Genomic DNA, 53912 nt, shown 5'->3' on the forward strand with positions numbered 1-53912 from the left:
ACGGCCGCAACTGGGACCAGGCCACCTCCTCCGGCCCCTTCTTCTTCCTGTTCGACTCCATGCGCTCATGGGTCCAGTACCAGTGGCAGGTCTTCTCCTTCCACAACGGGCTGGAGACGTCCCATCCGTACATGTCGGAGCCGTGGCAGTGGCCGCTGCTGCTGCGTCCGGTGGCCTTCTTCTACGAGGGCAAGCAGAACGTGTGCGGGGCCAAGGACTGCTCGGAGGCGGTGCTCGGCGTGGGCACGCCGGTGATCTGGTTCGGCGCGCTGGCCGCGCTGGTGGCCCTGATCGCCTGGTACGTCTCCTCGCGCGACTGGCGGGCGGGGGCCGTGCTGCTGGCGTACGCGATGGGCTGGCTGCCCTGGTTCTACTTCGCCATCTCCGAGAACCGCACGATGTTCCTGTTCTACGCGATCCCCATGGTGCCGTTCATGATCCTGGCGCTGACGTTGTGCGCCGGGTTGCTCATCGGGCCCGCCACGCCGACGGAGAGCGGGGCCATGCCGATGCGCCGCACGCTGGGGGCCGCGGTGGTCGGCGCGTACGCGCTGCTGGCACTGATCAACTTCTGGTGGTTGCACCCGATCCTGTCCGCCGAAGTGATCCCGTACACCGAGTGGAAGGCCCGGATGCTGTTCGACAAACGATGGATCTGACCCGCTCACTGTAGGTAAACATCGGTTTCGTAGGGTAGTCGCTGTGCAAGACCCAATACGCACCGCATTCGGTCATCGTCATAGCTGGGTTCGATACGGCAAACTTCGAGGCATGAGTGCACCGGATGTCACCGCCCTTCTCGCCGAGTTGGAGCGATCTCAGCCGGACCTGGCCGAGGAGGCCAGGACCGCCGTCGAATGGTTGACGGGTGGGGAACCGCTGGAGACGGTGACCCAGCTCGACGTCTGCGAGTTCCTCTGGTACACGCTTCCGATCAAGGTGGGCCCGCTCCGGCCCGGAGGCGACCACGAACGCCTGTCCCGCTCACTGGCACGGCTGCTGCAACTCGGCGGCATGGAACGTTACGCCGCCCTGTGCGTGTCCCCCACCACCGCGCAGATCCTGCGCACCTACGCCCAGGAGGGCGAGGACGCCGGCACCAGCGCCTACCAGAAGGCCCTGGAGGCCACGGGCGTGCTCCCGCCCGACGTGCCCGAGCTGCAGTGGAGCATGATCATGGGCCCCGAGGAGCTGGGCGCGCACGTGGCCTGCTCCGCGGCGCTCGAACTGGCGATCGTCGCCGGCGACGACGTCGACCGCGGCGCGCTCACCCGCCGCTGGCTCACCGAGCCCCGCGCCGAGCTGGGCGGCGACAGCTGGCTCAACCGCGTGCACGGCGAACGGCTCAACCGCTGGGTGCTCGGCCGCGGCCCGGCCAGGCGGGAGCTGGCGCAGCCGTTCGAGGTGCGCCTGCACGCGCCGGTGACGCCGCAACCCCTGCCCGCCCTGCGCAAGCTGCTGTCCCTGGCCGCCTCCGAGGGCAGCCTGCCGCTCCGGCTGGCCCCCTCGCCCGCGGCGCTGCGGCTGCGTGAGCTGGCCGAGCGCGAGCTCGGCGCGATCAGCCGCGACGGCGCCCGGCTGGCCATCACCGACTACGGCCGGCACCTGCTGGGCTCGCCGGAGGCCATGTGGGAGGCGGTCACCCGGCTGCTGCTGGCCAGGGGCGAGCACGAGTTCGAGGTCTCGGCCCGCGAGGCCACGCTCATGCTGCTGGCCGACGGCGTCCTGATGTCCCCCGCCCAGCTGCGCGAACGGGTGGCCGAGGTGGTGGGCGGCGAGGGCTGGCACCCGGCCACGAGCCTCGACGACGTCACCGCGCCGGTCGCCGACCTGGTCTCCCAGCTCACCGCGCTGGGCCTGGCCTACAGCGACGACCTGGTCGTCCGGATGGACCGGCCCGGCCAGTACGCGGCCCTGGCCGCGCTGCGCGCCCACGCCCTGCGCCCGCGCAAGTACGTCAGCTCTGGCTGACCGCCTTCACGGCCTGCTTGAACTCGGGGCACTCGACCAGCGGGTCGTGCTCGCACACGGCCGCGTGGCGCAGGCTGTCACGCAGCCGGGTGAGCTGCCGCACCCGCTGGTCGACCTCGCGTTCCTTGGCGGCCATGCGCTCGCGCAGCCGCGTGTCCGCCGGCCGGGCGCGCAGGAACTCGGCGATCTCCGACAGCGTGAATCCGGCGTCGCGGGCGCAGGTGATCAGCGCCAGCCGGTCAAGCGTCTCGGGCAGGTAGACGCGGCGCAGGCCGTTGCGGCCCTCGGCCTCGATGAGCCCCTTGCGCTCGTAGAAGCGCAGCGCGGACGCGGCCAGCCCGGTACGCCTGGCCACCTCGCCAATGTCGATCAACGTGTCCCGCATGCCCCGGCTCCTCGACTTGAACCACCCTTCAAGCCGGATATTAGCGGAGACCCCCCGAAGAATGGTTACGCAGCGTAGTTACGATGGACACATGGAGCTCTTTCCGGCCATGCCACTCGAAGAGTGGGCCGACACCAAGGAGACCTTCCACCGCTTCGCGCAGATCGTCGGGAAAATCCGGCTGACGGTGAGTAACCGGCGTAACCATTGGTGGCAGGTGCCGTTCCATCTGACCGGGCGCGGCCTGACGACGCGTCCCATGGGCGGGCTCGGCGAGCAGCCGCTGTTCTGCGTGGACTTCGACCTCGTCCGCCACCGCCTGGTGATCGACGTGCTGGACGGCCGCAGCGCGGAGTTCAGCATGATCGGGCTGTCGGTGGCCGCGTTCCAGTCCCGGCTCTTCCAGACGCTGGCCGACCTGGGGATCCGGCCGGAGATCTGGGCGGTGCCGTACGACCTGGACGACGAGACGCCGTTCGCCGAGGACACCCGCCACGCGCACTACGACCCGGTCCTGATCAACCGCTACTGGCGGATCCTGTCGCAGGTGGCGCAGCTGCTCGACCGGTTCGCCGCGGACTTCGGCGGCAAGGTCAGCCCGGTGCACCACTTCTGGCACACGTTCGACATCGCGGTCACCCTCTTCACCGGACGCCCGGCCGACGTGCCGGAGGAGGCCGACCCGGTCACCCGGGAGGCGTACAGCCGGGAGGTGATCAGCGCCGGGTTCTGGTTCGGCGACAAGGAACGGCCCTGGCCGGCGTTCTACTCCTACACCGCGCCGGAGCCGAAGGGGCTGGAGCGGGAGCCGCTGCTGCCCGAGCAGGCCGAGTGGCTGCCCGCGCGCGGCAGCCATCTGGCCGTGCTGCGCTACGACGACGTGCGCGCCATGGGCGATCCGGTGGCGAGCGTGCTGGAGTTCCTGCAGAGCGCCTACCAGGCCGGGGCCAAGCTGACCCACCTGGACGTCGAGGAGGTGGCCTGCCCCGGCGGCATCACCGACCCGTACTACGTGAAGAACCGCCCGGTGTGAACGACGCGAAAGCCCGCCCTCCGGAGAGGGCGGGCTTCCACGTGTGCGTGTACCGGTGTGCAGGTCGCCTCTCGGCGAAAGGCACAACGCGGCTCCAGCCGAACGGTAGTCCGCGAAGGCAATAGGTGAGGCCCGGGGACACTGGACACACCGGCCACGGTTTATGTAACGGGGGTTCCTCCAGGAACATTCCCCGCGTTCCCCCCGATTCCGCTCAGGTCCGGACGGCGGCCGGTTGCCGGGCCGGCAACCCGCTCTCGCGGACCAGCAGCAGGACGGCGAAGGCCAGCAGGCCCGCGACACCGCCGGTCCAGGCGACGGTGGAGCCCACGGCCGCCGCACTGACCTGCGCGCCGATGAGCGATTGGGCGCAGGCCAGGCCGAAGGAGCCGCCGAGCTGCTTCGACAACGCCGAACCCGCGGTGGCCGCGCCCATGTCGGCGTGCGGGACGCTGCCCTGCGTGGCGATGGTGAGCCCGCCCATGGCCGGGCCCGTGCCGAGCCCCACGAGCAGCAGCCAGACCCCGACCAGGTACGGCGAGGTGCCCGGCCCGAGCGCGGCGAAGGCGAGCGTGCCGGCGGTGACCAGCGCGGCCCCGGTCAGCAGCACCGGCCTGGTACGGCCGGACCGCAGCACGAGGACGGCCGTCAGCCGGTTCCCGGCGATCATGCCCACCAGCATCGGGAGCAGCAGCAGGCCGGACACCGTGGCCGAGTAGGCGCGCACGTGCTGGAGGTACAGCGGCAGCAGCACGCCCGCGGGCAGCCCCGCCACCTGGAAGAAGAACCCGCCCGCGAGCAGCGCCGCGTACGTGCGGCGGCGCATCAGCCGCGGCGGCAGCACCGGCGTGTCCGCCCGCCGCTCGACGGGGACGAGCGCGACCAGCAGCGCCACCCCGCCGAGCAGCGAGCCGAGCACGGCCGGGTCGCTCCAGCCGCGGCCGGTGTTGCCCTTGAGGCTCAGGCCGATCAGCACCAGCGACAGGCCCGCGGTGAGCAGCGCGATCCCGGCCGCGTCGAGCCTGCCCGAGGTGCGCGGCGGACGCCGGTCGGGCAGCAGCAGCGCGATCAGCGCGGCCGCGAGCGCCCCGGCGGGCAGGTTGACCAGGAACGCCCAGCGCCAGCCCGCGTGGTCGGCCAGCAGGCCCCCGACCAGCGGCCCGCCGACCATGCCGACGATCATCATGGCGGCCAGCAGGGTCTGCATGCGGATCAGGCCCTCGCTCCGGTGCGGCGGATGGAGGTCGCGGATCAGGGCCATGCCCAGGGTGAGCAGCGCGCCCGCGCCGACCCCCTGGACGGCCCTGCTGACGATCAGGACCTCCATCGAGCCGGCGAGCCCGCAGGCCAGGGAGCCGCCCAGGAAGATCGCGAGGCCGGAGAGGAGAAGGCGGCGGCGGCCGTACAGGTCGGAGAAGCGGCCGTAGATGGGGACGCTCACCGACGAGGTGAGCAGGTAGGCGGTGATCAGCCAGACGTACCAGGAGGTGGTGCCGCCGACCTGCGCGACGATGCGCGGGAGCGCGGTGCCGACGACGGTGCCGTCGAGCATGCCCAGGAAGGCGCAGCCGAGTAAGGCGAAGGTGACCGCCGTGCGGCGGCGGGGCGCGAGGTCCTCGTAGAGGTCGGTCAAGGGCGTTCGCCCGTCCCGAGCGCGCCGTTCAGGAACAGGTCCACCAGCTCTTCCGAGCCCAGCGGGGACGGGCCGCGGCCGGCCGCCATCACCAGGAACTGGAACGCCTCGGCCAGGCGCTCGGGGGCCAGCCTGAGCCGGTCGCGCTCGGGCTCGAACAGCCCGGCCAGGGCCTCGCGGGAGGCAGCCATCGACTCCTCCCGCCCGGACCCGGGCCGCCCGCCCCCCTCGGCGGCGCGGGGCTCGCCTCCGGGTGCCGGGCGGGCCTCGCCTCCGGGTGCCGGGCGGGGCTCGCCTCCGGGGGCGGGGCGGCGCAGGCCGCCCGTGGTGGCGAGGGCGCCCGCGACCGCGCCCATCCTGGCCAGGTGGCCGCGCAGTGCCTCGGCGGCCTCCACCAGCCGGTCGGCCAGCGGCAGGTCGAGGGAGATCGCGGACACGTGGGCGAGGGTGTCGTCGGGGCGCAGCGCCTCGGCCATGCAGGCGGCGAGCAGCGCCTCCTTGTCGCCGAAGGCGCGGAAGATCGTGCCCTCGCCGATGCCGGCCGCGCGGGCGACCTGGGCGGTGGTCACGGAGGTGCCGTACTCCACCACCAGGGGGAGGGCGGCCTTAACGATCATCTCGCGGCGTCGTTCTGGGCTCATCGCCGGCGCTCTCCGCCGGCTCGTCTCGTTCGTCATACCGTCAACGGTACGGAGTGAGCACTCACTCCGTCAAGGGCACGGGCGTCGCCGTGACACCATCGAAGGCGTGCCTTTCGCCATGACGACGGGCGGCGTCAAGCTGTCCTACCAGGTCCGCGGCAGCGGTCCCGCGCTCGTGCTGCTCCAGGGCCAGGCCAACGACCACCGCTGGTGGGACCCGGTCCGCGACGACTTCGACCGCGCCCACCGCACGATCACCTTCGACTACCGCGGCACCGGCGACAGCGACAAGCCCGACGAGCCCTACACCACCCGCGGGTTCGCCGAAGACGTGCTGGCCGTGCTCGACGAGCTGGGCGTCGCCCGCGCCGACGTCTACGGCACGTCGATGGGCGGCCGGGTGGCCCAGTGGCTGGCCGCCGACCATCCCGGCCGGGTCGGGGCGCTGGTGCTCGGCTGCACCTCCCCCGGCGGCGTCCACGGCCTGGAACGCGGCGCCGACGTGCGCAGGGCGCTCGCGCAACCCGACCGGGCCGCCGCCGGGCGGGCGCTGCTGGAGCTGATGTACACGCCGGGCTGGCTGGCCACGCATCCGGGGCCGTACCGGACGGTGGGCGATCCGGGCATGCCCGCCCACGCGCGCCGCCGCCACCTGGCCGCCAGCGCCGGGCACGACGCCTGGGCCGTGCTGCCCGCCATCACCGCGCCGACGCTGGTCGTGCACGGCGCCGACGACGTGTTCAACCCGGCCGCCAACGCCCCGCTGCTGGCCGGGCGCATCCCGGGGGCGGAGCTGCGGCTCATCGAGGGGGCGCGGCACGCCTACTTCGAGGAGTTCCGCGAGGTGGCGAGCCCGCTGGTGCTGGAGTTCCTGGCGCGCTCGCGCGGGTGAGCCGGGCGGCCAGCCCCTGAAGGTGGGCGACGAGCTCGGGCGGCTCGTGCGCCTCGAACTCGCAGCCGAGCGTGATCAGCCGGAAGGCCAGCCAGTCCAGGGTGTCGGCGGAGGCGCGCAGGAGGCAGGTGTGCGCGTCCAGCGGGGTGAGCTCGCCGGGGATCGCGCGGGCCACGACCTCGGCGGGCGCGTGCAGGGTCACCACCGCCTCGTACGTGGGCGCGCCCGAGTAGAGCTTGGCGGCGACGTACGCGGCGGGGTCCGCCGGCTCGGTCGTGGTGATCCGGGCGCCCGTGGCCCGTACGTCGTCCATGCGGTCGACGCGGAACAGCCGCCGGTCGTCCCGGTCGTGGTCGTGGGCCAGCAGGTACCAGCGCCGCCCGGCGGCCACCAGCCGGTACGGGTCCACAAGCCGGGCACTGCGCGCGCCGTCGCCCGCCAGGTACCGGAAGCGCACCTGTTCGCGGTTCGCGACGGCCATGGCCAGCGTCGTGAGCCGGCCCGGATCGACGTCGAACCCCTCGGCGCCGGGCAGCGGGACGGTCGCGGCGCCGAGCGAGGCCACCCGGTGGCGCAGCCGGGACGGCAGCACCTGCTCCAGCTTGGCCAGCGCGCGCACCGACGCCTCCTCGATGCCCTGCACGGGATGCCGGGCCGCGGTCACCAGGCCCACGGCGATGGCGACGGCCTCCTCGTCGTCCAGCAGCAGCGGCGGCATGGCCGCGCCCGCGACCAGCCGGTAGCCGCCGTCCGCGCCCATGGTGGCGACCACCGGGTAGCCGAGGTCGCGCAGCCGCTCGACGTCGCGCCGGACCGTGCGGCGGCTGACCCCGAGCCGCTCGGCCAGCTCGCCGCCCGGCCATTCGCGCGGGGTCTGGAGCAGCGACAGCAGGCTCAGCAACCGCAAGGACGTCATGGTCCAAGAATGCCGCCGATGTAGGACGAGAATTGACCTACTGGCCTTCTAACGTCGTCTCGACGCACCGATCGAGGAGGCACATCATGACCGTCAACCCTGTCCCCGAGGGCTACACCACCGTGACGCCGTGGATCATCTCGCGCGACACGGCCGGGCTGATCGACTGGCTCAAGGCCGCTTTCGACGCCGTCGAGCTGGGCCGGATGACCGGCCCGGACGGCGACGTCCAGCACGCCGAGGTGCGGATCGGGGACGCCGTGGTGATGATGTTCGACGCCCGGCCCGAATGGCCCGCGACGCCCGGTTTCCTCCGCCTGTACGTGCCCGACGCGGAAGCCGTCCACCGCCGCGCGGTCGAGGCGGGCGGCACGTCCGTCACCGACGTCACGCACCTGTTCTTCGGCGACCTCGTCGGCCGGGTGCGCGACCCCTTGGGCAACCTGTGGTGGATCCAGACCCACGTCGAGGACGTCTCCGCCGAGGAGGCGGAGCGCCGCCTGGCCGACCCCGGGTTCGTCAGGGCGATGGAATACGTCCAGAGCGCGGAATTCTTCCCCGGGCGGTGAGCGCGGCGATCGCCGGCAGCGGGAAGAGCAGCAGGTAGAGGTTGGGGATCCACCAGGCGGGCGAGAAGTCGCCGCGCAGCGTCCAGAACGCGATCGCCATCAGCCCCGAGGCCGCCGTCAGCACCAGCGAGACCAGCATCAGCGGCTCGCCCGCTGGCGAGCGCCGGCGCAGCAGCCACAGGCTGGTCAGGCCGGTGGCGCTGGCCAGGAGGTCGATCCAGAGGAACGACCAGTTCCAGTCGGCCATCAGCGGATCGGCATAGTCGGCGAAGGCCCACTCGGGCGGGATCAGGCCGAGGCCGGTGATCGTGAAGTAGGCCACGAAGCCGACATCCGTCAGCAGCATCAACGCCTTAGTCGCGCGCAGCACGATCGATGGCCTCCATCAGGTAGCGGCGGGTGGGTTCGTGCAGGCCGGGGCCGGGTTCGCCGAGGCCGAGCAGGCGGGCGGCCCACCAGCCGTCCACCGCCAGCCGGACGGCGGTCGCGGCGGCCGGGTCGATGCCGTCGTCGGCCAGCCGGGCCTGCCAGGCGGCGAACCGCTCGCGCAGCGGCTCCAGCCCGGCCGGGTCGACCAGCACGCCCGCCAGCAGCGCGACGGTGACCCGGTCGGCCGGGACGGAGGCGGTGTGCCGTTCGGGGATCGTGGCCCGCACGTACGCCCGCAGGAAGTCGCCCGGCCGGCCGCCCGCCGCCGCCAGCGCCTGGTCGAAGGCGTCGGTCAGCCGCGCGACCATGGCGGCGACCAGGGCCTGCTTGGTCGGGAAGTGGTAGAACAGGCCGCCCTTGGAGACGCCCGCCCGCCGGGCGACCGCCTCCAGCGTCAGCGACTCCGCGCCCTCCGTCAGCAGCACGTCGGCGGCGGCGTCGAGCAGCCGGTCCTTGGAACTGGGTCGTGGCATGGCCATTACTGTACCGGCCGACCGGTACAGTTTCGAGCGGTTCCGTCCCGCGCATAAACGTCATCCGACCTCCGCACCCAGCCGATCGGAGCGAGTCCATGGATCATGTCGCGCACTTCCACCGCGAGGCACGTGCGTTCGAGGCGGCCGCGCGGCGGGCGACCGCGTCGGGTGGCGCGCCCCTCGTGCCGTCCTGTCCCGGGTGGTCGGTCGCCGACCTGGTCATCCACCTGGGCGCGGTGCACCGGCACGTGCACGCCGTCATCGACGAGCGCCTTCCCGGGCTGCCCGACCCCGCCGACGTCGCCGTCCTCGGCCTGCCGGCGGACTTCGGCGACTGGCCCCATCCCGACCGCGCGCCCAACACCGGGCCGGTGCCCCCGGCCGTGCTCGACTGGTTCGCCGAGGGCGCCGCGCGGCTCGGAGCGCGCTTCTCCGCCGCCTCCCCCGACGACCCCGCCTGGACGTGGTCCGCCGAGCAGACCGTCGGGTTCTGGCAGCGCATGCAGGCCATCGAGGCGGCCGTCCACCGCTGGGACGCCGAGAACGCGCTCGGCACGGCCGCCCCGATCGACGCCGCGTTCGCCGCCGACGCCGTCACCCAGGTCTTCGAGGTGATGGCCCCGGCCCGCAGGTCCTGGACGCAGGCCCTGCCCGGCGCGGGCGAGCGCTACCTGTTCCGCCAGAGCGACGGGCCGGGAGTGTGGGCGGTGTGCTTCGACGGCGACGACGTCCGGCTCACCGGCGACTCGACGGGCGCGGTAGAGCTCGTCGGAACGGCCTCCGACCTGCTGCTGCACCTGTGGCGCCGGCTGCCCGCCGACCGGCTCGACGTCCGCGGCGACCGGGCCCTGCTCGACCGTTACTTCACGCTCGTCCCGCCGGTGTGAGCCTGCCGCGGCCTCACGCCTCCCCGCCGAGGCGCTCGACCACCACCCCGCCCGGATGCAGCGGCAGGCGACGCCCGGACACGCGGTGCAACGGCAGCCGGACGAGCACCGGATCGGCCAGCTCCGGCCAGGGCGCGCCGGTCAGCCGCTCCAGCCGCCCGGCCTCCTCCCGATCCCGGACGACCTCCGCGACACCGGTCACCAGCACGCTCCACCCGGTGCGCATGGCCGGCTCCATGTCGTCGACCTCGAACGCCATCGGCACACGGTGCTCGATCGCCTCCAGGATGCGGCCGGGCGGGATCCGGAACACGACGGTGTCGGCGTCGAGCGTGAAGTTCACCGGCAGCACGATGATCGTGCCGCCCGGCCGCGCCCACGCCACCCGGCCCACGGGAACCGTGGACAGCAGCGTCAGGCACTCCTCGCGACTCATCGTCCGGATGGCCCCCAGATCCATGCCGTCCATCCTCTCACCTGGGCGGATGCTTCCTCTCGGCAGGCTCGCGGGCGGTGGCGAGCATGGAGTCGAGCGCCTTCCGCGAAGCCGCCAGGCGGCTGATCTCGCCGCTGATGCGGGCGCGCTCGCGGTTGAGGTTGTCCATCATCTCGGGGCAGGAGGAGGGCACCATGTCGGCGCCGTCGTCGTGGACGCAGTGCAGCACCCTGGTGATGACCGACGTGGGCAGGCCGGCTTCGAGCAGCGCGCGGATGTGGCGCACCTCCGCGACGTCGGACTCGGCGTACTCGCGGTAGCCGTTCGGCCGGCGCAGCGGTGTGAGCAGGCCCTGGTCCTCGTAGTAGCGCAGCAGCCTGCGGCTCACTCCGGTCTGCCGGGCGAGATCGCCGATTCGCATGGAACCTCCGGGTTGACCTTCACATGGATGTGACCCTTTATCGTCCCCATTGTCGCCACTACAGATGGGAGATGAAGGTGTCCGGAGCAGTGATCATCGCGGCGGGGCCGGGGATCGGGCAGGCGGTGGCGCGCCGGTTCGCCGCCGAGGGGCTGCCGGTCGGCCTGATCGCGCGCAGCGCGCGGACGGTGGAGTCGGCGGCGGCGTCCCTGTCCTCCTACGGGGTGCCGGTCGCCACGGCGGTCGCCGACAGCACCGACGAGGACGCGTTGCGCGCCGCGCTCGACAAGACGGCCGCCGAGCTGGGCCCGCCCGACGTCGTGGTGTACAACGCCGCGATCGTCCAGGCCGACCGGCCCGGGGAGCTGCCGGCGCGCGCCCAGCTCGACGCGTACGCGGTCAACGTCGTCGGGGCGCTCACCGCCGCCGCCCACGTGGCGCCGGGGATGGCCGGGCGCGGCGGCGGCACGTTCATCGTCACCGGCGGCATGCCGCATCCCAAGCCGGACTACGTGAGCCTGTCACTGGGCAAGGCCGGCGTACGAACCCTGGTGCCCCTGCTCGACCAGGAGTACGGCGCGGACGGCGTGCACGTGGCCAGCGTCACGGTGGCCGGCGTGGTCGCCCCGGGCACCGCCTTCGACCCCGACGACATCGCCGAGCACTACTGGCGTCTGCACACCCAGCCCCGCGACCAATGGGAACACGAGGCCCAGCACCTCGGCGCCTGACCCCTCACCAGGCGGCGACCGGTGACTCGCCCTCCCCCGAGCGCTCGCCCGCGTCGATCGGGACCGACGTGGCGGACCCGTCGGCGAGGTCGACCCGGTGCGCCCGCCACCCGTCCGTGTACAGCAGTTGCCTGCCGGTCCCGTCGATGCTGAAGCGAAGGCCCAGCGAGGCTCCCCGCGGCAGGGTCAGCCGGGCCACCACCTGGGGCCGGCCGCCCGCGATCGGCACCCGCTCGACGTCGTGACCGGCGGAGTAGAGCAGGGCGCCCCCGTCGGGGGTGAAGGCCACCGACTGGGGGCTCCACACCGCCCTGTCCGGCCTTACCGGCCGCGACGCGGCGATCAGATCGGTGCCCGCGTTCCCCAGGTCGAGCACGCTGAGGCCCCCTCGGCCCAGCACCGTGGCCACCCGCCGTCCGTCGGGGGCCCAGGCCAGGCCCATGACGGCGGTGCTCTCCCGGGTGACCCAGTCCCGCCGCCGCCCGGTGGCCAGATCGAGGACAGCCACCTTCGTCCCGCCGCCGATGAGCGTGACGGTGTAGGCGAGCCTGGTGCCGTCCTGGCTGAGCGCCATCGCGGTCACCTGGTCTGGCTCGGGTTCCAGGTCGGGCACGAGCTCCGGCTCGCCGGGCCGTCCCTTCTCGTCGAGACGGATGCGGAAGAGCCGGAGTGGCGTGTCCAGCCCCGTCCATCCGGCCAGCACGAACGTGCGGTTGTCGGGGGCGGCGGCGACGAGGTGCCAGGACGAGCGCACCCCGGGCGGCAGCGGCACGGCCGCCACGAAGGCGCCCGTCACGGCGTCGTTCACGGCGGGCGGCACCGGCGTGGCAGTTGCCGTCTTGGACGAGTCCGCAAAGGAGAAGATCGGCGTCCGGGCGGCGACGAAGAAGCGCGGCGGCCCGGTCGCCGTCAGGGGCTTGCCCGTCGCCATGGGCTCGGCCAGGGAGGTCGCCGGAACCAACGGCGGCGGCCGGAAGTACGACGGCGACGGAGTCCCGCCCGGCATCGCCGGGGCGTCCGTGGCGACGCGCGGCATGGCCGGCGCCAGGCTGGACGACGGCGGCGCGGACGGGTCGTTCATCAGGGACACCCGCTGGGTCGCCGGGTCGGCGCAACCGCCGGTCAGCGTGAGCACGATCAGGCCCGCTAAGGCCACCTCCGTACGGGATAGCATGCCTCGATCGTGCCACAGCCGCCGCCTATCCGGCGGGTAGACCGGCGGCGATCGCCACCCGGTTCCAGACGTTGATGGCGGCGATCGTCCACAGCAGGTGGGCCAGCGCGGTCTCGTCGAAGTGCTCGCGGGCCGCGTCGAACACCTCCTCCGGCACCCCGGCCTCGGCGATCCTGGTCATCGACTCGGTGAGCGCCAGCGCCGCGCGTTCGGGCCCGGTGAACAGGGTGCTGTCGCGCCAGAGGGCGAGGGTGTGCAGGCGTTCGGCGTCCTCGCCCGCCTCCAGGGCGGCGCGGGTGTGCAGGCCCAGGCAGACCGCGCAGCCGTTGAGCTGCGAGGCCCGCACCCGGACCAGCTCGGCGAGCGCGGGATCGAGCTCCCGGCTCGCGGCGGCGTCGAAGCGGGCCATCGCGGCGTGCACGCCGGGCGCGGCGCCGTGCAGGTCGATGCGCATCACGCCACCTCCAGGGGACGGCGGCCCTGCACGGAGTAGGTCACGCACGAGGTGGCGCGGAAGTCCGGATGGGCCAGCAGCGCGCGCACGTCGGCGAGCTGCCGGTCGGTCAGTCCCTCCTCGGCGAACCGGTCGCGCAGATGCCTGGTGTGGTGGGCGACCAGCCGCGCCCCGGGCGAGCGCGCGTCCCACGACTCCACCCGGGGCCTGGGGTCGACGCCGGTCAGCCCGGCCCGCCGCATCGCCGCCGCCGCGTGACGTCCCCAGGCCACGTCCACCCCGGCGCGCGTCATCACGCGGATCTTGGCCTGCATGAACGTCTCGTAGAGCTCGGCCGAGGCCGGGTCGGGCATCAGCAGCCCGGGGCCGTAGGTGATGTCGAACTCGTCCAGCTGCAGCACGCCGCCCGGCTTGAGCGCCCGGACGAGCCGGTCCAGCACGGCCAGCCGCTCCGGCAGGAGCAGCAGCACCAGCCGCGCGTGCACCACGTCGAACGCGGCCTCCGGCAGCGGGTCGCGGACGATGTCGTGCCTGACCACCTCCAGCCGTGGGGCCACGGGCTCGAAGGCGGGCTCGACGTCGGTGGCCAGCACGCTCCCGGCCGATCCGACGCGGCGGGCCAGCCACTCCGCCACGCTGCCGCCGCCCGCGCCCACCTCCAGGCACCGCATGCCGGGCCCGACGCCCGCCTCGGCCAGGCGTTCGATGGTCATCGGGTCGTAGGCCAGCTCCAGGCAGCGGTGCTGCTCGGCGACGTGGTCGCGGCGCTCGCCGAACACGTAGGCGGTCCGGCTCATCGGCCGCTCCTCATCGGGCTGCGCGGGACGGGCACCGCCGACTGCGCGGCCAGGCGGGTGAGGGTGGCGGCGCAGACCTTGCCGGTCGGGCCGAGCGGCAGTTCGGGCAGCCAGAGGAACCGTTCGGGAAGTTTGCGCCGGTCCAGGCCGCGTTCCTCGCGCAGGTAGACGATCAGCTCGGCCGGGGACGGCGGTCTCGCGCCGGGCCGCGGCGACACGCAGGCGCACATGCGCTCCCCCAGGTCGTCGTCCGGCACCGGGACGCAGAAGGCGTCGGCGACGTCGGGATGGGCGCTGAGCTCGCGCTCGACCTCGGCCGGGGAGATGCTGAGGCCGCCGCGCATCACGACGCGCTTGATCCGGTCGAGGACCCACAGCGTGCCGTCGGGGTCGAGGCGGCCCAGGTCGCCGGTGCGGACCCAGCCGCCGGGGGCGCGGTAGCGGTCGTCCAGGTCGGGGGCGGCGACGTAGCACAGGGGGGTCATCGGGCCGAGGGCCCAGATCTCGCCCGGCTCGCCCGGCGGCACCGGCTCGCCCTCGGCGTCCCGGATCGTGATCTCGGCGACGGCGGGGTCCGGGGTTCCGGCCAGGCCGGGGGCCCACCGGTCCGGGGCGCGGCCGGTGTGGCAGTTGACGCCGTCGGTGGAGCCGTACACGTTGACGAGCGGCACGCCGAAGCGGCGGGCGCACGCCTGCCTGGCCTCGCCGTGCAGGGGCTGGGCGCTGCTGACGACGCGGCGCAGCGACGACAGGTCGGCCTCGGCCGCCGAGTCGGCCATGCGGCGCAACATCGTCGGGACGCCGTACAGGTGGGTGGGGCGGTGCCGCTCGACGGCGCGCAACGCGTCGGCGGCGTCGAAGCGGGCGCGCAGGATCAGCGTGCCGCCGTGCCGGGCCAGCAGGACGGAGGTGCCGCAGGAGCCGTACGAGGAGGCCAGCGAGACCAGCAGCAGGTTGCGCGTGGGCCCGTCCTCGCCCAGCACGGCCCGCAGGTAGGCGCCCCGGCCGCCGGCCATGGCGTTGTGGGAGTAGGCGACCATCTTCGGCTCGGACTCGGTGCCGGAGGAGAGCAGGATCCGGGCGGGCCGCTCGGCGTCCGGGCACGCGGGCCGCCACGCGCGGACGTCGTGCTCGGCCACCTCGTCGAGCGATCGGGCGCCGGGCGTGGGCGGGCCGAACGTCCACGTCTGCTCCAGGTACGGCAGCCCGGCCCGCAGCCCCAGGGCCAGCTCGGGCACGGTGATCAGCGCGGCCGCCCGGGACCTGTTCAGCAGGCCCGCGATGTCGCGCCGTCCCCGCGTGTGCGGGATGGGCAGGGCCACCGCGCCGACGGCGGCCACCGCCAGCTCGGCCACCACCGCGTCGCGCCCGTTGGGCAGCAGGACGGCGATGATGTCGGCCGTTCCCCGCCCGGCGGCGGCCAGTGCGGCGGCGGCCCGGCGCACGCGGGCGTCCAAGCCGGCGAAGTCGAGCGAGCCGGTCTCGTCGGCGACCGCCTCGCGCTCCGGCGTGCGCCGCACGTGCCGGCTGAACAGGCTGTACAGGTCCAGGCCGGGGCACAGGCCGCGGGCGGTCCACGCCGCGCGCACGCCCGCGGGCACGCGGTCGGCCAGGACGATCCCGTTGGCCGACGTCCAGGGCAGGGGGTCGGTACGCATTCAGAGGGCCTCCTCGTGGTGGGGGGCTGGCACGAACGTCCAGGGGGCACGGCTGTAGGCGGCTTGCGGGGTACGGTCGAGCACCCGGTGGAACGCCGGGTCGTCGGCCATGGCGGCCAGATCCGTCACGGGCGCGGTCTCCCGGATCCCCGGCGGCGTCCCGGGCGGGGTGGCGCGCAGCAGGCGGGCCGCGTCGATGAGCGCCGTCCCGGCGCGGACGCCGGCGCCGGTGCGGGCGCGCGCCACCAGCGCCGCGACGACGGCTTCCGCGCTGATCAGCGCGCCCAGCACGTCGGTCAGCGTCATCAGGGACGGCGCGGGCTGCTCGCCGGGTCCGGCCAGCCGCGCCGCCACCCCGCTGTAGGCCTGCACCAGGTAGTCGGTGCCCATGGGCTGCGGCGGGGGCAGCGCCTCGGCCCACCCCCCGGCCTGCGCGTACACCAGGGACGGCCGGACGGGCGCGAGGTCGTCGTGGTCCAGCCCGTACGAGCAGGCCCGTCCGGGCGGCCAGTTGTGCAGGAACACGTGGGCGCAGGCGATCAGGCGCAGGGCGGCCCGGCGTCCGGCGGCGGACTTGAGGTCGGCTTCGAGGGCGCGTTTGCCGCGGTTGAGCGCGAGGAACCGGGCCGAGGTCGGCCCCGCCATGGGCGGCACGCCGCGCAGCGGGTCCCCGCCGGGCGGCTCAAGGCGTACGACGTCCGCGCCGAGCAGGCCGAGCACGTGTCCGGCCAGCGGTCCCTGCACCCGGTTGGTGGACTCCACGACGAGCAGCCCGGCCAGCGGGCCCCGGGCGTCCCGGGCGAGCGGCGGCAGGCCGGCCGGCTCCCCGGCGGCGGCCTCGGTGGCGTCCTCGGTGGCGGCCTCGGTCAGCGCGCGCAGCCGCCACGGCGAGGCGGGCGGGGGCGCCAGCGGCGCGTCCGCGTCCCGTACGGGCAGCACGCTGACGCCGGCGTCCGCGGCGGCCGCCACGACGTCCCGGTAACCGGCGGCGGCGGCCGTCCGGCCCAGCCCGGCCGGCAGCGTGCAGGTCGCCGTCGCGAACCGCTGCTGGAACGGCGGCCAGCCCGCCGCCGCGGCCCTCGGCTCGGCGCCGAGCAGGTCCCAGAACCGCCGCCAGCACTCCGCGTCGAACGTCTCGATTTCGAACCGCACCTCGTCCGCCGACCGGAACGGCGGCACCCGCCCCGCTCCCGGGGACGGCACGCGTCCGGCGGAGAGGGGCGGGTCGCAGCGTTCACAGGTGGCGACGGCGATGTACTGGGTGAGCGCGAGCAGCGCCGCCTGCGCCACGGACGTGCGCGCCGCCAGCGCGGGCCCGCCCCGCAGCAGGGCGAGCAGGACCGCCGTGAGCGCCTGGGCGGTGAGCACCCCCGCGCACACCGACGCGTAGTCCAGGCGCAGCGCCCTCGGCCCGCCGGCGGCCCGCCCGTGCACGTGGGCGATCCCGCAGGCCGCCTGCACGTCGCGCTCGCCCTCCATCGGCACCCCGACCGGCCCCGACCAGCCGATCCCGCACTCCGGCAGCGCCTCCCCCGGCCTGCCGAACGGCGCGGAGGCGACCCCCAGCCACCCGGCGGGCGACCCGTCCGGCGGCGGCGCGCCGTCGAACCGGACCTCGCAGCCCAGCGCGCACAACCGCTGGACGGCCACCCGCAACGCCACCGACTCGCCGCGCGCCCGCACGACCACGCCCGCCAGCGGCCAGGCGACCGCCTCCCGCTCGGCGACGGACCGGCCGGCGGCCCGCGTCCCCGGCGTCACGTCCACCGCCCGGTGCCGTACGTGTCGGGGGTCTCGCCCAGCAGCTCGCGCAGCGCCGTCCTGCGGACCTTGCCCGTGCCGGTGCGGGGGACCTGGTCCCAGGTGATCACCACGGGGTCTGCCAGTTCGGGCAGGTCGGCGACGGCCCGCCGCCACGCGTCGCGGTCGAGGCCGCCGTCCTCGGTGACCACGACCGGCAGGGACGGCCGTCCGGGAACGCCCAGGATCACGCACTCCAGCACTTCGGGCAGCCGGTCGTCGATCACGTCCTCCAGCTCCACGCAGCTCGCGCCGGGGATCGTGTCGGTCTCCCGGTCCACGAACCGCACCCGGCCGGTACGGCTGAGCGTCCCGACGTCCCCGGTGTGCCACCACCCTCCGAGCCGTTTGCCCTGCCACCGTTCCTGCTCGCCGACGTACCCGAGGCACAGGGCCTTGGTGCGGCAGACCACGAGCCCGCTCGCGCCGCGCGGCAGCGGACGCAACGTCTCGCGGTCCACCACCCGCAGCCGGGTCCGCGTGGGCACCGGACGTCCGAGGTCGCGCGTGGTGGGGTGGCGGCCGTCGTCGTCCGCCATGGACCGGCGGGTGAGCAGGCGGAAGGTGAGCGGCCCGGTCTCGCTCTGCCCCCAGCCCTGCATCCACACCGGCCGCCGGCGCCGGGTGGCGTTCAGGAAGGCGCGCACGGTGGGCGGGTGCACGGCGTCGAACGTGCTGATGTACAGGCGCACCCGCGCGAACGGGCCGGCCTCGCCGAGCGCGCGCCGCTGCCACCGCACGTACGTGGCCGGCAGCGCCTCCAGCGTCGTGGGCCGGTGCCGGGCCAGGAACGGGCCGGCCTCCTCCCAGCCGGGCGCGGAGACGGCCAGCACCTTGGCGGGGCCGAGCCACAACACGCTCGCGGTCCAGGCCAGGGCCCGCCCGTGGGCGAAGGAGATGGCGCTCGCCACGACGTCGTCGGGACGGCTGCCCAGCACCGGCCACCGGTGGGCCTCGAACCCGGCCAAGCGGCGCAGCAGCGTACGGGTGGAGTGCACGACGAGTTTGGGCACCCCGGTCGTCCCGGAGGTGTGCATGACGGCCAGCGGGTCGTCCAGCGCGGGCCGGTGCACCGGCGGCACGGCCCAGCCGCGGACGTCGTCCAGCGACAGCAGCCCCTTCGCCGTGCCGTCGAGGACCAGGGTGCGCGGCGCCTGGACGGCCACGCCGGGCCGGGCGGCGAGGGCGGAGTCGGTGACGAGCAGCGCGGGCTCCAGCCGTTTGAGCAGGATCTCCAGCACGTCGGGCGGCAGGTCGGCGGACAGTGTGGCGGGCACCGCCCCGATGCGCGCGGCGGCGCAGGACAGCAGCACGTAGTCCCAGTGGTTGCGCTTGACGACGGCGACCCGGTCACCCCGGCGCGCGCCGGCGGCGGCCAGCCAGCCGGCCGCCTCCCTGACCAGCTCGGCCAGGTCCGGCAGGTCGAGGTCGGCGCCCAGGTGGGGGGCGATGTCCAGGGGACGGCTCACGTGCACGCCGGTCCCGCGTCCGCGATCGGCGAGGTCGTCGAAAAGGGTGCCCAACTCGATGGGCCGGGTGAAGAAGGCCATCTGCTTTCTCTCCATGCGCGTACGTCGTTGACAGGCGGGCGGACAGCGGGCGGACGGCGGGCGGGCGGCTACGACAGGCGGGCGAGCACCCGCGCGGCGGCCTGTTCCCCCGCCGCGACCGCGCCCTCGCTGCACGGCCGCAGGGCGACCCAGTCGCCGGCGTAGTCGACCGCCGCCCCGGGACGCCCCTCGAACGCCGCCCGCAGCGCCAGCGCCCGCGGCGTCGCCTCCGGCAGCCCGTGCGGGAAGCGGTGCACGTGGAAGCGGGCCACCCGGCCGGCCAGGCCGGGCATGAACCGCTCGGCGCGCCCGACGAGCTGGTCGGCGACCTTCTCGTCGCTCTCCCCCATGAGCGCGGCCGTGCCCTGCGGCGAGGTGATGAGCGAGATGAGCCCGGTGCCGGCGGGGGCCCGGCCCGGGTGCTTGTGGTGGTCGACGGTGATCACGTTGAGCACGGGGTCCTCGGCCGCGGGCACGAGCGTGGCGAACCCGCGCCGGCCGGGCGCCGCCGGCCGGGACAGGACGAGGCTGAGCCGCAGCATGGGCGCGTACGTGCACGCCTCCAGGTACGCCCGCTCCTCCGGCGGGGCGCCGGGGTGCAGCCGGGCCGCCACGGGCGCGGGAACGGCCAGGACCGCCGCCCGCGCGCTCACGCTCCCCCGCGGCGACTCCAGCCGCACCCCTCCCGGGCACGGGACCACCCCTGTCACTTCGTGCCCGGTGACCACGTCGAGCCCGGCGGCGAGCACCCTGGCCAGGGTGTCCATGCCGTCTCGGTAGGTGTGCCAGGTGTTCGTGCTCCCGGTGCTGGCCAGGTGCTCGGCGAAGACCGCGGCGGACGAACGCCCGGCGTCCCAGCCGAAGAACCCCGCGACCAGCGGCTCGACGAGAAACGCGCGCAGGTCGGGATGGTACTTCCCGACCAGGTCGGCGACGGTGGCCGCCTCCGGGCCCGGACGGCCGCGGGCCAGGCGGAGGCGCAGGCGTACCAGGTCGAGGCGGGCGCGCGGCGGCAGGCCGGCGCCCGTGAGCAGCCCGAGCGGGCGGCCGACGTGCGGGTGGACGCGCCCGTCGCGCCACACGCCGACGGCGTCGCGCACCCTCGGCACGGCCGCCGCGTCGAGGCCGACCGCCCTGATCAGCCGCCAGGTGGCCGGGTAGCCGTCCGCGGACGGCAACATCTCGGCGCCGGTGTCGATCAGGCAGCCCCGCGCCCGGAGCGTGCGCATCCGCCCGCCCACCGCCTCGGCCGCCTCCAGGACGCGGACCGCGAGCCCGGCCCGGTCCAGCGCGTACGCCGCCGCCAGGCCCGCCGGCCCGGCGCCCACCACCGCGACGTCCACGTTCATGCCAGGACCAGGTTGGCCAGGATGAGCACGCCGACGGTGACTCGGTGGGTGCGGATCGCCACCCGCCGGGCCCGCAGCACGTCTGCGCGGACGAACCCGATCACCAGCTGGGTGACGCGGAGGGAGACCAGCGGCACGAGCACGCCCAGGAACCACCAGGGCGCGACCCCGGCGGCCACGGCCCACCCGACGACCAGGCTCTCGGCCGCGCTCACCGCGGTGACGAAGGCGGCGTTGACCCGCGGGGACGTCCGCGCCGCGACGGTGAACCGCCCGGCCTCCCGGTCACCGCGGGCGTCGTTGGTGTTGGAGTACAGGCCGAAGATCATCGGCCCGAGCCCGAAGAGCACCGCCTGCACCGCCACGAACCCGCTCGCCTGCCCGGTCAGCAGCCCGTACGGCACCAGCACCCACCCCACGCCGAGCCCGACGAGGAACAGCTCCTGGAACCCCCGGTAGCTGAGCTTGAGCCCCCACGAGTACTGCACGGCCGCGACCACGCACGCCGCCGCCGTCACGACCACCCACGCGGGCCGGTGGGGGGCGGCGGCCACGACCGCGGCCCACAGCACGGCGCTGATCGCGGTGGCCGTCCAGGCGAAGCGCAGCGCCTGCCGCTCGGTGAGCGTGCCGGCGACCAGCGGTTTGCGGGCCAGTCTGCGCCGGGCGGCGTCGGAGGAGTAGTTGGCCGCGTCGCTGCCGTCGCGGTGGCCGGTGATGTCGTCGAACCCGACCATCGCGGCCACCACGGCCGCCTCGGCGATCAGCACGGACAGCAGCAGGCCGACGGCGTACGGCTGCCATCGCCCGGCCGGCGGCAGCAGCGACCACACCAGCGGCAGGCCCAGGTAGTAGTCGTAGATGTCGAGCTTGGCCAGCCGCGCGTAGGGGCCGAGGCCGCGGGTGACCACCTGGTCGGTCATGGGTTCTCCTGCGGGGAGCCGTGGGCGAACGCGCAGACCGCGTCGGCGATCCGTTCGACCTCGGCGTCGGCGAGCCGCGGGTGCAGCGGCAGCGACAGGTTGCGCCGGGCGGCGGACTCGGCCACCGGCCAGGACGCGCCGGGCGGCGCGAAGCGGGCGAAGGCCGGCTGGGCGGGCAGCGTGCGCGGGTAGTAGACGTGGGTGGCGATGTCGTGGGCGGCCAGGTGGGCCGCCAGCGCGTCCCGGTGCTCGGTGAGCACGGTGTAGACGTAGTGGAACCGCCCGTCCCCTCCGACGGGCGGTGCCACGATCCCGCGTTCCGCCAGGGGCTCGAAACGCCGGGAGTAGTAGGAGGCGATCTCGGCCCGGCGCGACAGGCGGTCGTCCAGGCCGGCGAGCCGGTGGAGCTGGAAGGCCGCCATCACCTCGTCGAAGCGGCTGTTGTGGCCGACGCGGCGGTGGTGGAAGCGCCGGGCGCCGTCCTGGCCGTGGTTGCGCAGCATCCGTACGTGCGCCGCCAGGGCCGGGTCGTCGGTGATCACCACCCCGCCCTCCCCCGGCATGCCGAACGTCTTGACCTGCACGAACGAGTAGACGCCCGCGTCCCCCCACCGACCGGCGGGCCGCCCGCCCAGCGTGCCGCCCTGGGCCAGCGCGGAGTCCTCGACCAGCCGCAGGCCGTGCCGGTCGGCCAGCTCGCGGAAGCGCGGCATGTCGGCCATCATGGAGAACATGTGGGCCGGCATCACCGCCTTGGTCCGCCCGGTGACCAGTGACTCGGCGGCGGCGGGGTCGGCGGTGAGCGTCACGGGGTCGACGTCGGCGAACACCGGCCGCGCCCCTGCCCCGACGACCGTGGCGGCCAGCGGGGCGCAGCCGAAGGCGGGCACCACGACCTCGTCGCCGGGGCCCACGTCCATGGCGGCCAGCACCAGCGTGAGCGCGGACGTGCCGCTGGAGCAGGCCACGACGTCGGCCGCGCCGAGCCGGTGGCGCAGCTCGCGTTCGAACCGGGCGGTGTGCTCGCCCAGGATGAACTTCTGGGCCTCGCCGGTGCCGACGGCGTAGACCGTGCGCAGCAGCGTCGCCCGGTCGGCCTCGAACAGGTCGGCGGCGAAGAACGGCACCCGGCTCATCCGCGCCGCCCTCGGTAGAAGCCCTCGATCTCGTCGCACACGCGGTCGGCCGCGGCGTCGGACAGGTCGGGGTAGAGCGGCAGGGCGAGGGCCCGCTCGCAGGCCGCCTCCGCCCTCGGGAAGTCGCCCCGGACGTGGCCGAGGTGGGCGAAGCAGGGCTGGAGGTGCAGCGGGACCGGGTAGTAGACCTCGGTGCCGATGCCCGCCGCGGCCAGGTGCGCCGCCAGGGCGTCGCGGGACTCGACCTCGACGAGGTAGACGTAGCAGACCCGGTTGCCGCCCGGGTGCGGCGGGGCCGCGCCCGGCACGGCCAGCACGCCGGGCACGTCGCGCAGCCGCGCGTCGTAACGGGTGGCCAGCTCGGACCTGCGGGCGATGTCGGCGTCGAGCCTGGCGAGCTTGGCCAGCAGGACGGCGGCCTGGAGGTCGTCCATCTTGCTGTTGCAGCCGGGCAGGATCGTGGGGTTGGCGATGCCGGGGAAGTGGTCGAGGGTGCGGCCGCCGCGGCCGTGGTGGCGCAGCGCCCGCGCGGTCTCGGCGATGCCGTCGTCGTCGGTGAGCAGCGCTCCGGCGTCGCCGATGGCCCCGAGCGTCTTGGACGGGAAGAACGACAACACGCCGCCCGCGCCGACGAGCCCGGCGTGCGTGCCGTCGAGGCGCATGCCGATGGCCTCGGCGCTGTCCTCCAGCACGGTCAGGTCGCGCCGCCGGGCGACCTCGCACACGCCCCGCAGGTCGGCCAGGCGGTCGAACAGGTGCGCCGGCATGACCATCGTGGTGCGCGGCCCGGCCACGGCGTCGACGGAGGCCGGGTCGATGCCGTGGCCGTGCTCCTCGATGTCGGCGAAGACCGGCACGCCGCCGGCCAGCACGACGGAGCTGGCCGTCGCGATGAAGCTGTAGGCGGGCACCACGACCTGGTCGCCGGGCCGCAGGCCGGCCGCGCGCAGCAGCAGCACCAGCGCGTCGGTGCCGGAGTTGACGCCGACGACGTGCGCCGCGCCGGTCCACAGGGCGAGCCGGCGTTCGAGCTCGGCGACCTTCGCGCCGTGGGAGAACTTGCCGCGGTCCAGCACGTCGACGCACCCGGCGCGGATCTCCTTCCACAGCCGGTCGAACGTCGCCGCCTGGGAGAAGAAGGGGATGGGAGCGGCGGCGGCGCGGGGCGGCGAGCCCCCGGGCGGAGAGAGCGTTTTCTCCAAGGTTCCCGTCCTGATGCGATGGTGGAGGCGGGGCCGCCCGGGGATGCGGCCCGGACGGCCCCTTCTTCGGGCGGAGCCGCCCGGGGACAAGGCCCCCGGACGGCTCCCTCGGCGGAGCCGCCCCGGAGACAGCGGCTCTGGGCGACCCTTCGGCCTGCTCGGGCCTAGGTCACCTGCCGAGCAGAGGGATGTCGTTCTTGCCGAGGTGGTAGTCGCGGACGGCGGCGACCAGCTCGGAGACGGAGAGTCTGCCGGTGCCGTCGGTGTCCATCTGCCGGAAGGCCTCGGCGGCGACCGAGCCGTCGAGCCCGATGGCCGCGAACCACTTGGCCATCTCGGAGGAGTCGACCTCGCCGTCGCCGTCACGGTCGAGGACGTTGACGATGGCCTGGATGGTCGGGCCCACGACCTGGGCGAACCCGTCGTCGCCCCGGCTGATGATCTCTCGCTCGGCGGCCTGGAGGAACTGCGCCTGGTCGAGGCGCGACGCGCCCACCGCCCCCGCGAGGTGGTCGAACATCGCCAGGTACGCCTGCTTCAGCTGATGTGCCTGCGGCGTCCCCTGCACGCCCAGGCCCTCGATGATGCCGTCGGCCTCGTTCTCGAAGTCGGAGCGCTCGATCGCGCCGGAGCCGTCGTTGTCCCAGAGGCGGAAGCGCTCTTCCAGCCGGCTGGTCGTCTTGGTGCCCGCAGCCATTGTCTGTCCTTTCGTGACACGCGCCCGCCCGCCGTGGTGGGGATCTTGGGGGGAAGGACGCGACCTCTAGTGGGCTCGAAAAGGAGTGGTTCCCACTACTGTGCGCAATCAACAGATTACCCTGAGTGACTGAAGGTAAACCAGAGGTCACGGAAAGTAATCGAAAGCTTCTGGAGGGCCTCTACAGCTGGGGCCAGGCGTCTCTACAGCAGGGGCCAGCGGAAGACGCGGGCGCCGCCCTCATCGGGTTCGTCCGGGAGGGCCTGGCTGAAGACCAGCGGCTCGCCCGGCATGAGTCCCAGCTCCCGTCCGGTGACCGCGGGATCGCTGTGGATCAGCACGTTGTAGTGGTTGGGCAGGTGGCAGCCGTCGAAGCCGAGCAGCACCCCGACCCGGCGCCCGCCGATCCACACCTCGTCGCCCCGGTCCAGCACGCCGGCCGCGACGATCTCGGCGAAGCCCAGGAAGGCGACCCGGTCGATCCTGGCGCCCGCGTCGGTCTCGGTGTGGTCGGTGGCGACCAGCTCGTGCACCTCGCCGGCGCGCACGCACCGGCTGGCGTACGGTTCGAGCCGCATGCCGCGGTCCTGCCTGCGGTGCACCAGCACCTTCAGCAGGGTCCCGGTGACCGCGGTCTTGGGGCCGTCCTCGTCGGGGTTCACGCGGCACCCCGTCCCGCGCCGGCCTTCTCCAGGCGGTAGACGTCCTCGACGAAGCGCAGGGCGGGCAGGCCGCCCTCGCCGTCGGGGGTGCCGTAGCGCACCGAGCGTTCGAAGGCGGCCAGCACGCCCTCGTACTCGTGCCACAGGGAGTTCTTGAAGCCGGAGTGGCCGGCCAGCATGTCGGCGTACAGGCTGCGGCCGTCGGCCAGGCGCACTTCCAGGTCCTTGCGCTCGCCCGGGTAGGACCAGTCGAGCAGGATGCGCGCGCGGGCCGCGCCGGCGCGCAGCTCGACGTCCGCCTGCCGGTCGGCCCCCGCGGCGTCCCGGTCGACGTGCGCGGAGACGACGTGCGCCGGGCCGAGCAGCAGGTCCACCAGGTCGTAGGCGTTGGGCCCGTTGTCGGCGACGCAGCCGCCGCCGCAGCGCCGTACGTCCAGGTACCAGGAGTCGTCGCCCGCGTGCTCCTCGATGCGTTCCAGGTAGCGCACGGTCAGCTCCTCGACGCGGGCGCCCGCGCACGCCGCGCGCAGCCGTCCGAAGGCGGAGTTGTAGCGCCGGTGGAAGGCGGTGAACAGCGGCACGCCCGAGCTCGCGGCCAGGTCCGTGAGCCGCCTGCCCTGCGCGGCGTCCAGGGCGAGCGGCTTCTCCACGCAGACCGGGACGCGCCGCTCCAGCGCGTCGGCGCAGACCCGGGCGTGCAGGTCGTTGGGGACGGTGACCACGACGGCGTCGGGCCGTTCCTCCTCCAGCAGCCGGACGTGGTCGCGGTAGCCGGGGACGCGGTGCCCCTCCAGGACGCGCGGATCAGTGTCGCACACCGCGGCCAGCCGCAGCCCGGACGAGCTGTGCAGGGCCGCCAGGTAGAACCGCGAGATCACGCCGAGCCCGATGACCGCGACGCGCAGCCGGGCGCTCACCGCGCCACCACCAGGGCGGGGGCGTCGAGTCCGGTGGCGGCGGCGAGGGCGGCCAGCTCGTCGTACAGGTCCGTGCCGAGCGGGACGCCCGAGCGCCGGTGTTCCTCGGCCCGGCGATGCTCGTGCCAGCCGGGATAGCTCACCGGCGAGACGGGGTCGGCGGGCGGGCAGCCGAGCAGCGCGCCGAACATCGTGGCCGCGTCGCCCTCCACGCCCTCGCGCAACGCCCCCGGCGCGACGGCCAGGGCGAGGAAGCCGATGTCGTCGTCGCGCCCGCTCGGGCCGCCGTCGCCGTCGTGGGCGTCGGGGTGGGCGCCGAGACCCGCGCCGGACACCAGCGCGGCCAGCACCTCGACCGCCACCCCCAGCCCGAAGCCCTTGTACTGCCCGGCCTGGCCGCCCAGCCAGAGCAGGTGCGCCCGCCCCTCGTCGAACGCCGCCGCGTCGGTCACGGGCGCGCCGTCGTCGCCGGCCAGCACCCCTTCGGGCAGCTCCTCGCCGTGCCGCGCGGCCTGCCTGACCCGCCCGGTGGGCATGGCGGTGGTGCTCATGTCGAGCACGAACGGCGGATGCCCGCCCGCGGGGGCCGCGACGCTGATCGGGTTGGTGCCCAGCATCGCCACCGCGCCGCCGGGCGGCCTGGCGATGCGCTGGCGGCCGCAGTTGCTCGCGATGACGCCGATCATGCCGTACTCGACCGCGCGCAGCGCGTGGTGCCCGGCGCAGCCGAGATGGGTGCCCCCGCGTACGGAGACCAGGCCGACGCCGTACGTCGAGGCGCGGCCCGCGGCGATCTCCATGGCCAGGCCGGCGGCCCACAACCCCAGGGCGCGACCGGCGTCGAGCAGGACGGCCGCGCCCCGGTCGGCCAGCACGGACGGCTCGGCCAGCGGATCGACCCGCCCCTCGTCGAACAGCGGCAGGTAGAGCCGGGTCAGGTTGGCCAGGCCGTGCGAGGTCATGCCGACCAGGTCGCCGTAGCACAGCGCGGCGGCGGCCTCGCGGGCGCGTTCCGGGGCCAGGCCGCGGGTGGTGAACACGGCGGCGACGAAGTCCAGCAGGTCGTCGTGGCGCACCCGTACGGCGGCCCGCGCCGGCCGGGCGACTGCCGGGACCGGCGGGTACGGCTGCGCGGGCGGTGCGTCCGTCGCGGGTGAGGCGGTGGGGTTCATGCTCCTCGTCCAATCCTGTCGTCGGTGAAGGCGATCATCAGCCGGGCCACGGCGGCGGCGAACCCGGCGAGTTCGGCGGCCCGCGCGAACTCCCCTTCGGCATGGGCGTTGTTGCCGGCCAGGTCGCCCGGCCCCAGGACGACCGTGCAGGCGCCCCCGACGCCCGCCATCCAGATGGCGTCGCAGGTGAACGCCGGTTCTCCGGCGGGCCAGGGCGGGATCCCGGCCCGGTCGCGCAGGAGCGCGTGCCCCCACGCGTCGCGGTCGTCGAGCACGGGCAGGCCGCGTTTGCGCCACTCCAGCCGGGTGACCGCCCTGGCGTCGCGGGCGGTCCTGGCGAACAGGGCGGTGCCGCCGAAGGCCGCCGCGAAGGCCGCGAGCCCGTCGTCCAGGGCGCGCGCGAGGTCCCGTTCCAGGCGGCGTCCGGTGGCGGGGGTGGCGTAGGGCAGGTTGAGCAGGAGGGAGCCGCGGCCGTACACCTGGTTGTGGCGGGTGCCGGTGTGCAGGCCCGCCACGCACACGGTGTCCGGGTCGAGCGCCCTGGCCAGGTGCTGGGCCAGGAAGCCGAGCAGGACCGTGGCGTTGTGCCCGGCGGCCGGGCGGTCGTCCACGGCGTGGTCGCCGTCCACCACGATCCGCGCCGTCGCGGCGGCCGTGCTGCGCGGCAGGAACCGTACGCCGGTGGGCTCGCAGAAGACGTTGAGCCGCCCGACGTAGCCGCGTTCGACGAGCGGGCGGGTGCCGAGCACGCCCATGGCCCCGCCCTCCTCGCCCGCCACGGCCTGGATCAGCACCCCGACCTCGCGCCCGATGGCCGGACGGCACGCGCGGGCCGCCCGCAGCCCGGCCAGCAGCGCGACGGCCGGGCCCTTGGCGTCGATCGCGCCGCGGCCGTGGAAGCGCTCGCCGTCGAAGCCGGCCGGTCCGCCGCCGGCGACCGTGTCGAGATGCACGTTGAACATCACCGTGCGGGACGCCGGGAGGCCGGGGCCCAGCCGCAGCACCAGACTGGGCTGGCCGTCCAGGAACCCGGGCAGGCCGAGGGCCTCGCGCACGGGCGCGGGGACGTCGGCGCGGTCCAGCTCGGCCGGGCGCACCGAGGTGTGCCGCACGGTGCGGAAGCCGAGCGCCGCGGCGGCCCGCGCGTACTGCTCCTGGGCCTCGCGCAGCCGCGGCGGCGGCCCGGCCGGTCCGGTCTCCAGCGGGCCCGCCGTGGGCAGCCGCAGCAGCCTCAGCAGCAGGTCGCGCTCCGCCGCGTCGAGAGGCACGGCGTCAACGTCCATCGACCTGCCCCACCAGCCGTTCCAGCGCCCGCCCGTACCGGACGAACGCGGCCCGGTCGCCGGCGCCCGGGTCGTCGAGGTGGGGGCGCAACCGCAGGTGCGGCTCGATGGACAGGGCGCCGGCGTAACCGTGGGCGGACAGCAGGCGCAGGCACTCGGCGACGCCCGCCCGCCCCTCACCGGGCAGCACGTAGACGACCTCGCCGCCGGGGCCGGTGACGGCGTCCTTGACGTGGACGTGCGCGACGTACGGGACGACCTCGCGCAGCATCGGGGCCGCCGGGTAACCGTGGGCGACGCCGTTGCCGATGTCGAACAGCAGCCGCAGCGCCGGGCTGCCGATCCCGGTGACCAGGTCCAGCATGCGGTCGGCGCGGTCGCCCGCCCAGCCGGCGCAGTTCTCGTGGACCAGCAGCAGGCCGGCGTCCTCGGCCCGGCGGGCCAGCTCGCGCAGCCGGTGGCGGACCCTCCGCCCCCACTCGGGCTCGGGCAGGCCGCCCGAGGGGAAGGACATGATCCGCACCAGTCGCGTCCCCAGCACCGGGCAGCGGCGGGCCAGCACGTCGAGCTCGGCCAGGTCGAGCGCGAAGTCGCCGGTCACCGGCCGCGACCAGTCGCCGATCTTCGAGGCGACCGCGACGACCTCGGCCCGCGCCTCGCGCAACCGCCGCACCGCGCGCCCGAACGCCTGCTCGCCGAGCGCGGCGACCGGCACGCCGTCGACCGTGCGCAGCTCCAGCCGGTTCCAGCCCAGCTCCCCCACGGCGGCGAGCTGGCCGTCGAGGTCGGGGGCGGCCTCGTCGCCGATGCCGGCCAGCTCAGGAGGTGGTGCCTGCACGCGGCGCCTCCTCACGCCCCGGCTCGTGCGCCGCGCACAGGTGCTTGGCCTCGGTGAGCAGTCGCACGGCGTCGACCTGGACGGGCAGCGCGCCGGGCGAGCGGCGGGCGCGGGCGTAGCGGCGGTAGGCGGCCAGCAGGAAGGCGGGCAGGGCGTCGTCGGTGAACACCGTACGCCGTTCGCCCTCGGCCGTGGCCACCCTGAGCTGGGCGGTGTGGTCGGCGTCGCTGCACGGGTAGTGGCCGGTGAGCGTGCCGCGGTCGAAGTGCAGGGTGATGCGGCGCTCCCGTACGGGCGAGGTCAGGTCGGAGTCGATCTCCGTGCGCACGCCCGAGTAGTGGTCGAGCCGCAGCCTGGCCCGTCCGAGCCGGGGCAGCCGCAGGCGTTCGGTGACCATGTCCTCCCAGGACGCCGCCGAGATCCGGGCGCCGCCGGCCAGGCTGAGCACCACGGCGAGCGCGTGCGGCATCTCGATGTCGAAGGCCGTGGTGGCGTCGGGACGCGCCGCGCTGCGGGTGAACCTGGGCTTGTTCTGCACCACCCGGATCTGCCGCAGGGGGCCGAACTCCTCGGCGCGCATCGCCGCCCGCAGCCGGCCGGTGAGCGTGCTGTCGAGCCAGTGGGTGGCGACCGTGAGGTCGAGGCCCCAGCGCCGACGCACCCGGGCCACGGCGGCCAGCCCTACCAGGTCGAGCGCGAGCGGCTTCTCCACGATGAACTTGCGGTAGCCGAGCGGCGCCAGCCGGGCCAGCATCCCGGCCCTGACGTGCGGCGGGGTGCACAGGTGCACGACGGTCCGGTCGGGCGGCGCGAGCGCGGCGGCCTCCTCGGGCGACCCGGCCGTCACCGCTCCCCGCACGCCGCCGGGCGGCAGCAGGGGGTCGAGGACGACGACCGGGTCGGGCGCCAGCAGCCCTGGGGCCGCCTCGCGCACCTTGGCCAGGGACGGCAGATGCAGCCCTGCGCCGGATCTGCCCATCCCGACGATGAATGCGTGCAACATGCTGGCGAGCGCCTCTACTCCGTCGCGTACTCGGCTTTCCGGCCCGTACTTTTCCCGCCGGAAGGACGACCTCATTGGCGCTGCCATTGTCCAATAACTTAACGTGACATGTCAATTACTTTAAGTTACGAGACGGCCCCTGACCAGGAGGCCCGCTACCGGGACACGAGCTCGCGGAGCGCGCGGGCGATCTCGGCGGGAGACTCCTCGGCCATGAAATGTCCGCTCGTGACCGTGTCGTGCCGCAGGTCGGGCGCCCAGGCCCGCCACACCGCCGCGGCGTCGTAACCGAGGGCGGCGCCCCAGTCCTGCTGGAGCACGGTCACCGGCATGCTCAGCCGGTTGCCCGCGGCCAGGTCGGCGCGGTCGTGCTCGACGTCGATCCCGGCCGAGGCGCGGTAGTCCGCCACGATCGACGGCACGGCGGCCCGGCAGGCGTCCAGGTACGCGGCCCGAACGTCGGCCGGGATGGCCGCCGGGTCGTTGGTCCACAGGTCGAGGAAGTGGCCGAAGAAGGCGTCCGGGCTCGCGCCGATGAGCTGCTCGGGCAGGCCGGGCGGCTGGGCCATGAGGTAGAGGTGGAAGCCGACGGCGGCGGTGACGCCGCGCATGACGTCCCACATGTCGAGGGTGGGCAGAACGTCGAGGCAGGCCAGGTGGGTGATCGCGGCCGGGTGGTCGAGTCCGGCGCGGAAGGCGACCAGCGCGCCGCGGTCGTGCCCGGCCAGGGCGAAGCGCTCGTGGCCGAGAGCCGCGGCCAGGGCCACCACGTCGGCGGCCATGGTGCGCTTGGAGTAGACGTCCGGGCCGGTCTCGGCCGGCTTGTCGCTGGCGCCGTAACCGCGCAGGTCGGGGCAGATGACGGTGTGGTCCGCGGCCAGGTCGGCGGCGACGTGCCGCCACATCAGGTGGGTCTGCGGGAAGCCGTGCAGCAGCACGATCGGGCTGCCCGAGCCGCCGACGGCCGCGTGCAGCGTGACGCCGTCGGCGACGGTCACGCGGCGGTGGTCGAATCCGGGGATGGTCATGAGATGCCCTCCTTCGATGGGTGACCGGTTCGGTTCCCAGCGTGCCGGGGGCGGATGAGCATCCGGTGAGCAGGAAGGATGGGAAGCGTGTTCGGGGTGCTGGGGCCGGTGGCGGCCTGGGACGACGAGGGCGAGCCGATCCCGCTGAAGGGGCCGCGGCACCGCGCCGTGCTGGCCCGTCTGATCGTCGCCCGGCGCCGGGTCGTCCCGGTGACGCGGCTGGTGGCGGACCTGTGGGACGATCCGCCGCCGGACGCGGTGGGCGCGGTGCGCACGTTCGTGGCCGCCCTGCGCCGGGCGCTGGAGCCCGCGCGCCCGCCGCGCGCCCCCGCCCGGCTGCTGGTCACCGAGGGCCCGGGGTACGCCCTGCGCGCCGCGCCCGACGCCGTGGACGCCTGGCGCTTCGAACAGGCGGTGACCGCCGGCCCGCCGGAACCGGCCCGGCTGACGGAGGCGCTCGGCTGGTGGCGCGGCCCGGCCTACGCCGAGTTCGCCGACGAGCACTGGGCTCGTGCCGAACGTGCCCGCCTGACCGAGCTGCGGCTGCACGCCGTCGAACGCCGGGCCGAGGCGCAACTGGCGCTCGGCCGGGCCGCCGAAGCCGTCCCCGACCTGGACTCGCACGTCGCCGAGCACCCCTGGCGGGAGGACGCCTGGCGGCTGCTCGCCCTCGCCCTCTACCGCACCGGACGCCAGGGGGACGCGCTGGCGGTGCTGCGCCGGGCGCGGACGCTGCTGGCCGAGCACCTCGGGGTGGACCCCGGGCCCCGGCTGCGCCGCCTGGAGTCGGACATCCTGCACCAGGACAGCGGGCTCGCCGCCCCCGCCGACGCCACGGCCCGGGTGTGGGCGCAGGCGGCCGAGGCGTACGACCGCACGGTGGGGGCCGGGGCGCGGGCGCGGCTGGAGTCGACGGTCGGCCTGCTGCGCAACCTCGCGGTGACCGGGGGCGGCGGACTGGAGGCGGCGCGCGGCCACCGGACGGCGGCCATCGCGGCGGCCGAGGAGCTGGGCGACCCGGAGCTGACCGCCCGGGTGATCGGCGCCTACGACGTCCCGGCGATCTGGACCCGGTCGGACGACCCCGAGCAGGCGGCCCAGGTCGTCGCCGCGGCGGAACGGGCCCTGGGCGGCCTGCCGCCCGGCGCGTCCGAGGCGGCGCGGGCGCGGCTGCTGGCCACGATCGCCGTCGAGTCGCGCGGCGTCCGGTCGGCCCGCGGCCCGCTGGCCGCCGCCGAGGCCGAGCGCATCGCCCGCCGCCTCGACGACCCGGCGCTGCTGGCGTTCGCGCTCAACGGGGTGTTCATGCAGGCGTTCGAGCGGGCGGGGCTGGCCTCCCACCGGGACGGGATCGGAGCCGAGCTGGTCGCGTTGTCGTCGCGGCACGGGCTGGTCACGTACGAGGTGCTGGGGCATCTCGTGCGCGTCCAGGCGCTGGGGGCGCTCGGCGACTTCGGCGCCGCCGACCGGCACGCGGCCGCCGCCGACCGGCTGGCGGAACGGAACGAGCTGCCGCTGGTCAGCGTGTTCACCGACTGGTACCGGGTGTTGCGGAAGGCGGCCGGCGGGCGGGTGCCGGCGGCCGAGGAGGAGGCGGCCTACCGGGCGGCCGCGGCCCGGCTGGACGACGTCGGCATGCCGGGGTTGCGGCGGGGGCTGCTGCCGCTCGCGCTGCTGTCCGTACGGATGCGGCACGGCCTGCCGGTCCTGGGCGAGGCCGATCGGGGCGACGTGGAGTGGGGGCCGTACGAGCCGTGGGTGCGGCCACTCGTCCTGCTGGCGGAGGGGCGGGGCGCGCAGGCCGCCGAGGCGGTCGGCCGGATCCCGGAGCCGCCCCCTGACCTGCTGCTGGAGGCCATGTGGTGCCTGGTCGCGAGGGCCGCCGTCGCGGTCGGCGACCGGCGGGCGGCGGACCGCGCCCGCCGGGCGCTCGCCCCCGCCGCGGCGGAGCTGGCCGGAGCGGGCAGCGGCCTGATCACGCTGGGCCCGGTCGCCGGGTTCCTCGCTGAGCTGGGGGCTTGACCCATGGCCGCCGGACTGTCGGTGGCGGGCTGTTCAATGGCGGGCATGACCACGCACGCGGACAGGCGCGGGATGTTCTGGGACATGGTCGCCGGCAGGGTTCCGCCACCGCCGGCGGCGGCGCTGCTCGGCTGGGAGCTCGTCGCGGTCGATCCGGAGGCTGGCACGATCGAGGTGGCGTTCCGGGCGGGCGAGCAGTTCGCCAATCCGGTCGGCGTGGTCCAGGGCGGCTTCCTGGCCGCGATGCTCGACGACACGCTGGGGCCCGCGCTGGTGGCCACGCTGCCGGAGGACCAGTTCGCGCCGACCCTCGACCTCCATGTGCAGTTCCTGCGCCCGGCGCGGCCCGGGCGGCTCGTCGGGCGGGGGCGCGTGGTCAGGCGCGGCAGAGACGTCTGCTTCCTCGCCGGCGAGCTCCTCGGCCCGGACGGCGACGTCGTGGCCACGGCGACCGCGACCGTCGTGGTCCGGACGATGGGCCGGCACTGATCCGGCGCGAGGCCGGGGCACCCCTGCGTGAGGCGGCCCCGGCGGTGTGCCGCGTGGTTACGGCAGGGCGTCGATGACGGCGTCGCGCCAGTCGTAGTTCATCCAGTCGTAGTTGGCCCACATGCCGCCGGTGACGGCGGCGAGCTCGTTGTCGTCGAGCTCGCGGGCGCCGGTCTCGAAGTCGTTCATCTGGGAGCGTCCCCCTCTGTCGTGGTGAATGTCGCGCACTCACGGTCGCAGGAGGCGCTTGGGGACGTCTTGGCGATCACTAGGAGCGGGCGGCGTGCCCGCTTGCGCGTCACTGAACGAGCGGCCAGGTGACGACGCAGACCACGAGAGCGATGCCGGCGGTGACGAACCGGACGGCGCGCGGCAGGTGCGGCATGGTCGTCCAGGCCGCGGCGGGGAAGGCGATCACGCCGCTGAGGAGGATGAGGTAGAACCCGATGACGAAGCCGGCCGGCATGAGCAGCAGCGCCACCTGCCAGATGGCCACCAGGTACAGCGCGGCCATCAGGGCGACCTGCCACGCCGGGCGTACGCGGAGCAGGTGCAGCAACGGCCAGGCGGCGACCAGCGCGACCCACCGGCCGTACTCCCAGGTCAGGAAGAGGTAGCCGATGCAGCCGGTGTACTCGCCGCAGTAGCGCGCCCCCAACGAGGGGATGAGGTCCGGCGTCAGGGCGGCCCATGCGAAGAGGGCGACGGTGAGGACGATCCCCGCCGCGCCGGCCAGGACGAGCCTTCTGGCCACGTTCTGCGCGGAGGGTGCCATGACATGGGGGGCGATCATCCTTGCATCGTGACACCCGGGCGCGGCGCTGTCGACGGGTGCGGCGGGTGGGTCAGGGGAGGTTCCACTCCAGTTGGCCGTCGGCCGCCTCGGGCTTCCAGTGGCCGACGGTTCCGCCGGTCTCCAGGGCGTCGGCGGTCGCCTTCAGCAGGGCGTGGTAGGAGCGGATGCGGATCCCGCCGGGGGTGAAGCTCATGCTGTCCTCGTGGTCGGTCTCGCCGACGTCGCGGCGTACGGAGTCGATCACCAGGCTGTCGCCCCCGCCGTCGGAGCCGACGGGGATCATGCGTCCGTCCCACCACTCGGTGCGGGGGTCGTCCGAGTCGTCGGTGGCGTCGATCTCGCACAGGGTGCGCCAGTGGTCGCGGATCTGGCGGATGGTCATGTTCACGTTGTCCAGGAAGCCGAAGGGCCAGGTGCCCTCGGTGACGGCGGAACCGTTGTGGCGCAGCAGCGAGGCCCGCAGGTCGTCGGGGAAGGACAGGCCCGTCTGGGCCTCGGCGACCGCGATGGTCCTCGCCCTTCCCGGCCCGCCGAGCGTGCGGTAGCTCTTGGGGGCGTTGGCCTTGAGCCAGGTCTCGATCCGCCGCCACTGCCGGTTGACCGCGCGGGTGACCTTGGGGTTGATCGCGCGCACGTGCGGTCTGGCCGTCCGTGGACGGCAGTCGGCGTCGACGGCCTCCTGGGCGAGAGGCGGTTCCTGGGACTCGGCGCGTTGCCGGTCGGCCGGTTCGAGGGCCGGGGACCACTCGCGGTCCGGCTCCGAGCCGGAATCCACCTGCCACTGCGGTTCCGTGGCGCAGCCGACGCCGGCGCCCGCGTACACCTGGGCGCAGGGCAGGTCATCGGTCTCGATCGCGGCGTCTCCTCCCTTGGAGAACACCGCCGACTCCAGGACCTGCGCGCCCCCGGCCAGCAGGACGACCGCCAATGCCACCACGGCCCAGCGGTTCAGCCGCCGCCGGGTGGGGCCGTCGAGGGGCTGCCGGTCCGCGAAGAAGGCGGCGACGGCGGGATGGTCGAAGAAGCCTGCCGGTCTGGTGGCGTAGCGCTCGATGTCCGCCTTCGTCGGCGTGCCGAGGATCGGGACGGGCGGCCACGGCGGCGGGGCGTCCCGCTCGGCAGGCCGTGCTTCCGGAGCCGGACGCTGGTCCGGCAGGGCGGGGTACGGCGTTCGCGAGCGGCGGACGAACACGACCGCCGCCACCGCCACGGCCGCCGCCGCGAGCGCCCACCACAAGCCCCGAGAGGTGATCATCCGCCGCACCTGCGGCACAGTACCGGAAGGCACCGACATGCCCGGAGAAATCACTCCAAATGGTTCGGCGCTGAGGACGCCGGACGCGTCAGAGCCAGTGCCAGGTGACGCCGGACGCGTCAGAGCCAGTGCCAGGTGACCCCGGCCTCCCGGGCGGCGCCGGTCAGCCACTCCTCGAAGGCGGCCGCGCCGGCGGCCTTCAGCGTGGCCGCGTCCGCCACGGCCTCCTGCCGTTCGACGACCTGGCCGGTCAGAAAGCCTCCTTCGTAGGGGACCGGACCGGCGGCGCCACCGGCCGGCACCTCCCGCAGCGGTACCGGCAGCTCGCCCGCCCACGTCCGGGCCCTGGTCAGCCGCAGATCCCAGCGGCCGGCGAGCGGCCCGTCGAGCTCGGCCGCCTCGACCGGGTCGTCCGACAGCACCCAGGCCGCCCGTACCTGGGCGAACCGGTCACGATGGCGGTCGAGGTACGCCGGAGCCAGCTCGGCCCGCTTCCTGGCGCGGAACCGCTGGTCCTTGGCGGTCATGGTCATGTGGTCGTGGAACGCCTCGGCGCTCATGCCCATCCGGTCCAGCCACTCCGCGATCGTGTCGTGGCCGAGCAGGCCGCGCCGCCTGCGGAAGCCGTCCGCGGCGGCCTGGACGTCCGCCAGGCCGACCTCCTCCTGCTCGGCGGCGTTGCGCAGCACGCAGAACCGGACCAGCTCCTCCTGCGGCGACATCCCGGGACGCGCCAGCGAACGCAGCATGAGCATCGCCTCGGACACCGACACGTGCGTCCCGTCCACGGTCAGCACGTAACCGGCGGCCCAGTGGGTCGAGTGGTCGACCAGCCAGGACGTGCCGTCCTCGGCCTGCACGCCGAGCATGATGGTGCCGCCCGACGGGTGGTCGAGCAGCAGGTCGTAGTCGACGACCGGCGAGCCGGGACGCGGGCTGGTCACCAGCTGGGCCCCGAGCCGCGGGTGCGCCTGGGCCCAGGCGGCGGCGGTGCGGCGGGCCTCCTCCACGGCCGAACGCCGGCGGGGCAGCCCGTGCAGCAGGTTCACGCCGCTTTCGAGGGCCGGCCCGAGGGAGAGCTGAGTCATTGCGCGTCCGTTTCTCCGGCGGTCAGCCAGTCGGCGACGGCGTCGCTGATGGGCAGGCCGGTCAGGTCTTCGATCCAGGCCCACTGGCCGTTGGGGTTGATCTCCAGGAAGACGTACTCCCCGTCGGGGGTGAGGATGAGGTCGATCGCCCCGAAGGACAGGCCGAGCGCCGCGACCAGGTCGACGCAGCGGCGGGCGACGTCGTCCGGCAGGCGGTGCACGCTGTGGCGGGCGCGGGCGAAGTCGTAGTGACGCCAGTCGTCGCGGGTGCGCGGCGAGTCCTGGGAGGCGATCTCGGCGGTGAACACCTGCCGTCCGACCACGGTGACCCGCAGCTCCACCGCCTTGGGCACGTACGGCTGGAGGATGACCGGCTCGTGGACGATCCGCCCCCGGCCGCCGAGCGACCGCCGGGTGACCACGGTCGTGTAGACGGCGTGCGCGCCGCCGTCGATCTCGAACAGGGTGTGCTCCATCGCCTTGGCGATCAGCCGCCCGTCCGCGTGCTCGTAGGCGGGCACCAGCTCGGACGGGTCGTTGGTGATCACCGTCCGGGGCACGGCGAAGCCCAGCCGCCGGGCCACGGCCAGATGGACCAGTTTGTTGTGCGCCCTGCGCAGCACCGGTTGGCGGGCCGGCAGCCAGCGCGCGTCCAGCAGGTCCCAGAAGCCGTCGGTGAACCACTCCGACAGCTCGCCCACCCGCGCCCGGAGGTCCTCCGCGGTGACGCCGTCCGCGGCGCGCGGTCGTCCGGGGCGCCGGGTCCAGACGGCCGTCGTGCCGGAGAGGTCGAAGACCTGCCCGTCCCTGGTCAGGGCCAGTTCCTCACCGTCCGCGCCGAAGCGCGCGGTCAGCCGGGCGGCAGACGGGTACTCGCCCGGATCCCACCACAGGACGTCCGCGCCCCGGGCCTTCAGCTTGGGCAGGACCAGGTCGACGGTCGCGTCGCCGGGCTCGCTCAGAATCAGTAGCACGTGTCCCCCCAGCCGCGCGGGAGGAGAGCGGGCTCCCCTCCCACGCGACCGCGAATCGTCTCTATCAGTAGTCGGAGACCCAGTCGGTGGGCGGGTTCCCGTTGGTGCCGTAGCAGCGCTGCATCCGCATGCCGCCCGCGACGAGGCCGAGATCGGCCTCCTCGATCACCGCCAGTTCGTCACCCAGATCGTCCAGACTCACGATCTTCTTGCTCATGGTCGTAACCTCCCTTCACATCGAGCTGCGAGCCCCCCGGCTCGCGGACGTGCGGGCACGTCCTCAGCTCATGCGCCAAGCCCACCATCCGGAGATTGGAAGTGGCTTGGATGTGACTTGAGAGGCGGAAGTGACAGAAGTGGCTCAGGCGCGCGCGGCCAGCGCCACCCGGACGACCTCGCGGGCCAGCAGGCGGGCGGGGTCCACGACGGGGACCGGGACCGTGGCGGGGTCCAGGGCGAGCAGCACCTCCGTGCACGCGGCCACCACGCGCCGCGCGCCGCGCGCGGCCATCGAGCGGGCCTGCGCGGCCAGCGCGTCGGCGTGCTCGCGGCCGGCGCGGCCGCCCTTGACGGCGGCGATGGCGGCCATGACCTCGCGCTGGCCGGGCTCGTCCGGCTCGATCGGGGTCACGCCGTGCCGGCGCAGCGCGGGGCCGTACAGGTCGGCGCGGAGCGTGCCGGTGGTGGCCAGCAGCCCGGCGGCGCGCACGCCGTCGGCGGCGAGGGCGGCGGCGGTGACCTCGACGATGCTGACCAGCTCCAGCCCGGCCTCCTCGGCCAGGCGCGGCACGAACGCGTGCGCGGTGTTGCACGGCACCGCCAGCAGCTCACACCCGGCCCCTCTGAGCGCCCCGATGCCGCGCCGCAACTGCGGGGTCGGGTCCTCGCCCTGCCCGAGCAGGCTCGTCGACCGGTCGGGGACGCGGGGGTCGCCCCAGATGACGACCGGCACGTGCTCCTGGTCGCTGGTGGCAGCGGTCTCCTCCACGAGCTTGCCGTAGAAGTCGACGGTGGCGGCCGGGCCCATGCCGCCCAGCACGCCGACCATCCTGGCCCGGCCGAGCGAGGTCATCCGCGGGTCTCCCTTTCCGGTGGCTGCGCCTGACGGCGGTCGGGGCCCAGGATCCCGGTATAGGGTGTCCCGACCGCTGGAACGCAGCAATCGGACATCAGGGGAGGGTCAGTGCAGAATTCCGGCGTGGAGCCGCCCTCGTTGCTGGCCGAGTCCGACCTTGAGCTCATCGACGCCCTGCAGATCAGCCCGCGGGCGAGCTGGGTGGAGGTGGGGGCGGCCGTCGGGGCCGACCCGGTGACGGCGGCGCGGCGCTGGCAGCGGCTCACGAGCACCGGCGAGGCGTGGACCACGGTCGCCCTCGGCCCCCGCCAGATGCACGCGCTGAGCATGGCGTTCCTGGAGATCGACTGCGCGGCCGGCGCGGCGGCCGAGGTGGCGGCGACGCTGGCGCGGGAGCGGCATCTGATCACCGTCCAGCACGTCGCCGCCGGGCACGACCTGTTCGTGATCGCCGTGGCCCCGTCGATGCCGGCTCTGGCCGACCACGTGCTCACCGCGCTGCCCCGGGTGCCGGGCGTGGCCAAGGTCCGCACGCACGTCGCCACGCGGGTGTTCGAGGCGTCGTGCCGGTGGCGGCTGCGGGTGCTGCCGCCGCGCACCGCGGCCGCCCTGTCCAGGCGGCCGGCCGCGCCGGAGTCGACCAGGGAGATGGACGAGATCGATCGGCGGCTGTTCACCGCCCTGCTGCCCGACGGCCGCGCGCCCTACGCCGAGCTGGCCAGGGCGGTGGGCACGTCCGAGCGCACGGTGCAGCGCCGGCTGACCAGGCTGGTGGCCGCCGGCGACCTCGACTTCCGCTGCGATCTGGCACGTTCGCACGCGGGCTGGCACTCGGCCGCGCTGCTGTGGCTGCGGATGCCCGACGCGCTGCTGGAGGAGACCGGCCGGGCGCTGCTCGGCTGGCCGGAGACGCGTACCTGCGCGGCGCTCGCCGGGCCGCGGAACATGCTGCTGACGGTGGGCCTGCACGGCGTGGCCGACCTGCATCCGCTGGTGGTGCGGCTGGAGGAGCGCTTCCCGCACGTGACCGTGGCCGACCGGCAGATCGTGCTGCGCCAGTCGAAGCTGTACGGGCGGCTGCTCGACCCGTACGGCCGGTGCGCCGAGGTGGTGCCGGTGGATCCGTGGAGCCTGCCCCGGGGGGCCTGACCAGCGGATCCTCGGGGGTCAGCGCGGCTCGGGGATCGTCCCGCCGCGGGCCTCCCTGCACAGCCCCGCCCGCAGCACGGCGGCCTCGCTCGTGGCGACGAGCTGCAGGTCGCCGACGGCCAGGGCGGGCAGGCCGAGCGCCGACACCGTCGCGGTGATCCGGCCGACCTCGCCGCGCACCCGGGCCTCGTCGCAGCCGACCCGGGGCGCGGGGGCGCCGAGCGTCGGCATGACCAGCAGGTCGATGCCCTCGATGGCGGCCGCGAACGCGGCCCGCAGCGCCGCCAGCCGCTCGACGGCCCGCCGGTACTCCTCGTGGCCGACGCCGCCCGCGGCGGCCAGCTTGGCCCGTACCCCGGGGCTGTAGCGGGCGGCGCACTCGGGGAAGGTGCCCTCGTGCGTCCGGCGCGCCTGCGCGCCCACGATCGTCCAGTACGGCTCCAGCACCTCGGCGGGCAGGGCCGCCTCGCGCAGCCGCGCGCCCAGCTCGGCGAAGTCCCCGGCCTGGTCGCAGCCCTCCGCGACGCCCACGACCAGCCCGGCCAGCGAGTCGGGCGGCTCGACGGCCTCGCCGGTCAGCGCCTGCCAGACGCGGGCGCAGTCGGCGACCGAGGTGGTCATCGGGCCGACCACGTCGAAGGACGGCGCGAGCGGCGCCACCCCGGCGGCGGGCACGGCCCCCGAGCGGGGGCGCAGGCCCACCACGCCGCAGCAGGCCGCGGGCATGCGCACCGAGCCGCCGGTGTCGGTGCCGAGCCCGAACCGGGCGATCCCGGCGGCGAGCGCCGCGGCGGTGCCGCCGCTCGAACCGCCGGGGGTCAGGTGCGGGTGGCGCGGGTTGCCCACGTCGCCCCAGTGCGGGTTCTCGCTGGTCACGCCCCAGGCGAACTCGTGCTGGTTCGCCTTGCCGACCAGCAGCGCGCCGGCCGCGTCCAGCAGCTCGACGCAGCGGGCGTCGGCCAGGGCCGGTTCGGCGCCGTACAGGGCGGAGCCGCGGGTGGTGGGCAGGCCGGCCACGTCGATCATGTCCTTGACGACGTACGTCCAGTTCCGCAGGGGGCCGTCCGGCGTGCGGCGGTCGTCGCGCCCGAGGCGGTCGAGGACGGGCTCGGGGCCGGCCTCGATGAGGATGTGGTGCCCGCTGTGGAGGCGGATTGCCTCGGCGGACTGGGCGATCGCCGCCTCGCGTTCCACGGTGGAAGATCTCCTTAGCCTTGCGCGGGCACGGCGACGCCAGGTGGCCGCGGCCCGGGGGGATGATCCGGCACATGCTGGCAGATGGGCCCCGGCCGCGTCGAGAGCCGGTTCAGACGGTCAGCTCGTCCAGCAGCCATTGCAGGCGGGCGGTCTCGCGGTCGGGGTGGACCAGTGTGAAGATGCTGCGGCTGATGTTGAGCCACGGCACGTCGACCACCACGACGTCCTCGCCGTGGCCGCGCAGCGCGAGGTCGGGGATGAGGGCCGCGCCGACGCCGGCGCCGATCAGCGACAGGGTGATCTTGAAGTCGTCGGAGTGGCAGACCACCCGCGGGTGCAGGCTCCAGTGGGCGAACAGGGCCTCGAACAGGGTGGCGTCGCTGCTGGCCGGATGGTGCATGATCCACGGCAGGTCCACGAGCTGCTCGGCCCGGTACGGCGACAGGTCCGGCCAGAGCCTGGGCAGGACGAGCCGGTACCGGTCCTCGGCGATCCACCGCCTGGTCAGCACCGACGGCCACGACAGCCCGGTGTTGCCGACCTGGTAGACCACCGCGGCGTCCATCTCGCCGCCGCTGCCCAGACGGGCGATGAGCTGCGACGACTCGGCGACCGACAGCCGGATCCCGGCCCGGTCCTCCGGCTCCATCCGCCGCATGACGTCGGCCAGCACGCCGGTGAAGCTGGGGAACAGCCCGAGCCGGATCTGCGGCTCGCTGTTGCGGTGCACCGCCTGGACGGTGGCCACCATGCGCTCGATGTCGGCCAGCACGGTCTCGGCCTGCCTGGCCAGCACCTCCGCCGCGCTGGTCGGCAGCACGCTGTGGGCGAAGCGGTCGAACAGCCGCACGCCGGTCTCCCGTTCCAGCGCGGCCATCTGCTGGGAGACGGCCGAGGAGGTGTAACCGAGCCGGTTCGCCGCCGCCGCGAACGACCCCAGACGCACGACCTCACGCAGTGTGCGCAGATGTTCTGGCTTGAGCATAAGCGTTCCTTGCTCTCAGCGCTGCTAAATGTCGTGTTTATATCGCTTCCTACTTCTTTCCGCCACTTCTACAGTGAGCCGCACCACCCCACCCGAAACCCCTGAGAGATCCATGACATGCGCGTATACCGCAACGCCACCATTCGCACCGGCACCAACGGCGCCCCCGCCGCCCAGGCCATGGCCGTGGACGGCGAGCTGATCGTCGCCGTCGGAACCGAGGCCGACGTGCGCGCGGCGGCGGGCCCGGGAGCCGAGCTGGTGGACCTCGACGGCGCCGCCGTGTTGCCCGGCCTGTACGACGCCCACATCCACACGGCCCAGTACGCCCAGAGCCTCGGCGCGGTCGACCTGCGCGACGTGCGCTCCCTGGACGAGGCCCTGGCCAAGGTGGCAGCGCACGCGGCGACCCTGCGGCCGGGCGCCTGGCTGTTCGGCGGCCGGTGGAACAGCAACATCTGGAACCCGCCGGTCCAGCCCGACCGCAAGGCCCTCGACTCGGTCTGCCCCGACCTGCCGGTGGCGCTGCCCAACGTCGACGGCCACACCGTCTGGGCCAACTCCGCCGCCCTGCGGATGGCCGGGATCGACGCCTCCACCCCCGACCCGGTCGGCGGCGAGATCGTCAGGGACGCGTACGGGGAGCCCACCGGCATCCTGCGCGAGTCCGCCTCCTACCCGCTGCGCGCCCTCATGGTCTCCGGCGACCTGCGCGACCTGCTGCGCGCCGGCCAGGAGGAGCTGCTGTCGTTCGGGCTGACCAGCGTGCACGACATCGACGGCGAGGACTGCCGGGCCGCCTACCTGGAGCTGCGCGACGCCGGCGAGCTGAAGATCCGCGTGCACAAGGCGATCCCCACGGTCGCCCTGGAGGCCGCCATCGCCGAGGGCCGCCGTACCGGCCAGGGCGACGACTGGGTCCGCACCGGGCCGGTCAAGGTGTTCAGCGACGGCGCGCTCGGCTCGCACACCTGCCATATGCATCAGGCGTTCGCCGGTGAGCACGACAACACCGGCATCGCGGTCACCCCGTACGAAGACCTCGTACGGATCTTCAGCAAGGCGGCGGCGGCCGGCATCGCGGTCGCCACGCACGCCATCGGCGACCGCGCCAACCGGCTGGTCCTCGACGCCTACGAGGCGATCGGGACCACCGCCGGCCTGCGGCACCGCATCGAGCACGCCCAGCACCTGCGCCCCCAGGACCTGACCAGGATGGCCAGGCTGGGCGTCGTCGCCTCGATGCAGCCGGTGCACTGCACCACCGACATCGCCCTGGTGGACTCGCTGCTCGCCGGCCACGACCTGGCCTCCTATGCCTGGCGAGGCATGCTCAACGCCGGGGTCGCGCTGGCCTTCGGCTCCGACGCGCCGGTGGAGAGCCCCGATCCGTGGGCCGCACTGTACGCCGCGGTCACCCGTACCCGGCAGGACGGCACGCCCGCCGGCGGCTGGCAGCCCGAGCAGCGGCTGAGCATGGCCGAGGCGATCACCGCGCACACCCTCGGCGCCGCGTACGCGGCCGGCGAGCAGGACCGCAAGGGCGTGCTCGCGCCCGGCATGCTCGCCGACTTCATCGCCGTGGACACCGACCCGTACCTGGAGCCGCCGGAGGCGGTGCTGCGCACCCAGGTCCTCACCACCGTCGTCGGCGGCGAAGTCCGCTGGCAGCGATCCTGAAGGAGCACCCCCTCGTGAACATCCGCACTCTCTCCGCCCTCGCCGCCGGCGCGCTGCTGGCCGCCACCACCGCCTGCGGCGCCCAGTCCCTGGACGGCGGCGGCGACGCCGCGGCCCCCGCGGACGGCGGCGCGGCGGCGGTCACGCTCGACCAGGCCCCCACCGAGGAGAAGGCGGCCGACGTGATCAACGCCATCACCCCGGACCAGGCTCTCGCCGCCAAGGCGCCCGCCCGCCTGAAGACGCAGGGCCTGAAGGTCGTCACGTCCGTCGGCTACCCGCCCATGGAGCTGTACGCGAGCGACGGCAAGACGGCGATCGGCTTCGACCCGGCGCTGGCCAGGGCCATCGCCAGGAAGCTCGGCGCCAAGGTGACCATCTCCGACGAGGAGTTCAACTCCCAGATCCCCGGCGTGCTCACCGGCCGCTACGACTTCGTCATCTCCTCGATGAGCGACACGCCGGACCGGCAGAAGCAGGTCACGTTCGTGGACTACGTGCAGGCCGGCGCCGGTCTGCTGGTCAAGAAGGGCAACCCGGCCAAGATCGGCGGCCCGGCCGACCTGTGCGGCAAGACGGTGTCCGTCGTCGACAACGGCTCGTCCATGGAGCTGGCCGAGGAGTACGACGCCGACTGCAAGAAGGCCGGCAAGACGGCCGTGAACATCCTGAAGTTCCCCGGCGACCAGGAGGCCCTGATCCAGGTCACCGGCGGGCGGGCGCAGGCCACCATCACCGACTACGTGGTGGCGGCCAGCAAGGCCGCCGACTCCAAACTGGAGGTCGAGGCGATGGCCCTGGAGGGCACCGAGAGCCCGTGGGGCATCGGCATGAAGCCCGACGACAAGGAGCTCGTCGACTCGGTGAAGGGCGCGCTCGACTCCCTCATCACCGGCGGCGAGTACGCCAAGCTGCTGAAGGCGTGGAACCTGGACAAGCTGGCCGTCCAGTCCGCTGTCGTCAACGGCGGTAAGTGACCATGCGCACGGAACCCTTCACCGGGCCGTCCGGGGAGCACGTCCCGGTCGCCAGGACGCGCCACTGGGGCCGCCTGGTGGCCGCGGCCGTCGTGACCGCGATCGCCGGCTGGCTGGTCTACCTGGTCGTGGTGAACCCGCGCCTCGACTGGGGCAAGGTCGCCGAATACCTGTTCAACGACCGCATCCTGGCCGGGGTCTGGGTCACCATCGAGATCTCGGTGCTGGCGACCGTGCTGGGGCTGGTGCTCGGCGTCGCCGTGGCGATCATGCGGCTGTCGCACAACCCGGTGCTCAGCGGGCTGGCCACGCTCTACATCTGGTTCTTCCGCGGCACGCCGGTGCTGGTGCAGCTCATCTTCTGGTACAACCTGGCGTTCCTGTTCCCCGAGCTGGTGCTCAAGGTGCCGTTCACCATGATCGGCGTCAAGTGGGACACCAACGAGGTGATGACCGGGTTCACCTCGGCCATGCTGGGGCTCGGGCTGAACCTGGCGGCGTACTTCGCCGAGACCGTGCGGGCCGGGATCCAGGCCGTCGACCACGGCCAGACCGAGGCCGCGTACGCGCTGGGCATGACCCCGGCCAAGCGCATGCGCGTGATCGTGCTGCCGCAGGCGCTGCGGATCATCATCCCGCCCACCGGCAACGAGTTCATCTCCATGCTGAAGACCACCTCGCTGGTCTACGTGGTGGCCGGGCACGACCTGATGACCAACGCCAGCCAGATCTACAAGGCCAACAACCTGATCATGGAGCTGCTCATCGTGGCGAGCCTGTGGTACATGCTGATGACCGCCGTCGCGACCTTCCTCCAGGGCCGCCTGGAACGCCGGTTCGGCTCCGAGGCCGTACGGCTGGTCCGCGGCGGCGGGCTCGCGGCCCGGATCCTGCCGAAGGCGGCGGCGTGAGCCCCGTCGTGCACGCCACGGGCGTGCGCATGGGCTTCGGCGACACGCAGGTGCTCAACGGCGTCGACTTCACCGTCGCGCCGGGCGAGGTGAGCTGCGTGATCGGGCCGTCCGGATCGGGCAAGTCGACCTTCCTGCGCTGCGTCAACGGGCTGGAGCCGGTGCTCGGCGGCAGCCTGCGGGTGCTCGGCGAGGAGGTCGGGCACAGCCTGCGCGAGGGCCGCTACCGGCCCTGGACGCCCAAGGAGTTCGCCGTCTTCCGCCGCCGGATCGGCATGGTGTTCCAGCGGTTCAACCTGTTCGCCCACCAGAGCGCCCTGGAGAACGTGGCCTGCGCCCCCGTCCACGTCCTCGGGGTCTCGGCGGAGCGGGCGCGGGCGACCGCGATGGAGCACCTGGAGCGCGTCGGCCTGGCCGCGCACGCGCACAAGCGGCCCCACCAGCTCTCCGGCGGCCAGCAGCAGCGGGTCGCCATCGCCAGGGCGCTGGCGATGAGCCCGGAGCTGATGCTGTTCGACGAGCCCACGTCCGCGCTCGACCCCGAGCTGGTGGACGAGGTGCTGGAGGTCATGCGCGGCCTGGCCGCCGACGGCATGACCATGGTCGTGGTCACCCACGAGATCGCCTTCGCCAGGGAGGTCGGCGACCGGCTGGCCTTCTTCGCCGACGGGGTCGTGGTCGAGAGCGGCCCGCCGGCCGAGCTGCTGGCCAACCCGGGGCACGAGCGGACCAGGGCGTTCCTGTCCAGCGTCCTGACCCAGGACCGCACCTGACGCGAGGGGGCTCCGCCCGCCGGAGCCCCCTTCCTCCCCTTCTAGCGCGCGCTGAAGCGCAGGAAACCGGCCGTCTGCGTCACGAGGACGAGCAGCGAACCGGCCATCAACGCCAGCCACAGGCCCCGCAGCCCCCACGCCCCCGCCGCCGGCCCCGCCACGGACGCCAGCAAGCCGTTCCCCAGGACGGCCGACCCCAGCGTCCAGGACGACCGCCTGAGCGCCGTCAGCCCGGCCGACATCACGATCGCGCAGTGGTCGGCCAGGGCGTACGCCACCGACAACGGCACCAGGCCGACGGCGACGGCGAGCACGGCGGCGTCCGAGGTGAACAGCCCGAGCACCGCCTCCCCCAGCAGGACCAGCACCAGCCCGCCCGCCAGCACTCCGGCGACGGCGATCGTCAGGGCCGCCCGGTTCAGCCGGCGGGCCTCGCCCGGCAGGGCCGCCCTGGCGATCTCCGGCGTCGCGGCCTGGGCGACCGCGACGGCGGCCAGCCCGAGGAATCCGTGCAGCGACAGCAGGATGGCGTGCGCGGCCGCCCCCTGCGCCCCGGTCCGCGCGGCGGCGTACGTCACCCCGCCCATGACCGCGAACTTCACGACGAGCGTGGCCGACATCGGGACGCCCACCCGCGCCATCCGCAGGATCTCCCGCCACCGCGGGCGGCCCGGCCACGACGACCGCCCGGCCAGCTCGGGCAGGCGCAGCAGCAGCGTGTTGGACACGGCGACGGCCACGGCGGTGGACGCCACCAGCGCCACCCCGCTGCCCTGGACGCCCATCCGCGGCACCAGGACGAGATGCAGCGCCACCCCGGTGGCCGTGCTCGACAGGCCGGCCCAGAGCACCAGGCGGCTGCGTCCGAGCGCGACCAGCACGCCGCCGGCGCCGCTGCCCGCCGAGTAGAGCAGCACCTGGAGCGCCAGCAGCGGCGGCAACGCCCCGAACTCGGCCACCACCTCGCCGGGCGCCCCGCCGATCCGCGCGATCACCGGGACGCCGAGCATGACCCCCGCGCCGGCCGTGCCGAGACCGGCGGTGAGCCACCGGGCGTCCTTCAGGACGAGCAGCGCCTCCGCCGGACGATCCCGGCAGGCGGCGACGAACGGCGCCATCCCCCGCAGGCCACCCGACACCGCGGCCGTCACGGGGGTGAGCACCGCGTTGACCAGCGCGAAGGCCGCCAGTTGAGCCGTGGCCTGGCGGCCGAGGAGGGAGGTGGTGACGAGCTGGGCGACGATCCCGGCGCTCATGGACAGCAAGAGCGGGACGGCCGCGGCGAGCAGCGTGCGATGAGGTGTGGAGGGCATGAAAAGCAAGATCCCGGGGGCGCCTGCCCGCCGGGATGCATGATCATTATATCGGTGCGCCGCGCGCGACGACGGGCGCGCGCGGCCCGCCGCCGAAGGCGAGCGCCCCGGAGACGACGACCAGGCTCGCCGCCAGCGTCCCCAGCAGGACCGGCCGGTCGAGCAGCACGTAGTGCCCGAGGCCGCCGACCAGGGCGCCGGCCACCGCGACCGCCGCCAGGACCAGCAGGCCCGCGGCCACCCGCGCGCGGGACCGCGAAGTCGCGGCGGCACCCGGCTCCGGGTCGTCGTCCATGTCCATCGAGGTTCTCCGCGGCTCGGCCGGTTCAGCCGAACCTGACCTCCAGCCTGATCCGCTGGTTGGTCCCGCTCTGCTCGAAGTCGGCGGTGACTTGCGGGCCGAAGGCGGCGGAGCCGGTCAGCTTGACCTGGAGCGGGTAGACCTTGCCGCCGGTGGCCGAGCGGTAGGTCGCGGTGATGCGGTACCGGCCCAGGGGCACGTCGACCACCGCCCAGCCGCTGTCCGTGTAGACCGGCGTGCGGCCGGAGACGACCTTGCCGTCGCTGCCGTCGATCAGCGGGCCGACCGGGGTCATCGTCAGCCGGACGTTCTGCTGGTCGACGTCCTCCGGAAGGTTGTCGAACCAGAGGTTCGTGGCGACCAGGCCGCCGTAGTAGCGCCCGTCGGCGCCGGGGCGCCTGCCGGTGACGCGCCAGGTGAAGTTCCGCACCCCGCCGGCGCTCGCCCGGACGGAACCGGTCGAGGACGGCTCCAGGTCGAAGGTGTACTGCCGGCCGTGGAACTGCCGCGTCACCGAGGCGCTGACCAGCCAGGACGACGGCTCGCGCGGCAGTTGCGCGCGGTAGAGGCCGTTGCCGTCGCTGTGCAGCACGATGTCGCTGTTGTAGTAACGCCGGTCCTTCACCACGACCTTGGCGCCCTGGACCGGCCGGCCGGCCGAGTTCACCACCTTGCCACGCACCACGTACGCCGCCGCGCCGACGGTCGCGTCCGCCGCGTCGGCGGGGCCCGGCGCGCACCCGAGCACCGCCGCCAGGACGAGCGTCGCCCCCGTCCTGCCCAGAACCGACCGGGTCCTCGTCTCGCCCATCTTCTCCCCGTCCGCCGAGTGCGTTCTGCTGACCGGTCAGACCCTGGCCGCGGCTCCTTGGAAACGACTGGAAACCACTGGAGACGGCCGGTCGGGGGCGCCCGGCCAGGCCGTCCGCGGCTGGGGTGGTGGGCGAGCCTCGGCTACAGTGGAGAGAAGAAGGTGCACAAGCAACCATGATTCAGGGAGGCAGAGCCCGTCGCGGCGGGCTCGTTGTTTTGAGAGGTCTGACGAGCAGTCTGGGGCAGGACGAAACCGGGGCCGTGTGGCGTGGCGCCCCCTACCCGGTTCTGGTGGTGGACACCGCAGGTGTCATCGCCCAGGCCAACGACGCGGCGCTGCGGCTGCTGCCCGGTGCGGTCCCCGGCGCGGCGCTGGCGGACAGCGCTCCCGCCTGGCTCTCCCACGCCCACGCCGCCGCAACCCTTCTCCCTGACGTCACTCCCTCCGACACCGTTCTTCCCGAGGGTGTGCGCGGTTCCATCGGGGCGGCCACGTTCGAGGCGCGTCCGGTCCGCGACGGCGACGCGATCGCCTGGTGGCTGGCCGACACCACCGACCTCGACCGCGCCACCCAGGCCCTGCACCTCGAACGCGAGCGGACGTCGTTCCTCGACAAGGCCTCCAGCGAACTGCTGTCCTCGCTCAACCTCGACCGCTGCCTGGAGGTGACCGCCCGGCTGGCCGCCCGCCACCTGGCCGACGCCGCGCTGGTCATCCTGCCGCCCTACCGGCGCCGGCACCCCATCGCGTACTGCGGGCCGGACGGCGTGGTCGTCCGCGAGGAGCTGGCCGTCGATCCCGAGGCCGTGCCGGGTCTCGCCGAGGCGTTGCAGGGCTACCCGCCGCTGCCCTCCCGCTGGATCGACCCCGCCACCGCCCCCGGCTGGCTGGCCCGCGACGGGCTCAACGAGATCGGCTCGATGGTGGTGACCGCGCTGCCCGGTCACGGCGTCCCGGCCGGGGCGCTCGTGCTGCTGCGCGGCAGCGGCCAGGCCAGCTTCTCCGACGGCGAGGAGGTCTTCGCGCGGCTGTTCGCGGCCCGCGCGGGGGCCGCCATGTCCGCCGCCCGCCTGTACGCCGAGCAGGCCGACATCACCGACACCCTCATGCGCGAGCTCCTGCCGCCCCGCGCGCGGAGCCTGCACGGCGTCGAGGTCGCCGCCCGCTACCGTCCCTCGGAGCACACCGCCCGCGTCGGCGGCGACTTCTACGACCTCCACCCGCCCGCCGAGGCCGGCCAGGAGTCGCTGGTGGTGCTCGGCGACGTGGCCGGCAAGGGCCTGGAGGCCGCCGTGCTCACCGGCAAGATCCGGCACACCCTGCAGGCCCTGCTGCCGATGGCCGGCGACCACCAGCGCGTGCTCGAACTGCTCAACGGCGTGCTCATCAAGGGCGGCGACCGCTCCCGCTTCGTCACGCTCGTCCTGGCCTCGATCCAGCGGGCCGGCAACCGCGTCCTGCTCCGGGTCACCAGCGCCGGGCACGCGCCGCCGCTCGTCGTGCGCGGCGACGGGCGCGTCGACGTGGCCAGCACCAAGGGCACCCTCATCGGCATGCTCGAACGCGTCACGAGCGTCACCGACACCGTGGTCCTCGAACCCGGCGAGACCTGCCTGCTCTACACCGACGGCATCACCGAGGCCATGGGCGGCCCGCTCGGCGACGAGATGTTCGGCGACGAGCGGCTGCAGGAGGAGTTGCGGCAGTGCGGCGGCATGCCGCCCGAGGCGATCACGGAACGTGTGGAGATGTTGTCGTCCCAGTGGGTAGGGGGTGGCGATCACGATGACATGGCCGTCATCGCCATCACCGCGCCGCGCGGGGCACATCTGAGCGCGGTGGGAGGACACGGACGGGGAAGGTTCACCGCATGACGCACGCAGACGGACTCTCCGCCTGGCGCGAAAAACTCTGGGACGCCGCTGTCGCCGGCGACGAATACGCCGCCACGGACGCCGCGCTCGCCGCGCTCGACCAGGACATCTCGCTGGAAACCCTGCTGCTGGACGTGGTCGCCCCCGTACAGGCCCGCGTCGGCCAGGAGTGGGAGAGCAACCAGATCACCGTGGCGCAGGAGCACACCGCCACCGCCGTCAACGAGCGGGTGCTGGCCGCGCTCGCCCACCACCCCGCCGCCCGCGCCGCCGCCGCGAACGGCCCGGCGCTCGGGCGCATCGCGGTCGCCTGCATCGACGGCGAGTGGCACGCCATGCCCGCCCGCATCCTGGCCGAGGTGCTGCGGCTGCGCGGCTGGCGGGTCGACTACCTCGGCGCGCAGGTGCCGACGCCCCACCTCATCACCCACCTGCACCGCACGGCCTGCGACGTGGTGGCGCTGTCCAGCTCCATCCCCACCCGGCTGCCCGGCGCCCACGCCGCCATCACCGCCTGCCAGGCGACCGGCACGCCGGTGATGGCCGGCGGCGCCGCGTTCGGACCGGACGGCCTCTACGCCCGCCTCCTCGGCGCCGACGCCTGGGCCGCCGACGGCGCCGCCGCCGCCGACCGGCTCGCCGCCGGCCCGCTGCCCCGCCCCGTCGCCCCCCGCCAGGCCGTGGACGACCTGCCGCACCTGGACGACCAGGAGTACACCATGGTCAGCCGGTCGGCCCGGAGCCTGGTCAGGGACGTCATGGGCGGCCTGGAGGAACGCGTCCCGGCGATGGCGGACTACACCCCGCAGCAACGCAGGCACACCGCCGAGGACATCCTGCACATCGTCGACTTCCTGGCCGCCGCGCTCTACGTGGACGACCCCGGGCTGTTCACCCGGTTCCTCACCTGGACGGCCGGCGTCCTGACCGCTCGGGGCGTCCCGGCGGGTACGCTGATGCCGGCTCTCGACCTGCTGGGCAGGCGACTGGAGGACTTCCCGCGCGCCTCGGCCCTGATCACCCACGGGCGCGACGCCGTGCGCGCCGCGGCCTCCCCGACCGACGTAACCCCGCTCCCCGGCCACGGAAAGATCGCATGACCGCCTTCGCCCCCGACCCGCTGACCCTCGTCCAGGCCACGCCCCACCCGGGTGTGCTGCGCGTCGCCGTCACCGGCGACCTGGACTACAACACGGCGCGAGAGCTCCTGACCACAGCGCTCGCCGCGCTCGCCGACGGCGGCCTGACCGACCTGCACCTCGACTTCGACGGCCTGCACTTCTGCGACTCCAGCGGCCTGTCGGCGCTGCTGATGATCCACCAGCACGCCGTGACGGCCGGCACCCGGCTGCACCTGGAGCAGCGCCCGCGGGTGCTGGAGCGGCTGCTGGACGTCAGCGGCACGTACGAGCACCTCACCGGCGCCCCGGCCGGCGTCACCCAGCACTCCTTCACCCAGGACTGACACCCGCCGCCCACGCGCTGGAATCCGGCCCGGCCGGTTCAGCCGGCCGCGGCCTGGTCGGTCGTGTCGCGCCTCGTGCGGCGCAGGATCGCCGCCCCGGCCACCGCGGCGGCCACCGTGTCGCCCATGGCGATGTGGTCGGCCAGCCCCGTGCGCCGCATCATGTTGGCGCAGATCGGCGGCGGCGCGGCCACCGCCAGATCGCCACCGGCGTCACGCGCCTGCTGCCACAGCGCGATGACGACGGACAGCCCGGTGGAGTCGAAGAACTCGATGCCCCTGAGGTCGAGCACGACCATCGGCGCCGCGCTGTCACCGTTCCCGCTGTTCCCGTCGTCGTGGCCGCCGGCCACGACGCCGAGCGCCCATTGCCGGAACTCGGGTTTCTGCATGAAGTCGAGCTCCCCGCTCAACCCCATGACCAGGCACCCGTCCGCCTGTCTCGTCTCCGCCCGCAACCGGGGCCCTCGCCAGCTCTTCTCGTCTTCTCCGCCGTCGATGCCGCTCACCTCCCGGTGGTTCGTCTTCTACCCGGCCGATCCCCGGCCACGCCGCCGCCTTGGAAGAAGCGTACGCATCCCGGGTGCCGAGTGCCGCCCACCGGAGCGATACGGGGCGAGATGTCCGGTACAAAGCCGTGAGGCAGGTAGGTTGGCCGACCATGGACGACCTCCGACGCCCGTTCCGCGCCCGCCCGCCGAAGCCCCGCACCGGCCGGGGCCGTACGCTCGCCTGTCTCCTGCTGGTGAGCGCGGCAGTCGCCGGGACGGGCGGATGCGGCGCCACGGCCACGACCGCCGCCCCCTCGTCACCCTCCCCCGCTTCCACCCCCACCTCGGCCTCCGCCCCTTCCTCGGCCTCCGCGAAGGCGACGGACGCCGTCCCGTCGGCGACGGCGAGCGCCGGCGCCTCCGCCGGCCAGGCGCTCCCCGCCCCCGGCGCGCCGCTCCCGACCGACCCCGCCCGCCTGGCGACGGCCCTCCGCGACACGACCACGGCCCTGAACGCGGCCATCGACCGCTGGCGCCCCTCGACGGGCGCCCCGCCGCGGGACGTCGAACTTCTGGCCCTCTACCAGCAGCGCCTCTACCGCCACGCCGCCCGTCACCGCGCCCTGGCCGACCGCGCCTTCGCCCGCCTGCCCGCCGCACTCGCCGCCCAGGCCAAGGACAACGTCAGCGCCCTGCGCGAACTGCTCGCCCTGACCCGGCCCATCAAGCCGTCCGCCGTGTTCAAGGTCCAGGCGGCCCGCCCGGCCGCGGAACTGCTCGGCCACTTCAAGCGGGCCGAGCGCCGCTTCGGGGTGGAATGGGAGGTGCTGGCGTCGGTGATGTTCGTCGAGACCAAGTTCGGACGGGTCCGCGCCGACAGCCACGCCGGAGCCCAGGGCCCCATGCAGTTCATGCCGGCGACCTGGCGCGCGTACGGGATGGGCGGCGACGTCCAGAACCCCCGCGACGCCGTCATGGGCGCGGCCAACTACCTCCACGCCAGCGGCGCGCCCCGCGACTACCGGCGGGCCCTGCACGCCTACAACCCGTCCCGGGCGTACGTGGACGCCGTCCTCCTGCACGCCCGGCAGATGCGCCGCGACCCGCGCGCGTACTACGCGTACTACAACTGGCAGGTCTTCGTCCTCACCACAGCAGGCGAACGCCGCCTGACCGGCCCGAAGTAACCCCGTCCCCGACCGCCTGCGCTACCGGACCGG

At 74.5% G+C, this 53912-nt stretch carries 57 protein-coding genes and 1 pseudogene (1 of these 58 running past the window's edge); 18 read left to right on the forward strand and 40 right to left on the reverse strand.

The annotated features are described in order from the left end of the window. Positions 1 to 659 (forward strand): annotated as a pseudogene (locus AB0C33_RS46755) (phospholipid carrier-dependent glycosyltransferase); the annotation flags it as partial. A 112-nt stretch (positions 660 to 771) separates the two neighbouring features. Next, a complete protein-coding gene (locus AB0C33_RS46760; RefSeq protein WP_358300844.1) occupies positions 772 to 1971 on the forward strand; it encodes a hypothetical protein in 1200 nt (399 codons plus the stop codon). Here the strand turns inward: AB0C33_RS46760 and AB0C33_RS46765 are convergent. Beyond that, a complete protein-coding gene (locus tag AB0C33_RS46765; protein ID WP_352326258.1) occupies positions 1958 to 2356 on the reverse strand; it encodes a MerR family transcriptional regulator in 399 nt (132 codons plus the stop codon). The two genes, AB0C33_RS46760 and AB0C33_RS46765, sit on opposite strands and share 14 nt — an antisense overlap. Before the next feature lie 91 nt (positions 2357 to 2447). Between AB0C33_RS46765 and AB0C33_RS46770 the strand changes: the two genes are divergently transcribed. Further along, complete coding sequence (locus AB0C33_RS46770) at positions 2448 to 3389, forward strand: DUF5996 family protein (protein ID WP_358300847.1); 942 nt, start codon at positions 2448 to 2450, stop codon at positions 3387 to 3389. A 214-nt stretch (positions 3390 to 3603) separates the two neighbouring features. Here AB0C33_RS46770 and AB0C33_RS46775 read toward each other — a convergent pair whose 3' ends face one another. Both AB0C33_RS46775 and AB0C33_RS46780 read right to left on the reverse strand, forming a co-directional pair. Then, positions 3604 to 5022, reverse strand: coding sequence for an MFS transporter (locus tag AB0C33_RS46775; protein ID WP_358300850.1), 1419 nt, complete (start codon positions 5020 to 5022; stop codon positions 3604 to 3606). Next, positions 5019 to 5663, reverse strand: coding sequence for a TetR family transcriptional regulator (locus AB0C33_RS46780; protein WP_358300853.1), 645 nt, complete (start codon positions 5661 to 5663; stop codon positions 5019 to 5021). Before AB0C33_RS46780 ends, AB0C33_RS46775 begins: the two co-directional genes overlap by 4 nt. 106 nt (positions 5664 to 5769) lie before the next feature. On the opposite strand from AB0C33_RS46780, the gene AB0C33_RS46785 reads away from it, so the two are divergent. After that, the gene (locus AB0C33_RS46785) at positions 5770 to 6555 is read left to right on the forward strand and encodes an alpha/beta fold hydrolase (protein WP_358300856.1); all 786 of its coding nucleotides are present in this window, start codon (positions 5770 to 5772) and stop codon (positions 6553 to 6555) included. On the opposite strand, the gene AB0C33_RS46790 is transcribed toward AB0C33_RS46785, so the two are convergent. Next, entirely contained in the window at positions 6464 to 7471 is a 1008-nt protein-coding gene (locus tag AB0C33_RS46790) for a YafY family protein (protein ID WP_358300859.1), read from the reverse strand. The genes AB0C33_RS46785 and AB0C33_RS46790 overlap by 92 nt on opposite strands. An 86-nt stretch (positions 7472 to 7557) precedes the next feature. Here AB0C33_RS46790 and AB0C33_RS46795 point away from each other — a divergent pair, with 86 nt between their 5' ends. Next, positions 7558 to 8040: a VOC family protein gene (locus AB0C33_RS46795; RefSeq protein WP_358300862.1), complete on the forward strand. Its 483-nt coding sequence runs from the start codon at positions 7558 to 7560 to the stop codon at positions 8038 to 8040. Here AB0C33_RS46795 and AB0C33_RS46800 read toward each other — a convergent pair. Together AB0C33_RS46800 and AB0C33_RS46805 are read right to left on the reverse strand one after the other, a co-directional pair. Next, positions 7991 to 8410 (reverse strand): DUF5360 family protein, encoded by a 420-nt coding sequence (locus AB0C33_RS46800; protein WP_358300865.1) that lies wholly within the window; start codon positions 8408 to 8410, stop codon positions 7991 to 7993. The two genes, AB0C33_RS46795 and AB0C33_RS46800, sit on opposite strands and share 50 nt — an antisense overlap. After that, on the reverse strand, positions 8394 to 8942 hold the full coding sequence (locus AB0C33_RS46805; protein WP_352326247.1) for a TetR/AcrR family transcriptional regulator: 549 nt from the start codon (positions 8940 to 8942) through the stop codon (positions 8394 to 8396). The genes AB0C33_RS46800 and AB0C33_RS46805 overlap by 17 nt, the downstream gene beginning before the upstream one ends. Positions 8943 to 9040: 98 nt before the next feature. On the opposite strand from AB0C33_RS46805, the gene AB0C33_RS46810 reads away from it, so the two are divergent. Continuing rightward, the gene (locus tag AB0C33_RS46810; RefSeq protein ID WP_358300868.1) at positions 9041 to 9832 is read left to right on the forward strand and encodes a maleylpyruvate isomerase N-terminal domain-containing protein; all 792 of its coding nucleotides are present in this window, start codon (positions 9041 to 9043) and stop codon (positions 9830 to 9832) included. Between the two features lie 13 nt (positions 9833 to 9845). On the opposite strand, the gene AB0C33_RS46815 is transcribed toward AB0C33_RS46810, so the two are convergent. Beyond that, on the reverse strand, positions 9846 to 10301 hold the full coding sequence (locus AB0C33_RS46815) for a pyridoxamine 5'-phosphate oxidase family protein (RefSeq protein WP_358300888.1): 456 nt from the start codon (positions 10299 to 10301) through the stop codon (positions 9846 to 9848). Between the two features lie 4 nt (positions 10302 to 10305). Beyond that, positions 10306 to 10689, reverse strand: a complete 384-nt coding sequence (locus AB0C33_RS46820; protein ID WP_358300891.1) for a MerR family transcriptional regulator — start codon at positions 10687 to 10689, stop codon at positions 10306 to 10308. 77 nt (positions 10690 to 10766) lie between these two features. Here AB0C33_RS46820 and AB0C33_RS46825 point away from each other — a divergent pair, with 77 nt between their 5' ends. After that, complete coding sequence (locus AB0C33_RS46825; RefSeq protein WP_358300894.1) at positions 10767 to 11420, forward strand: SDR family NAD(P)-dependent oxidoreductase; 654 nt, start codon at positions 10767 to 10769, stop codon at positions 11418 to 11420. Positions 11421 to 11424: 4 nt separating this feature from the next. Here the strand turns inward: AB0C33_RS46825 and AB0C33_RS46830 are convergent, their stop codons facing one another. From AB0C33_RS46830 to AB0C33_RS46915, 18 genes are all read right to left on the reverse strand, one after another. Further along, complete coding sequence (locus tag AB0C33_RS46830) at positions 11425 to 12594, reverse strand: hypothetical protein (RefSeq protein WP_358300897.1); 1170 nt, start codon at positions 12592 to 12594, stop codon at positions 11425 to 11427. A gap of 25 nt (positions 12595 to 12619) precedes the next feature. Next, positions 12620 to 13048, reverse strand: coding sequence for a carboxymuconolactone decarboxylase family protein (locus tag AB0C33_RS46835; RefSeq protein ID WP_358300900.1), 429 nt, complete (start codon positions 13046 to 13048; stop codon positions 12620 to 12622). Further along, on the reverse strand, positions 13048 to 13845 hold the full coding sequence (locus tag AB0C33_RS46840) for a class I SAM-dependent methyltransferase (RefSeq protein WP_358300903.1): 798 nt from the start codon (positions 13843 to 13845) through the stop codon (positions 13048 to 13050). The genes AB0C33_RS46835 and AB0C33_RS46840 overlap by 1 nt, the downstream gene beginning before the upstream one ends. After that, positions 13842 to 15503 carry a fatty acid--CoA ligase family protein gene (locus AB0C33_RS46845; protein WP_358300906.1) on the reverse strand — a complete coding sequence of 554 codons (1662 nt, stop codon included), beginning with the start codon at positions 15501 to 15503 and terminating at the stop codon, positions 13842 to 13844. The genes AB0C33_RS46840 and AB0C33_RS46845 overlap by 4 nt, the downstream gene beginning before the upstream one ends. Continuing rightward, a complete protein-coding gene (locus AB0C33_RS46850; RefSeq protein WP_358300909.1) occupies positions 15504 to 17270 on the reverse strand; it encodes a CoA transferase in 1767 nt (588 codons plus the stop codon). It abuts the gene before it with no gap. Continuing rightward, a complete protein-coding gene (locus AB0C33_RS46855; protein WP_358300912.1) occupies positions 17261 to 18868 on the reverse strand; it encodes a class I adenylate-forming enzyme family protein in 1608 nt (535 codons plus the stop codon). Before AB0C33_RS46855 ends, AB0C33_RS46850 begins: the two co-directional genes overlap by 10 nt. A gap of 53 nt (positions 18869 to 18921) precedes the next feature. Beyond that, complete coding sequence (locus AB0C33_RS46860; protein WP_358300915.1) at positions 18922 to 20202, reverse strand: FAD-dependent oxidoreductase; 1281 nt, start codon at positions 20200 to 20202, stop codon at positions 18922 to 18924. After that, a complete protein-coding gene (locus AB0C33_RS46865; RefSeq protein WP_358300918.1) occupies positions 20199 to 21125 on the reverse strand; it encodes a UbiA family prenyltransferase in 927 nt (308 codons plus the stop codon). The genes AB0C33_RS46860 and AB0C33_RS46865 overlap by 4 nt, the downstream gene beginning before the upstream one ends. Then, entirely contained in the window at positions 21122 to 22261 is a 1140-nt protein-coding gene (locus tag AB0C33_RS46870) for a DegT/DnrJ/EryC1/StrS family aminotransferase (RefSeq protein ID WP_358300921.1), read from the reverse strand. Before AB0C33_RS46870 ends, AB0C33_RS46865 begins: the two co-directional genes overlap by 4 nt. Further along, the gene (locus tag AB0C33_RS46875; protein ID WP_358300924.1) at positions 22258 to 23463 is read right to left on the reverse strand and encodes a DegT/DnrJ/EryC1/StrS family aminotransferase; all 1206 of its coding nucleotides are present in this window, start codon (positions 23461 to 23463) and stop codon (positions 22258 to 22260) included. The genes AB0C33_RS46870 and AB0C33_RS46875 overlap by 4 nt, the downstream gene beginning before the upstream one ends. A 169-nt stretch (positions 23464 to 23632) precedes the next feature. Beyond that, on the reverse strand, positions 23633 to 24160 hold the full coding sequence (locus tag AB0C33_RS46880; protein ID WP_358300927.1) for an EF-hand domain-containing protein: 528 nt from the start codon (positions 24158 to 24160) through the stop codon (positions 23633 to 23635). A 203-nt stretch (positions 24161 to 24363) separates the two neighbouring features. Further along, a complete protein-coding gene (locus tag AB0C33_RS46885; RefSeq protein ID WP_352353080.1) occupies positions 24364 to 24822 on the reverse strand; it encodes a hypothetical protein in 459 nt (152 codons plus the stop codon). Then, complete coding sequence (locus AB0C33_RS46890) at positions 24819 to 25739, reverse strand: Gfo/Idh/MocA family oxidoreductase (protein ID WP_358300930.1); 921 nt, start codon at positions 25737 to 25739, stop codon at positions 24819 to 24821. Before AB0C33_RS46890 ends, AB0C33_RS46885 begins: the two co-directional genes overlap by 4 nt. Next, complete coding sequence (locus AB0C33_RS46895) at positions 25736 to 26911, reverse strand: Ldh family oxidoreductase (RefSeq protein WP_358300933.1); 1176 nt, start codon at positions 26909 to 26911, stop codon at positions 25736 to 25738. The genes AB0C33_RS46890 and AB0C33_RS46895 overlap by 4 nt, the downstream gene beginning before the upstream one ends. Continuing rightward, positions 26908 to 28194, reverse strand: coding sequence for a M20/M25/M40 family metallo-hydrolase (locus tag AB0C33_RS46900; RefSeq protein WP_358300936.1), 1287 nt, complete (start codon positions 28192 to 28194; stop codon positions 26908 to 26910). Before AB0C33_RS46900 ends, AB0C33_RS46895 begins: the two co-directional genes overlap by 4 nt. Then, positions 28184 to 29032 carry a sugar phosphate isomerase/epimerase family protein gene (locus tag AB0C33_RS46905; RefSeq protein WP_358300939.1) on the reverse strand — a complete coding sequence of 283 codons (849 nt, stop codon included), beginning with the start codon at positions 29030 to 29032 and terminating at the stop codon, positions 28184 to 28186. Before AB0C33_RS46905 ends, AB0C33_RS46900 begins: the two co-directional genes overlap by 11 nt. After that, positions 29013 to 30035, reverse strand: a complete 1023-nt coding sequence (locus AB0C33_RS46910) for an oxidoreductase (protein WP_358300942.1) — start codon at positions 30033 to 30035, stop codon at positions 29013 to 29015. Before AB0C33_RS46910 ends, AB0C33_RS46905 begins: the two co-directional genes overlap by 20 nt. Before the next feature lie 155 nt (positions 30036 to 30190). Further along, the gene (locus AB0C33_RS46915; RefSeq protein WP_358300946.1) at positions 30191 to 31063 is read right to left on the reverse strand and encodes an alpha/beta hydrolase; all 873 of its coding nucleotides are present in this window, start codon (positions 31061 to 31063) and stop codon (positions 30191 to 30193) included. Positions 31064 to 31141: 78 nt separating this feature from the next. On the opposite strand from AB0C33_RS46915, the gene AB0C33_RS46920 reads away from it, so the two are divergent. Both AB0C33_RS46920 and AB0C33_RS46925 read left to right on the forward strand, forming a co-directional pair. Then, complete coding sequence (locus AB0C33_RS46920) at positions 31142 to 33085, forward strand: BTAD domain-containing putative transcriptional regulator (RefSeq protein WP_358300949.1); 1944 nt, start codon at positions 31142 to 31144, stop codon at positions 33083 to 33085. A 45-nt stretch (positions 33086 to 33130) separates the two neighbouring features. After that, positions 33131 to 33574 (forward strand): PaaI family thioesterase, encoded by a 444-nt coding sequence (locus tag AB0C33_RS46925; RefSeq protein WP_358300952.1) that lies wholly within the window; start codon positions 33131 to 33133, stop codon positions 33572 to 33574. A gap of 57 nt (positions 33575 to 33631) precedes the next feature. Here the strand turns inward: AB0C33_RS46925 and AB0C33_RS46930 are convergent, their stop codons facing one another. The 7 genes from AB0C33_RS46930 to AB0C33_RS46960 form a co-directional block, all read right to left on the reverse strand. Beyond that, entirely contained in the window at positions 33632 to 33763 is a 132-nt protein-coding gene (locus AB0C33_RS46930) for a bacteriocin (protein WP_352353089.1), read from the reverse strand. 109 nt (positions 33764 to 33872) lie between these two features. Further along, a complete protein-coding gene (locus AB0C33_RS46935) occupies positions 33873 to 34367 on the reverse strand; it encodes a hypothetical protein (protein ID WP_358300955.1) in 495 nt (164 codons plus the stop codon). 52 nt (positions 34368 to 34419) lie between these two features. Then, positions 34420 to 35625, reverse strand: a complete 1206-nt coding sequence (locus AB0C33_RS46940; protein WP_358300958.1) for an SMI1/KNR4 family protein — start codon at positions 35623 to 35625, stop codon at positions 34420 to 34422. Between the two features lie 119 nt (positions 35626 to 35744). Beyond that, positions 35745 to 36713, reverse strand: a complete 969-nt coding sequence (locus AB0C33_RS46945) for a TIGR04500 family putative peptide maturation system protein (protein WP_358300960.1) — start codon at positions 36711 to 36713, stop codon at positions 35745 to 35747. Continuing rightward, positions 36710 to 37687, reverse strand: coding sequence for an MvdC/MvdD family ATP grasp protein (locus tag AB0C33_RS46950; RefSeq protein ID WP_358300963.1), 978 nt, complete (start codon positions 37685 to 37687; stop codon positions 36710 to 36712). The genes AB0C33_RS46945 and AB0C33_RS46950 overlap by 4 nt, the downstream gene beginning before the upstream one ends. 64 nt (positions 37688 to 37751) lie before the next feature. Continuing rightward, positions 37752 to 37904 carry a hypothetical protein gene (locus AB0C33_RS46955; RefSeq protein ID WP_358300966.1) on the reverse strand — a complete coding sequence of 51 codons (153 nt, stop codon included), beginning with the start codon at positions 37902 to 37904 and terminating at the stop codon, positions 37752 to 37754. 144 nt (positions 37905 to 38048) lie between these two features. Further along, positions 38049 to 38759, reverse strand: a complete 711-nt coding sequence (locus AB0C33_RS46960) for an amino acid racemase (RefSeq protein ID WP_358300969.1) — start codon at positions 38757 to 38759, stop codon at positions 38049 to 38051. A 111-nt stretch (positions 38760 to 38870) separates the two neighbouring features. On the opposite strand from AB0C33_RS46960, the gene AB0C33_RS46965 reads away from it, so the two are divergent. Beyond that, on the forward strand, positions 38871 to 39911 hold the full coding sequence (locus tag AB0C33_RS46965) for an AsnC family transcriptional regulator (RefSeq protein WP_358300972.1): 1041 nt from the start codon (positions 38871 to 38873) through the stop codon (positions 39909 to 39911). An 18-nt stretch (positions 39912 to 39929) separates the two neighbouring features. Here AB0C33_RS46965 and AB0C33_RS46970 read toward each other — a convergent pair whose 3' ends face one another. Then, positions 39930 to 41105, reverse strand: coding sequence for an amidase (locus tag AB0C33_RS46970; RefSeq protein WP_358300974.1), 1176 nt, complete (start codon positions 41103 to 41105; stop codon positions 39930 to 39932). 112 nt (positions 41106 to 41217) lie between these two features. Further along, positions 41218 to 42093, reverse strand: coding sequence for a LysR family transcriptional regulator (locus tag AB0C33_RS46975; protein ID WP_352322122.1), 876 nt, complete (start codon positions 42091 to 42093; stop codon positions 41218 to 41220). A gap of 117 nt (positions 42094 to 42210) precedes the next feature. Between AB0C33_RS46975 and AB0C33_RS46980 the strand changes: the two genes are divergently transcribed. Genes AB0C33_RS46980 through AB0C33_RS46995 form a run of 4 tightly spaced genes read left to right on the forward strand, consistent with a single transcriptional unit; the run spans position 42211 to position 46434 of the window. Further along, the gene (locus tag AB0C33_RS46980; RefSeq protein WP_358300977.1) at positions 42211 to 43773 is read left to right on the forward strand and encodes an amidohydrolase; all 1563 of its coding nucleotides are present in this window, start codon (positions 42211 to 42213) and stop codon (positions 43771 to 43773) included. A gap of 14 nt (positions 43774 to 43787) precedes the next feature. Then, positions 43788 to 44750 carry an ABC transporter substrate-binding protein gene (locus AB0C33_RS46985; RefSeq protein WP_358300980.1) on the forward strand — a complete coding sequence of 321 codons (963 nt, stop codon included), beginning with the start codon at positions 43788 to 43790 and terminating at the stop codon, positions 44748 to 44750. A gap of 2 nt (positions 44751 to 44752) precedes the next feature. Then, complete coding sequence (locus AB0C33_RS46990) at positions 44753 to 45661, forward strand: amino acid ABC transporter permease (protein ID WP_358300983.1); 909 nt, start codon at positions 44753 to 44755, stop codon at positions 45659 to 45661. Between the two features lie 29 nt (positions 45662 to 45690). Next, positions 45691 to 46434, forward strand: a complete 744-nt coding sequence (locus AB0C33_RS46995; protein ID WP_358301108.1) for an amino acid ABC transporter ATP-binding protein — start codon at positions 45691 to 45693, stop codon at positions 46432 to 46434. A 41-nt stretch (positions 46435 to 46475) separates the two neighbouring features. On the opposite strand, the gene AB0C33_RS47000 is transcribed toward AB0C33_RS46995, so the two are convergent. The 3 genes from AB0C33_RS47000 to AB0C33_RS47010 are packed head-to-tail and all read right to left on the reverse strand — an operon-like array spanning position 46476 to position 48859. Continuing rightward, positions 46476 to 47747 (reverse strand): hypothetical protein, encoded by a 1272-nt coding sequence (locus AB0C33_RS47000; RefSeq protein ID WP_358300986.1) that lies wholly within the window; start codon positions 47745 to 47747, stop codon positions 46476 to 46478. Positions 47748 to 47793: 46 nt separating this feature from the next. Next, positions 47794 to 48042: a hypothetical protein gene (locus AB0C33_RS47005; protein ID WP_358300988.1), complete on the reverse strand. Its 249-nt coding sequence runs from the start codon at positions 48040 to 48042 to the stop codon at positions 47794 to 47796. A 31-nt stretch (positions 48043 to 48073) separates the two neighbouring features. Beyond that, positions 48074 to 48859 (reverse strand): hypothetical protein, encoded by a 786-nt coding sequence (locus AB0C33_RS47010; protein ID WP_358300991.1) that lies wholly within the window; start codon positions 48857 to 48859, stop codon positions 48074 to 48076. A gap of 293 nt (positions 48860 to 49152) precedes the next feature. Here AB0C33_RS47010 and AB0C33_RS47015 point away from each other — a divergent pair, with 293 nt between their 5' ends. The 3 genes from AB0C33_RS47015 to AB0C33_RS47025 are packed head-to-tail and all read left to right on the forward strand — an operon-like array spanning position 49153 to position 52201. Beyond that, positions 49153 to 50736: a PP2C family protein-serine/threonine phosphatase gene (locus AB0C33_RS47015; RefSeq protein WP_358300994.1), complete on the forward strand. Its 1584-nt coding sequence runs from the start codon at positions 49153 to 49155 to the stop codon at positions 50734 to 50736. Then, positions 50733 to 51836: a cobalamin B12-binding domain-containing protein gene (locus AB0C33_RS47020; RefSeq protein WP_358300997.1), complete on the forward strand. Its 1104-nt coding sequence runs from the start codon at positions 50733 to 50735 to the stop codon at positions 51834 to 51836. The genes AB0C33_RS47015 and AB0C33_RS47020 overlap by 4 nt, the downstream gene beginning before the upstream one ends. After that, positions 51833 to 52201, forward strand: a complete 369-nt coding sequence (locus AB0C33_RS47025; protein ID WP_358301000.1) for an STAS domain-containing protein — start codon at positions 51833 to 51835, stop codon at positions 52199 to 52201. Before AB0C33_RS47020 ends, AB0C33_RS47025 begins: the two co-directional genes overlap by 4 nt. A 38-nt stretch (positions 52202 to 52239) precedes the next feature. On the opposite strand, the gene AB0C33_RS47030 is transcribed toward AB0C33_RS47025, so the two are convergent. Further along, a complete protein-coding gene (locus AB0C33_RS47030) occupies positions 52240 to 52710 on the reverse strand; it encodes an STAS domain-containing protein (RefSeq protein ID WP_358301003.1) in 471 nt (156 codons plus the stop codon). Between the two features lie 152 nt (positions 52711 to 52862). Here AB0C33_RS47030 and AB0C33_RS47035 point away from each other — a divergent pair, with 152 nt between their 5' ends. After that, entirely contained in the window at positions 52863 to 53879 is a 1017-nt protein-coding gene (locus tag AB0C33_RS47035) for a lytic murein transglycosylase (RefSeq protein WP_358301006.1), read from the forward strand. A 21-nt stretch (positions 53880 to 53900) separates the two neighbouring features. Here the strand turns inward: AB0C33_RS47035 and AB0C33_RS47040 are convergent, their stop codons facing one another. After that, positions 53901 to 53912: the 3' end of an FAD-dependent monooxygenase gene (locus AB0C33_RS47040; protein ID WP_358301008.1), read on the reverse strand. The gene runs 1158 nt beyond the window's last position; only the last 12 of its 1170 coding nucleotides appear in the window; the start codon falls outside the window, past its right edge; it ends in the stop codon at positions 53901 to 53903.

The sequence above is a fragment of the Nonomuraea sp. NPDC048881 genome (assembly GCF_040649795.1).
GTDB lineage: Bacteria > Actinomycetota > Actinomycetes > Streptosporangiales > Streptosporangiaceae > Nonomuraea.

What these genes read in the sequence shown, in the direction of transcription:
- AB0C33_RS46830 (WP_358300897.1), bottom strand. Translation starts at nt 12,594, where the DNA reads ATGCTATCCCGTACGGAGGTGGCCTTAGCGGGCCTGATCGTGCTCACG.
- AB0C33_RS46855 (WP_358300912.1), bottom strand. Translation starts at nt 18,868, where the DNA reads ATGGAGAGAAAGCAGATGGCCTTCTTCACCCGGCCCATCGAGTTGGGC.
- AB0C33_RS46845 (WP_358300906.1), bottom strand. Translation starts at nt 15,503, where the DNA reads ATGCGTACCGACCCCCTGCCCTGGACGTCGGCCAACGGGATCGTCCTG.
- AB0C33_RS46935 (WP_358300955.1), bottom strand. Translation starts at nt 34,367, where the DNA reads ATGATCGCCCCCCATGTCATGGCACCCTCCGCGCAGAACGTGGCCAGA.
- AB0C33_RS46945 (WP_358300960.1), bottom strand. Translation starts at nt 36,713, where the DNA reads ATGACTCAGCTCTCCCTCGGGCCGGCCCTCGAAAGCGGCGTGAACCTG.
- AB0C33_RS46960 (WP_358300969.1), bottom strand. Translation starts at nt 38,759, where the DNA reads ATGACCTCGCTCGGCCGGGCCAGGATGGTCGGCGTGCTGGGCGGCATG.
- AB0C33_RS46995 (WP_358301108.1), top strand. Translation starts at nt 45,691, where the DNA reads ATGGGCTTCGGCGACACGCAGGTGCTCAACGGCGTCGACTTCACCGTC.
- AB0C33_RS46865 (WP_358300918.1), bottom strand. Translation starts at nt 21,125, where the DNA reads ATGACCGACCAGGTGGTCACCCGCGGCCTCGGCCCCTACGCGCGGCTG.
- AB0C33_RS46860 (WP_358300915.1), bottom strand. Translation starts at nt 20,202, where the DNA reads ATGAACGTGGACGTCGCGGTGGTGGGCGCCGGGCCGGCGGGCCTGGCG.
- AB0C33_RS46955 (WP_358300966.1), bottom strand. Translation starts at nt 37,904, where the DNA reads ATGAGCAAGAAGATCGTGAGTCTGGACGATCTGGGTGACGAACTGGCG.
- AB0C33_RS46880 (WP_358300927.1), bottom strand. Translation starts at nt 24,160, where the DNA reads ATGGCTGCGGGCACCAAGACGACCAGCCGGCTGGAAGAGCGCTTCCGC.
- AB0C33_RS46805 (WP_352326247.1), bottom strand. Translation starts at nt 8,942, where the DNA reads ATGCCACGACCCAGTTCCAAGGACCGGCTGCTCGACGCCGCCGCCGAC.
- AB0C33_RS46910 (WP_358300942.1), bottom strand. Translation starts at nt 30,035, where the DNA reads ATGTTGCACGCATTCATCGTCGGGATGGGCAGATCCGGCGCAGGGCTG.
- AB0C33_RS46780 (WP_358300853.1), bottom strand. Translation starts at nt 5,663, where the DNA reads ATGAGCCCAGAACGACGCCGCGAGATGATCGTTAAGGCCGCCCTCCCC.
- AB0C33_RS46975 (WP_352322122.1), bottom strand. Translation starts at nt 42,093, where the DNA reads ATGCTCAAGCCAGAACATCTGCGCACACTGCGTGAGGTCGTGCGTCTG.
- AB0C33_RS47010 (WP_358300991.1), bottom strand. Translation starts at nt 48,859, where the DNA reads ATGGGCGAGACGAGGACCCGGTCGGTTCTGGGCAGGACGGGGGCGACG.
- AB0C33_RS47000 (WP_358300986.1), bottom strand. Translation starts at nt 47,747, where the DNA reads ATGCCCTCCACACCTCATCGCACGCTGCTCGCCGCGGCCGTCCCGCTC.
- AB0C33_RS46820 (WP_358300891.1), bottom strand. Translation starts at nt 10,689, where the DNA reads ATGCGAATCGGCGATCTCGCCCGGCAGACCGGAGTGAGCCGCAGGCTG.
- AB0C33_RS46760 (WP_358300844.1), top strand. Translation starts at nt 772, where the DNA reads ATGAGTGCACCGGATGTCACCGCCCTTCTCGCCGAGTTGGAGCGATCT.
- AB0C33_RS46765 (WP_352326258.1), bottom strand. Translation starts at nt 2,356, where the DNA reads ATGCGGGACACGTTGATCGACATTGGCGAGGTGGCCAGGCGTACCGGG.
- AB0C33_RS46990 (WP_358300983.1), top strand. Translation starts at nt 44,753, where the DNA reads ATGCGCACGGAACCCTTCACCGGGCCGTCCGGGGAGCACGTCCCGGTC.
- AB0C33_RS46980 (WP_358300977.1), top strand. Translation starts at nt 42,211, where the DNA reads ATGCGCGTATACCGCAACGCCACCATTCGCACCGGCACCAACGGCGCC.
- AB0C33_RS46770 (WP_358300847.1), top strand. Translation starts at nt 2,448, where the DNA reads ATGGAGCTCTTTCCGGCCATGCCACTCGAAGAGTGGGCCGACACCAAG.
- AB0C33_RS46895 (WP_358300933.1), bottom strand. Translation starts at nt 26,911, where the DNA reads ATGAACCCCACCGCCTCACCCGCGACGGACGCACCGCCCGCGCAGCCG.
- AB0C33_RS46915 (WP_358300946.1), bottom strand. Translation starts at nt 31,063, where the DNA reads ATGACCATCCCCGGATTCGACCACCGCCGCGTGACCGTCGCCGACGGC.
- AB0C33_RS46925 (WP_358300952.1), top strand. Translation starts at nt 33,131, where the DNA reads ATGACCACGCACGCGGACAGGCGCGGGATGTTCTGGGACATGGTCGCC.
- AB0C33_RS46900 (WP_358300936.1), bottom strand. Translation starts at nt 28,194, where the DNA reads ATGGACGTTGACGCCGTGCCTCTCGACGCGGCGGAGCGCGACCTGCTG.
- AB0C33_RS47025 (WP_358301000.1), top strand. Translation starts at nt 51,833, where the DNA reads ATGACCGCCTTCGCCCCCGACCCGCTGACCCTCGTCCAGGCCACGCCC.
- AB0C33_RS47035 (WP_358301006.1), top strand. Translation starts at nt 52,863, where the DNA reads ATGGACGACCTCCGACGCCCGTTCCGCGCCCGCCCGCCGAAGCCCCGC.
- AB0C33_RS46835 (WP_358300900.1), bottom strand. Translation starts at nt 13,048, where the DNA reads ATGCGCATCGACCTGCACGGCGCCGCGCCCGGCGTGCACGCCGCGATG.
- AB0C33_RS46815 (WP_358300888.1), bottom strand. Translation starts at nt 10,301, where the DNA reads ATGGACGGCATGGATCTGGGGGCCATCCGGACGATGAGTCGCGAGGAG.
- AB0C33_RS46870 (WP_358300921.1), bottom strand. Translation starts at nt 22,261, where the DNA reads ATGAGCCGGGTGCCGTTCTTCGCCGCCGACCTGTTCGAGGCCGACCGG.
- AB0C33_RS46920 (WP_358300949.1), top strand. Translation starts at nt 31,142, where the DNA reads ATGGGAAGCGTGTTCGGGGTGCTGGGGCCGGTGGCGGCCTGGGACGAC.
- AB0C33_RS46795 (WP_358300862.1), top strand. Translation starts at nt 7,558, where the DNA reads ATGACCGTCAACCCTGTCCCCGAGGGCTACACCACCGTGACGCCGTGG.
- AB0C33_RS47005 (WP_358300988.1), bottom strand. Translation starts at nt 48,042, where the DNA reads ATGGACGACGACCCGGAGCCGGGTGCCGCCGCGACTTCGCGGTCCCGC.
- AB0C33_RS46790 (WP_358300859.1), bottom strand. Translation starts at nt 7,471, where the DNA reads ATGACGTCCTTGCGGTTGCTGAGCCTGCTGTCGCTGCTCCAGACCCCG.
- AB0C33_RS46930 (WP_352353089.1), bottom strand. Translation starts at nt 33,763, where the DNA reads ATGAACGACTTCGAGACCGGCGCCCGCGAGCTCGACGACAACGAGCTC.
- AB0C33_RS46940 (WP_358300958.1), bottom strand. Translation starts at nt 35,625, where the DNA reads ATGATCACCTCTCGGGGCTTGTGGTGGGCGCTCGCGGCGGCGGCCGTG.
- AB0C33_RS47020 (WP_358300997.1), top strand. Translation starts at nt 50,733, where the DNA reads ATGACGCACGCAGACGGACTCTCCGCCTGGCGCGAAAAACTCTGGGAC.
- AB0C33_RS46840 (WP_358300903.1), bottom strand. Translation starts at nt 13,845, where the DNA reads ATGAGCCGGACCGCCTACGTGTTCGGCGAGCGCCGCGACCACGTCGCC.
- AB0C33_RS46810 (WP_358300868.1), top strand. Translation starts at nt 9,041, where the DNA reads ATGGATCATGTCGCGCACTTCCACCGCGAGGCACGTGCGTTCGAGGCG.